General features: G+C 34.3%; 50 protein-coding genes and 3 pseudogenes. 9 read left to right on the plus strand and 44 right to left on the minus strand.

Annotation, left to right across the window (positions count from 1 at the left end; all coding sequences use genetic code 11):
• The first annotated feature begins 1,294 nt into the window (after nucleotides 1–1,294).
• A complete protein-coding gene (locus L950_RS07335; protein WP_021188149.1) occupies nucleotides 1,295–2,134 on the plus strand; it encodes a hypothetical protein in 840 nt (279 codons plus the stop codon).
• 435 nt (nucleotides 2,135–2,569) lie between these two features.
• On the opposite strand, the gene L950_RS07340 is transcribed toward L950_RS07335, so the two are convergent.
• The 5 genes from L950_RS07340 to L950_RS07360 form a co-directional block, all read right to left on the minus strand.
• Nucleotides 2,570–3,586, minus strand: a complete 1,017-nt coding sequence (locus L950_RS07340) for a hypothetical protein (protein ID WP_021188150.1) — start codon at nucleotides 3,584–3,586, stop codon at nucleotides 2,570–2,572.
• Nucleotides 3,544–4,398, minus strand: coding sequence for a hypothetical protein (locus L950_RS07345; protein WP_021188151.1), 855 nt, complete (start codon nucleotides 4,396–4,398; stop codon nucleotides 3,544–3,546). The genes L950_RS07340 and L950_RS07345 overlap by 43 nt, the downstream gene beginning before the upstream one ends.
• A 106-nt stretch (nucleotides 4,399–4,504) precedes the next feature.
• On the minus strand, nucleotides 4,505–5,875 hold the full coding sequence (locus L950_RS07350; protein ID WP_021188152.1) for a hypothetical protein: 1,371 nt from the start codon (nucleotides 5,873–5,875) through the stop codon (nucleotides 4,505–4,507).
• A gap of 67 nt (nucleotides 5,876–5,942) precedes the next feature.
• Complete coding sequence (locus tag L950_RS07355; RefSeq protein WP_021188153.1) at nucleotides 5,943–7,244, minus strand: TonB-dependent receptor domain-containing protein; 1,302 nt, start codon at nucleotides 7,242–7,244, stop codon at nucleotides 5,943–5,945.
• A gap of 89 nt (nucleotides 7,245–7,333) precedes the next feature.
• On the minus strand, nucleotides 7,334–8,812 hold the full coding sequence (locus tag L950_RS07360) for a TonB-dependent receptor (protein WP_021188154.1): 1,479 nt from the start codon (nucleotides 8,810–8,812) through the stop codon (nucleotides 7,334–7,336).
• A 276-nt stretch (nucleotides 8,813–9,088) separates the two neighbouring features.
• Between L950_RS07360 and L950_RS07365 the strand changes: the two genes are divergently transcribed.
• The 4 genes from L950_RS07365 (at nucleotide 9,089) to L950_RS32345 (ending at nucleotide 11,753) form a co-directional block, all read left to right on the plus strand.
• Complete coding sequence (locus L950_RS07365; RefSeq protein ID WP_021188155.1) at nucleotides 9,089–9,757, plus strand: ABC transporter ATP-binding protein; 669 nt, start codon at nucleotides 9,089–9,091, stop codon at nucleotides 9,755–9,757.
• 1 nt (nucleotide 9,758) lies between these two features.
• Nucleotides 9,759–11,102: an ABC transporter permease gene (locus L950_RS07370; protein WP_021188156.1), complete on the plus strand. Its 1,344-nt coding sequence runs from the start codon at nucleotides 9,759–9,761 to the stop codon at nucleotides 11,100–11,102.
• Nucleotides 11,103–11,277: 175 nt separating this feature from the next.
• A complete protein-coding gene (locus L950_RS32340; RefSeq protein WP_231576957.1) occupies nucleotides 11,278–11,556 on the plus strand; it encodes a hypothetical protein in 279 nt (92 codons plus the stop codon).
• Nucleotides 11,553–11,753 carry a hypothetical protein gene (locus L950_RS32345; RefSeq protein ID WP_231576958.1) on the plus strand — a complete coding sequence of 67 codons (201 nt, stop codon included), beginning with the start codon at nucleotides 11,553–11,555 and terminating at the stop codon, nucleotides 11,751–11,753. Before L950_RS32340 ends, L950_RS32345 begins: the two co-directional genes overlap by 4 nt.
• 21 nt (nucleotides 11,754–11,774) lie before the next feature.
• Here L950_RS32345 and L950_RS07380 read toward each other — a convergent pair whose 3' ends face one another.
• The 10 genes and pseudogenes from L950_RS07380 to L950_RS07420 all read right to left on the minus strand — a co-directional run bounded on the left by L950_RS07380 (nucleotide 11,775) and on the right by L950_RS07420 (nucleotide 20,359).
• Complete coding sequence (locus L950_RS07380) at nucleotides 11,775–12,494, minus strand: 16S rRNA (uracil(1498)-N(3))-methyltransferase (RefSeq protein ID WP_021188157.1); 720 nt, start codon at nucleotides 12,492–12,494, stop codon at nucleotides 11,775–11,777.
• Nucleotides 12,495–12,499: 5 nt separating this feature from the next.
• On the minus strand, nucleotides 12,500–13,813 hold the full coding sequence (locus L950_RS07385) for a hemolysin family protein (protein ID WP_021188158.1): 1,314 nt from the start codon (nucleotides 13,811–13,813) through the stop codon (nucleotides 12,500–12,502).
• Between the two features lie 8 nt (nucleotides 13,814–13,821).
• Nucleotides 13,822–14,364 (minus strand): inorganic diphosphatase, encoded by a 543-nt coding sequence (locus L950_RS07390; RefSeq protein ID WP_021188159.1) that lies wholly within the window; start codon nucleotides 14,362–14,364, stop codon nucleotides 13,822–13,824.
• A gap of 205 nt (nucleotides 14,365–14,569) precedes the next feature.
• A complete protein-coding gene (locus tag L950_RS07395; RefSeq protein ID WP_021188160.1) occupies nucleotides 14,570–15,040 on the minus strand; it encodes a DedA family protein in 471 nt (156 codons plus the stop codon).
• Nucleotides 15,041–15,346: 306 nt separating this feature from the next.
• Entirely contained in the window at nucleotides 15,347–15,607 is a 261-nt protein-coding gene (locus L950_RS36335; RefSeq protein ID WP_316930567.1) for an HIT family protein, read from the minus strand.
• A 117-nt stretch (nucleotides 15,608–15,724) separates the two neighbouring features.
• A complete protein-coding gene (greA, locus tag L950_RS07405; RefSeq protein WP_021188161.1) occupies nucleotides 15,725–16,198 on the minus strand; it encodes a transcription elongation factor GreA in 474 nt (157 codons plus the stop codon).
• Between the two features lie 142 nt (nucleotides 16,199–16,340).
• Nucleotides 16,341–17,038 (minus strand): annotated as a pseudogene (locus tag L950_RS07410) (response regulator transcription factor).
• 6 nt (nucleotides 17,039–17,044) lie between these two features.
• Nucleotides 17,045–18,709, minus strand: coding sequence for a sensor histidine kinase (locus tag L950_RS07415; protein WP_021188162.1), 1,665 nt, complete (start codon nucleotides 18,707–18,709; stop codon nucleotides 17,045–17,047).
• A 7-nt stretch (nucleotides 18,710–18,716) separates the two neighbouring features.
• Nucleotides 18,717–18,857 (minus strand): hypothetical protein, encoded by a 141-nt coding sequence (locus L950_RS32350; protein ID WP_021188163.1) that lies wholly within the window; start codon nucleotides 18,855–18,857, stop codon nucleotides 18,717–18,719.
• Between the two features lie 26 nt (nucleotides 18,858–18,883).
• Nucleotides 18,884–20,359, minus strand: a complete 1,476-nt coding sequence (locus tag L950_RS07420; RefSeq protein WP_231576959.1) for an alpha/beta hydrolase family protein — start codon at nucleotides 20,357–20,359, stop codon at nucleotides 18,884–18,886.
• Nucleotides 20,360–20,764: 405 nt separating this feature from the next.
• On the opposite strand from L950_RS07420, the gene L950_RS07425 reads away from it, so the two are divergent.
• On the plus strand, nucleotides 20,765–21,049 hold the full coding sequence (locus L950_RS07425; RefSeq protein WP_021188165.1) for a DUF4286 family protein: 285 nt from the start codon (nucleotides 20,765–20,767) through the stop codon (nucleotides 21,047–21,049).
• A 14-nt stretch (nucleotides 21,050–21,063) separates the two neighbouring features.
• Here the strand turns inward: L950_RS07425 and L950_RS07430 are convergent, their stop codons facing one another.
• The 7 genes and pseudogenes from L950_RS07430 to L950_RS07455 all read right to left on the minus strand — a co-directional run bounded on the left by L950_RS07430 (nucleotide 21,064) and on the right by L950_RS07455 (nucleotide 25,186).
• Nucleotides 21,064–21,474 carry a DUF983 domain-containing protein gene (locus L950_RS07430; protein ID WP_031287100.1) on the minus strand — a complete coding sequence of 137 codons (411 nt, stop codon included), beginning with the start codon at nucleotides 21,472–21,474 and terminating at the stop codon, nucleotides 21,064–21,066.
• A 12-nt stretch (nucleotides 21,475–21,486) separates the two neighbouring features.
• Nucleotides 21,487–21,738, minus strand: coding sequence for a hypothetical protein (locus L950_RS07435; protein ID WP_316930568.1), 252 nt, complete (start codon nucleotides 21,736–21,738; stop codon nucleotides 21,487–21,489).
• Between the two features lie 61 nt (nucleotides 21,739–21,799).
• Nucleotides 21,800–22,491, minus strand: a pseudogene (locus L950_RS07440) (RluA family pseudouridine synthase).
• Between the two features lie 153 nt (nucleotides 22,492–22,644).
• Nucleotides 22,645–23,058 (minus strand): hypothetical protein, encoded by a 414-nt coding sequence (locus tag L950_RS32355; RefSeq protein ID WP_021188168.1) that lies wholly within the window; start codon nucleotides 23,056–23,058, stop codon nucleotides 22,645–22,647.
• Nucleotides 23,042–23,647 (minus strand): MlaD family protein, encoded by a 606-nt coding sequence (locus L950_RS32360; RefSeq protein WP_021188169.1) that lies wholly within the window; start codon nucleotides 23,645–23,647, stop codon nucleotides 23,042–23,044. Before L950_RS32360 ends, L950_RS32355 begins: the two co-directional genes overlap by 17 nt.
• 4 nt (nucleotides 23,648–23,651) lie before the next feature.
• Nucleotides 23,652–24,425 (minus strand): ABC transporter ATP-binding protein, encoded by a 774-nt coding sequence (locus tag L950_RS07450; RefSeq protein WP_021188170.1) that lies wholly within the window; start codon nucleotides 24,423–24,425, stop codon nucleotides 23,652–23,654.
• 2 nt (nucleotides 24,426–24,427) lie between these two features.
• Nucleotides 24,428–25,186, minus strand: coding sequence for an MlaE family ABC transporter permease (locus tag L950_RS07455; protein WP_021188171.1), 759 nt, complete (start codon nucleotides 25,184–25,186; stop codon nucleotides 24,428–24,430).
• A gap of 258 nt (nucleotides 25,187–25,444) precedes the next feature.
• Between L950_RS07455 and L950_RS07460 the strand changes: the two genes are divergently transcribed.
• The 3 genes from L950_RS07460 to L950_RS07470 all read left to right on the plus strand — a co-directional run bounded on the left by L950_RS07460 (nucleotide 25,445) and on the right by L950_RS07470 (nucleotide 28,941).
• Nucleotides 25,445–26,926, plus strand: coding sequence for a DUF6600 domain-containing protein (locus L950_RS07460; RefSeq protein WP_021188172.1), 1,482 nt, complete (start codon nucleotides 25,445–25,447; stop codon nucleotides 26,924–26,926).
• A 148-nt stretch (nucleotides 26,927–27,074) separates the two neighbouring features.
• Nucleotides 27,075–28,247, plus strand: a complete 1,173-nt coding sequence (gene pncB / locus L950_RS07465; protein ID WP_031287103.1) for a nicotinate phosphoribosyltransferase — start codon at nucleotides 27,075–27,077, stop codon at nucleotides 28,245–28,247.
• The gene (locus tag L950_RS07470) at nucleotides 28,240–28,941 is read left to right on the plus strand and encodes a class I SAM-dependent methyltransferase (RefSeq protein ID WP_021188174.1); all 702 of its coding nucleotides are present in this window, start codon (nucleotides 28,240–28,242) and stop codon (nucleotides 28,939–28,941) included. The genes pncB and L950_RS07470 overlap by 8 nt, the downstream gene beginning before the upstream one ends.
• Before the next feature lie 152 nt (nucleotides 28,942–29,093).
• Here L950_RS07470 and L950_RS07475 read toward each other — a convergent pair whose 3' ends face one another.
• The 22 genes and pseudogenes from L950_RS07475 to L950_RS32395 all read right to left on the minus strand — a co-directional run bounded on the left by L950_RS07475 (nucleotide 29,094) and on the right by L950_RS32395 (nucleotide 51,288).
• Nucleotides 29,094–29,522, minus strand: coding sequence for a hypothetical protein (locus tag L950_RS07475; RefSeq protein WP_231576960.1), 429 nt, complete (start codon nucleotides 29,520–29,522; stop codon nucleotides 29,094–29,096).
• Nucleotides 29,523–29,589: 67 nt separating this feature from the next.
• The gene (locus L950_RS07480; protein WP_031287104.1) at nucleotides 29,590–31,188 is read right to left on the minus strand and encodes a SusD/RagB family nutrient-binding outer membrane lipoprotein; all 1,599 of its coding nucleotides are present in this window, start codon (nucleotides 31,186–31,188) and stop codon (nucleotides 29,590–29,592) included.
• Between the two features lie 11 nt (nucleotides 31,189–31,199).
• The gene (locus tag L950_RS07485) at nucleotides 31,200–34,532 is read right to left on the minus strand and encodes a SusC/RagA family TonB-linked outer membrane protein (RefSeq protein WP_206368716.1); all 3,333 of its coding nucleotides are present in this window, start codon (nucleotides 34,530–34,532) and stop codon (nucleotides 31,200–31,202) included.
• 135 nt (nucleotides 34,533–34,667) lie between these two features.
• Nucleotides 34,668–35,105, minus strand: a complete 438-nt coding sequence (locus L950_RS32365; RefSeq protein ID WP_021188177.1) for a FecR family protein — start codon at nucleotides 35,103–35,105, stop codon at nucleotides 34,668–34,670.
• Complete coding sequence (locus L950_RS32370) at nucleotides 35,105–35,755, minus strand: FecR family protein (protein WP_021188178.1); 651 nt, start codon at nucleotides 35,753–35,755, stop codon at nucleotides 35,105–35,107. The genes L950_RS32365 and L950_RS32370 overlap by 1 nt, the downstream gene beginning before the upstream one ends.
• A gap of 114 nt (nucleotides 35,756–35,869) precedes the next feature.
• Complete coding sequence (locus L950_RS07495) at nucleotides 35,870–36,427, minus strand: RNA polymerase sigma factor (RefSeq protein WP_021188179.1); 558 nt, start codon at nucleotides 36,425–36,427, stop codon at nucleotides 35,870–35,872.
• Between the two features lie 210 nt (nucleotides 36,428–36,637).
• Nucleotides 36,638–37,795 carry a TIGR03364 family FAD-dependent oxidoreductase gene (locus L950_RS07500; RefSeq protein WP_031287108.1) on the minus strand — a complete coding sequence of 386 codons (1,158 nt, stop codon included), beginning with the start codon at nucleotides 37,793–37,795 and terminating at the stop codon, nucleotides 36,638–36,640.
• 14 nt (nucleotides 37,796–37,809) lie between these two features.
• Nucleotides 37,810–39,146: pseudogene (locus L950_RS07505) on the minus strand (DUF5690 family protein).
• A gap of 181 nt (nucleotides 39,147–39,327) precedes the next feature.
• Nucleotides 39,328–39,909 (minus strand): helix-turn-helix domain-containing protein, encoded by a 582-nt coding sequence (locus L950_RS07510; protein WP_021188183.1) that lies wholly within the window; start codon nucleotides 39,907–39,909, stop codon nucleotides 39,328–39,330.
• Between the two features lie 379 nt (nucleotides 39,910–40,288).
• A complete protein-coding gene (locus L950_RS32375; RefSeq protein WP_231576962.1) occupies nucleotides 40,289–40,591 on the minus strand; it encodes a PQQ-binding-like beta-propeller repeat protein in 303 nt (100 codons plus the stop codon).
• Between the two features lie 50 nt (nucleotides 40,592–40,641).
• A complete protein-coding gene (locus L950_RS07515) occupies nucleotides 40,642–42,627 on the minus strand; it encodes a PQQ-binding-like beta-propeller repeat protein (protein ID WP_231576963.1) in 1,986 nt (661 codons plus the stop codon).
• Between the two features lie 145 nt (nucleotides 42,628–42,772).
• Nucleotides 42,773–43,600, minus strand: coding sequence for a glycoside hydrolase family 16 protein (locus tag L950_RS07520; protein WP_021188184.1), 828 nt, complete (start codon nucleotides 43,598–43,600; stop codon nucleotides 42,773–42,775).
• Nucleotides 43,601–43,682: 82 nt separating this feature from the next.
• Entirely contained in the window at nucleotides 43,683–44,570 is an 888-nt protein-coding gene (locus tag L950_RS07525; protein ID WP_021188185.1) for an alkaline phosphatase, read from the minus strand.
• Nucleotides 44,571–45,000: 430 nt separating this feature from the next.
• Entirely contained in the window at nucleotides 45,001–45,306 is a 306-nt protein-coding gene (locus L950_RS26125; RefSeq protein ID WP_197086302.1) for a PDZ domain-containing protein, read from the minus strand.
• Complete coding sequence (locus tag L950_RS26130; protein ID WP_052764351.1) at nucleotides 45,303–45,995, minus strand: hypothetical protein; 693 nt, start codon at nucleotides 45,993–45,995, stop codon at nucleotides 45,303–45,305. Before L950_RS26130 ends, L950_RS26125 begins: the two co-directional genes overlap by 4 nt.
• Nucleotides 45,962–46,162, minus strand: coding sequence for a hypothetical protein (locus tag L950_RS29685; protein ID WP_197086303.1), 201 nt, complete (start codon nucleotides 46,160–46,162; stop codon nucleotides 45,962–45,964). The genes L950_RS26130 and L950_RS29685 overlap by 34 nt, the downstream gene beginning before the upstream one ends.
• 340 nt (nucleotides 46,163–46,502) lie before the next feature.
• Nucleotides 46,503–46,856, minus strand: coding sequence for a RagB/SusD family nutrient uptake outer membrane protein (locus L950_RS32380; RefSeq protein WP_031287111.1), 354 nt, complete (start codon nucleotides 46,854–46,856; stop codon nucleotides 46,503–46,505).
• 29 nt (nucleotides 46,857–46,885) lie between these two features.
• Nucleotides 46,886–48,037, minus strand: coding sequence for a RagB/SusD family nutrient uptake outer membrane protein (locus L950_RS07540; RefSeq protein ID WP_231576964.1), 1,152 nt, complete (start codon nucleotides 48,035–48,037; stop codon nucleotides 46,886–46,888).
• Nucleotides 48,038–48,048: 11 nt separating this feature from the next.
• Complete coding sequence (locus L950_RS32385; protein WP_262507017.1) at nucleotides 48,049–49,197, minus strand: TonB-dependent receptor domain-containing protein; 1,149 nt, start codon at nucleotides 49,195–49,197, stop codon at nucleotides 48,049–48,051.
• The gene (locus tag L950_RS35145; RefSeq protein ID WP_262507018.1) at nucleotides 49,137–49,517 is read right to left on the minus strand and encodes a TonB-dependent receptor; all 381 of its coding nucleotides are present in this window, start codon (nucleotides 49,515–49,517) and stop codon (nucleotides 49,137–49,139) included. The genes L950_RS32385 and L950_RS35145 overlap by 61 nt, the downstream gene beginning before the upstream one ends.
• Nucleotides 49,514–50,275 (minus strand): hypothetical protein, encoded by a 762-nt coding sequence (locus L950_RS32390; protein WP_231576965.1) that lies wholly within the window; start codon nucleotides 50,273–50,275, stop codon nucleotides 49,514–49,516. Before L950_RS32390 ends, L950_RS35145 begins: the two co-directional genes overlap by 4 nt.
• Nucleotides 50,276–50,289: 14 nt before the next feature.
• Nucleotides 50,290–51,288, minus strand: coding sequence for a TonB-dependent receptor plug domain-containing protein (locus tag L950_RS32395; RefSeq protein ID WP_231576966.1), 999 nt, complete (start codon nucleotides 51,286–51,288; stop codon nucleotides 50,290–50,292).
• Nucleotides 51,289–51,994 lie beyond the last annotated feature (706 nt).

Genomic DNA, 51,994 nt, shown 5'->3' on the forward strand with positions numbered 1-51,994 from the left:
AACGTTTAGGACGCAAGTGTTGAAACAATAAAGAATTTATTTTTTATGATGACTTATTTTTTATAAAATTAATTTTTTAAAAACAAATAATTATTAAGTTAGTATTATTTAAATATTAAAACTTATATGACAGACTCAAACTTTGATCTATACCTCTTTTATAAGAATTGGATACAATATTCCCCCATGTTATCTACCTTTCTTTTTAAACGCAAATCTGGATTTGATAGATTATGAGCCTTCAAGCTGATACCAAATTTTTTCATGAATATTAGCCCTTGAAATAAAACCTAAAGTTGAGACAGTTTTTTATAATATCAGCAGAGGAAGTCACGTTCCAACCTTTCCTATTTAACAAGTAACTAAGATCAGTATTTAACAATAATTCGGAAGCCACCTCTAACTTGCTCGATCCTCTTGTTTTTGTAAAGAGTGTTTCTATGCTTCATAATCTTTACGAGGAATACAAGTAAGAAAAATTGGCACCAACCGACAATATTTTACTTCAATAATACGGTATAGTTTTTAAAAAAAATTCTTTATTTCAATCTCCGCCCAATCAACCCTTTCTTTTACCAATAAGAATCTCAATTTTGAACACGGCCTGTTGTTATTTCGAAAAGTTTTGAAGTTAAGTTAGAACTTTTGAATAATTGATCTCAATCATTTACCTAATCACTATTCAATGTACGATCAGTGATTGGACCATGGTTAAAAACTATTGCATTGAATTTTCTATCCACAAATTGTCCTTTACAACCAAACTCAATTTTACGATCCAATCCTTCTTCATACAAGAATTTATAGTTCGAAAACTGCATCACACTACCTTATTGTGGATCTCTCACGTCATTTAGCTGTAAGTAATGAATTTAGGTCTTTCTTTTGATGTTATTTTTATGTAACTTCATTATTAATAAATTGTTAAGGAATTGAAATTTCTATCTTCATATTTGGTCGCAAGCGTTCTTTCACTGCTATTTATCTTTATGCAGAAGCGAGAAAGCTATGCGCAAGAATACAAAGTTGATTTCTATAATACCCCATTTTTGTTTTCTGCAGATTCATCATTTATAATAGATTTTCCGACTGAGGTAAACGAAAATCATATTCTTGATTTTTATAAAAAGATAGAATCGTCGACCGACTCTATGGTCGTAATTCATTACTTGCTTACAAGCAGAAACACCATCTAAATGATTGGATCTACTATCAGCTCGTACGTCAGACAGCGCAAGCAATAAGCCCCAAACAGGAAAATTATAGTCGGTACACTTTATATAAATGGTACTTGATGTGTAAATCTGGTTATGATGCGCGTCTTGCCGTGGGAAATAATCAAATTATATTTTATATAAAGAATAACGAAGATATTGCTGATATTCCATTTTTTTCTGTTGATGGCAATCAATATACCTGTCTGAATTATCATGATTATGGAAAGTTATTTCAGCGTAATGGCATTTATAAACCAGTTTCATTGAAAATTACTGAAGCGGTGAACGACTTCAGTTATAAGGTAACTCAGATGCCTGATTTTAATCCCCAAAATTACGTGGATAAAAAAATCAATTTCAAATATAATGAGCGATTATACCATTTTAAGGTAAAAATCAATAATGATGTCAATAAAATTTTCGCGAATTATCCTGGGGTAAATTTTGAAACTTATTTTAATATTCCACTAAGTCATGAAACCTATCGAACGCTCATTCCGGTATTGAAAGAGAATATTAAAAAAATGGATACAACAAAAGGTGTTGATTATCTTATGCGCTTTACACGTTATGCATTCCTCTATGAAAATGATGATATTAATTTTGGTAAAGAGAAAAGGCTATCCCCAGAGGAAACATTAACCAGCTCTTATAGTGATTGCGATGATCGGGCAGCCCTATTTTTCTATCTGGTCAAGGAGATTTACAATCTACCAATGATTACATTGTTGTTCCCAACCCACATCACGATGGCGGTTCAATTTGAGAAACCAATCGGCGATGCTATTTTGTACAATGGTAAATATTATTCGCTGTGCGAACCGACTCCACAAGAACAAAATTTAGACATTGGACAAATGGCAGATAAATTAAAGAATGAATCTTATCAGATAGTTTACCACTACGAACCGAAGTAAAGTGCTCCTCTTAATATTTTTTCTCAATAACTCAATTTTATTATTTAACAGATTTTTCTTTTAAAGTTTACCAAATTTATCAATTAGAGCTATTGTTAATGAAATCTTATAAAGAAAATTCAATAAAAGTTCACTTATTTACCCTTCGAATAGTGAACTGAAATAATTATGTGATTTTTCTATATTATTTTTGTCAATGTTGATGTTTACAAAATCAACTCAGCTAGAAACTAATATTATTTCTAATGTGAGTTCTGATAGTTTCGATTGAACATAAATTTTTTGTTCCAAATAATACTTAATTTAAAAATAACACCCAATTTAAAATGAATGAGTCCGGCGGAATACCGAACTCATTATCTTCAAAACATTGAATATCTTCACACACTTTTTAGAACCAGTCTAGTAGGAAGGATTTCTATCATTAAATAATGACTAATTATACCCTATGACTGGACAACCTTTGATATTCGTTTTTTGTTTACTGCTTCTATTTAAATCTACTACTTTGAAGATCACTCGCTCTCTTGATTCGTTGTCAGGATAGTTCGGATCTGTAATCGTAAATTTTATATATATCCCCAATGCAGGTTTATTTCTTTGAGCAAAGACATCTCCAAATATATTCTCTGCATAAACAGAATTAGGATAATACCATTTTTTCACGTAAAAGAATTCTTGTCCTAATTGCGTGAATGGGTAATAATTTCGCCAACCAGAATTCCTACTATCTGGAAATGTAAATTCATTCATGATGTCATAATTTCTTGGCTCAATTGGAGTAGCTCCTTTTGGAAAATAAACAAATGAAGTTGGTAATCCATCACCGGAATACATACGATTTACTAAAGTTAAATTTATACTATCTAGTCTAACATATGGTTCGAGTCCTCGATACTCACTTGTAAAATCTCGATAGATATTCTGCAAAGCATTACGCTTAATTGCATATGATGCTTGTTTCAAAACATCCAACGGCATTGGCTTACCACAAAAGTATTCGTTCTCTTCAAAATAAATTCCTGTTCCATATGTATCTGAAATTGGAGGTAAAGCCCTTAAAATTCCAATTGGATATTCGTAAAGAGGAACATAATAACCAGAAGATGTCGGATCAGATTTTTCTAAACTAAATTGTAAATTATACAAATTGTTAGAAAGAATAGCTGATCCTGTTGTCTTCACAATACCATTATATTGCAATGAAGATTGTGTATTTGTACCAGATTTTGTTCCTCCAACAAAAGATTTTACAAAACCAAATAATCCTTTTACAACACTTACGGCCGTTGCAACAGTAGCCACAGGGATTACAGCTCGAAGCCTAGAAGTTTCTGAACTATTTCCTGCTTTTACTGATAAATCCGCTTTTGATTGGACTTTTGAGCTAGATGATTCCTGTAGCTTATTTATCGACTCCAATAAAGCCGACCCAGATGTAGTATATTCCACACCACCATTAACAAATTTAGAAAAATCAGAAGATTTACCAGCCCTCCAACTACAGATTTAGCAGTAATGTTCGAGAAGTCTGATCCTAAATTCATTTCCGTTTCATTAGCTCCAAATATGCTTAGATTTAATTTGACACTTTCGACTGGAGTTTGAGCTAATTCAGCAGGTTTCGCAAGTAAAAAGTCAAAATTCATCCAAATATCGCTCGAATTCTTTTTCGTAACACAAACAAGGGAATTATCCTTATCTTCTTTATCTAAAACAAATTGTTCCGGCGGAGCTAAAAATGATAGGGTACCATTGTGTTTATCAGGATTGGTATAACTTAACTTTCCTATATAATAAGTTTTAGATCCCTCACTGAGATCTTGTGTTCTATAATTATATACAAAAAATCTCAAAATACCAGAGTATCTATTATATAACGCAAAAAATGGTGTTTGCGCTGGTCGATCCGGCGTACCAAAATCTTTTAGATATAATACCCAACCCAACTCAGAACGATAATCCTTATCCGAATTATTTAATGGATTACCAAAAGTAAACCATGGTAAAGGTCGCTCAATAGACGGGCTGGGCACCCCATTCACCTTTGGTTTAAAATACAATTTTACATTTGTTAAAGTAGGATCATCCCATTTCCAATTTTTATTAGCATTTTGCTCGTTTACATCCGTAATTGCAGAGGCTTTTGTCTTTCTTACTTCAATTGGTTCTTTTGAGTTTTCAACTTTGTCATTCTTGCTGCACGACAAAAGCAAAAGCATTAAAGGAGTTAACCTAAAAAAATAACTGATTCTTCTTAACATTCTTCTAATAATCTATATTATTTATATATAAAACGAAATACTATCAAAATAAACAAGAAAAATCCTGAATTTTTCAGGATTTTTCTTGTTTCATATTATATTTATTTTAGTATTTATTATTTTTAGGATCCCAACTAGCCCAGCCTTTAGTCCAGTCTGTTGTGCCCATTGCACCAATAAAAGTTTCTTTTGTTAAACTTGCTAAATCACCTTCATATTTCGCTTTTCCTAGTGCAGGAGAATCAGATTTTAACAACAAGTTTGGAGCTGAAAGACTGGTACCTGTTAAACCTGCTGTTGCAACAGATGTAACTGCGAAGTCTCCAAATCCATTTAAATAACCTGTTAAATCAGCAACTGAAGCAAATGAAGTAACATCTTTTAATCCGTAGTTAGCAACATTACCAAACACCATATTATTTGATAAGATAGAACGACCTGCTTTCAATTCAGCAGCAGGAAAATCTGAATTAAATTCAACTGCACTTGTTTTAGCTCCTACAATAATTGAATTTGCTAATACCATACGGCTATTTAATCCGAAGTGAATACCTGCACCATGAGTAGCTGAAGACTCAGTCCCAGGACCAACAAAAGTAAAGTTTGACAATATCGGTCTCGTATATTGATTATTTGATACTGTACCCTTATTCTCTAATTCAATTCCTCTTGAAGTACCGGCGGCATCTGCAATAATAGGATCTTTTATAGAAATACCATATTGGATCTTACCATTGTAACCTTGGTCAAAATCGAAATCATCATCTACGCCACGGTAAGCAATTAAATGAGTAGCATTGACCGTACCCCCGAAAAACTCAAATGAATCATCACCTCCATATGAAACCTGAATGTGATTGATTTTGGTTCCAGAACCAACGGCACAAAGAGTTAAACCATTGATTTCCTTATCTTTTTCAATAGCAATACCTGCAAATTCAATACGAGCATATGTCAATTCACCTGAATTGTCATCTAACACAGGAGTTGCACCGCCACCGTAGTTTGCAATAGTAGCACCTAGAGTCCCACCTTCATATTGAGCTGTTCCGGTAGAAGTATTCACAAGAGATTTCCCACAAATAATAATACCTGACCAATCTCCTTTATCTCTGTTACCATCTGTTTGATCTGATGTGAAAACAATTGGTTTTTCAGCTGTACCATTTGCTTGGATTTTACCGCCTCTTTCTATGATCAAAGCTCCTTTAGTTGCTTTTTCACCTTTAATGACCGTGCCAGCTGGAATTTCTAATGTACCACCATCTACTACTTGTACATATGCTCTTAATAAGTATGTCGTATCGGCACTTAACACTCTACGTTTTGAAATCTTTCCTTCAATAACCGCTTCTTTCTTTGTTCCTGGAGTTGGAGGAGTTACTGGATTATTATCAGATTTACTACAACTTGCAAAAGTTACTGAAGTTGCTACTGCTGCTAATGCAAACCACTTTGTTGATCGATTCAATTTCATAATCTAATTTTTTTGTAAAACTATTCGTTTGTTGTAACCTTAATGTTAAGAAATAATGATTTAATCTTTAAAATTTATAACTAAATGATAGTGAGAAATTTCTACCGTATTTCACTGAGTTAATTAGTTGATCACTATCAATATTATATTTACCACTCTTATCAATATCTTGATAAAAAACTACTTTGCTATTTAATATATTACCTGCATTAAATTTTAGTTCGGCTTTATTTGCAATGATTTTCTTTGCTAATTGAAAATCCAGCATACTTCTAGGCGCTTCATAAATTGTAGCATATTCGTCTTTAAACTCGCCATTCACGTAGTTACCAAATCCAACGATATCAATTCTACGTCCAATTCTATTAAAAAAGATACTTGATTCCCATCCACCTTTACTCGAGTACTGAAGACCAGTATTTAATAAATAAGGGGACTGACCATATAACGATCGTTTATTTTCTAACAGCGATTCTGTGCCTTCAAAATTGACTTCAGATTTAATTAAAGAAGCATTTGCACTGAATGTCAAACTCTTTAAGATTTCCGAATCTTGGTTGAAAATTCCTAAATCATGTCTAATCTCAACTTCTCCCCCCATAATATATGCTTTAGGCGCATTAGTAAAAGACATCGATTTACTTGCGGATGTAGATCCTGCTATAATGTTAGATTCGATGGGATCGGTTAAATTTTTGTAAAATGCCGAAACCGAAAACAATTTCCCTAGACTTGGATAAAATTCATAGCGAAGATCTAAATTAGATATTCTGGTTCTTTTCAAATTAGGATTACCAATTTTCACATTACCTGTTACGAAATCATAAAAGCTGAATGCTGCCAGTTCACGAAATTGCGCTCTTGCTACTGTATTTGAAAAACTGAATCTTAAATTAGTTTTGGGATTCAATTCATAAGTCAAATTTAATGATGGTAAGAGATCAGTATACGAATTGTTTACATTATTATCTACACCAGAAATGGATCCAGTCTTGAGTTTTTCAATATAATTTTCGACTCTTAACCCAACAGTTGCTTTTAACTTTTCAGAAACATTCCCTGATAGCATACCATATCCACCATTGAGATCCCCAATACCTTCGAAGCTATTCGTTGGATTGGTGATATCATCTATAAAAAACTTATCCTTAGCGATATTTTCTTCTGCAAACAACTGATCTTGAGGTAACTGCAACAACCTATTAAATTCTGTATAATCTTCGCTTTTATTAACAAAACCTAAAACACGTGCATTCATCTCTCTATTTTTGTACTGCTTGAACACGCCAATTTTTACAGTTTTTGCCGAACCTAGTAAATTAACTCCTTGAGACCAATTAAGAGCTCCGCTGTAAATATTTTCATTCAAATTGCTGTAAAACTTTCCAGCTTGCTCGGAGGTAGCAGATCCACTTGGAATAGCTGCCTGAAAAGCAACAGAGGGATCATCCTTATATGCTATATTTTAGTATAAGCCAACTGTCTTAAATCAGGAGTATCATCATTCATATTACTATACGATAAATTCCACGACAATTTTGTTTGCTTATCAGCATTCATCAAGTACTCTCCGTCAAGGACAGAGTTTAACATACGTTTTTGGTGTACTTCCAATAAGGTACTTTTACGCAATGACTCATTGTCTAGAATACCCGTTCTATTGATAAAATTCTGTTCAAGACTTTGATTGTAGATATTTTTTAGCGAGATCTTAAAATTATCTTTTAGATACGATACATTAGCCAAGGCCCCTATTGAAGAGTTGAAGCGATAGTATGTATCTTCATACTTGAAGTAATAACTATTTAAACCTTGATCTGTACCATTAAAATCATTTCGGACTTCGTTAGATATACTCTCAGAATTGCGGTAAGTCACAGAAGCTATAACTCCCAATTTACCTTCATTATTTAATCGATAGGAGTTACCATATATAAACTGTAAATTTTGATAAGGAAGTGATTTTCCTAATTTTTCATAACCAAAAGTATTTTTAAATGCTTTGGTATGTTCAGCTTTCTGTTCAAAATTTAAATCGGTATAGCTTGCTCTATCTTTTGGAAAGGTCGATGGTAAATTATTATCTGGATTTTTGATTCCAAAATAATTACCTACTGTTCTTTTACTACCATAGAAATCCTTAAAAGTGGTTTGAGTATTACCACCTAGTCCAACACTAATCTCCATTGTCTTCCTATCTGGAAAATCTTTCGTTTTAACATTTACGGCCCCTCCTGTTAAATCACCTGGTAAATCTGCAGTAGCTGTTTTACTGATAACAATGTTGTCTATTAATGAGGAAGGAATAATATCGAATGAAAAGGCTTTTCGATCAGGTTCAGTGCTTGGTAATGGGCTATTATTAAGTAAAGCAGCATTATAGCGATCGCTTAAGCCTCTAATAACAATAAATTTATTATCTTGAACACTTGCACCACTTACGCGCTTTAAAACTTCACCGGTATTCTTATCTGGAGTTCTCTTAATTATTTCAGCAGAAATACCATCTGATATTGAAATACTATTCTTTTGCTGTGCATACAAAGCTCCGATAGATTCTTTTTTATAAGTACCTCTAATCACAACCTGTTCTAAAACATTACCTTCTGAGTTGTCCAAGATAATATCAAGACTTGTAATCTCGTTATTTTTTATTTCAACGTCTGAGATCTGCTTCGTTCCATACCCAACATAACTAAATTCCAATATATACTTTCCAACAGAAAGACCTGGAATATTATAATTACCAGTTACATCGGTACTCCCGGCTCTTGAAGTATTCAAAATTTTCACTGTAACTCCAGCAATAGTCTCACCGGTTTTGCTGTTACTCACTTTTCCAACTACTTTTCCACTACCTTGTGCAAAAACAGCTGTCGCTATTACCAATAAGATTAGAGTAGCAACAAATTTCTTAAGTGTTAATTGTGGTTTCAATTTATTTGTTTTTTTGTTTCTGCAAATCTATTACCGCGATATTACGTGCACATTACCTTAACATTACTATTACATTAGTGCTGTGTTAAAGAATTGTTAACGTCATCGTTTACACGTACTATACGCATTTTTACATGTTAACATTTGATTAACAGCTAAAATGTTAAGTGCAGTGCGCCTTAATAATTAATAAACATATGATGTAATAATGTCATAACAATTCGACATATATGCAGGAATTAGGTTAAATTTAGCATCTGAAAGAATGATCATACTATGCAGACAAATAATCCAATCATAGCAACACAGGAACTTTCCTTCCAATACAAAGGAGGTATACCAATCAAATTTCCTGCTATTCAAATTCAAAAAGGTCAACATACACTGCTTCTTGGAAATTCGGGAACTGGTAAAACAACATTGCTTCACCTTTTGGCGGGACTTTCAAAACCGACAGCAGGAAAAGTCTGGATTAATGAAAAAGATATCTATGTCATGAGCACATCTGAAATGGATAAATTTAGATCGCAACATATCGGCTTTATTTTTCAAGAAGCCCATTTATTGAAAAACTTAACTATTCTTGAAAACATTCAGCTTGCACAGTCTTTAGCAAAGAAAACAGTCAATAAAAATGAAGTTTTAAGTGTGCTAGACAAACTACAATTGTCTGATAAAGCCCATGCATATCCACAGGAATTAAGTCGAGGCCAATTACAACGTGCCGCTATTGCACGTGCTGTTATTAATAAGCCTTTACTTTTAATTGCTGACGAACCTACTGCATCATTGGATGATCAGAATACAACTAGGGTATTAACACTATTAATGGAAATTGCCGATCAACAGGGCGCTACCCTCCTGATCGCTACGCATGATAAAAGAATTAAAAATAACTTTTCGAATACTTACGATTTAAATACACTCAATCCTAATAGCAAATAGCATGAATACTATTCAATTAGTTTGGAAAAATATTAGTAAACAAATAGGCTCAACAGCACTCAGCATATTACTGACTGCTTTTGGTGTTGCCATATTATGTGTACTTTCTATAACCAGCGATAGCTTTGAAAAGCAACTTGAAAATAATAGTAAGAATATTGATTTAGTAATCGGAGCTAAAGGAAGTCCCTTACAATTGATTCTATCCAGTGTTTATCATATCGACAATCCTACTGGTAATATCCCTTTAGCTGAAGCTGAAAAATTGCAGCATAACCCATTAATAAAATTGGCTGTTCCTGTCTCATTGGGGGATAACTATAGGGGGCGTCGCATAGTAGGCACGGATTCTAGCTTTCTCACTTTGTATGAAACCAAAGTACAACAAGGAAAGCTATTTGATAAAGACTATGAAGTTGTTGTCGGAACTGATGTTGCCCGTAAGCAGCATCTTAAAATTGGAGATCAGATTCACAGCTCGCATGGACTAAGTAAAGGTGGTCACAGCCATGATGATCAACCATTCACAGTTGTGGGCATATTAGCATACAACAACAATATTACGGACAATCTGATTCTGACTAGTCTTAGTAGTGTTTGGGATGTACACGGAATTGCTCATGACGATCACGACCATGAGTTAACTCCTGCTGAAGCACAGGCTAAAGAGGATCTTGAAGAGACGAAAAACGCACATCTCCACCATCATGGTGAAGCAGAAGAGGATGAACAACGTGATGAGGATCAACATGAACCCAATATGATTGTCAAATCAATTGGTGCGGATATGATTCATTCTTCTGGTCTTGAAATTACAGCATTGTTAGTACAGTACCGGTCACCAGCTGCGATTGCGGTATTACCTAAGTATATAGCACAAAATACGCAAATGCAGGCTGCCTCACCAGCTATAGAGAGCACACGTTTATTTTCTCTTTTAGGGGTGGGAATTGACTCATTAAAGATATTAGCTTATATCATCATGGCAATTGCTGGATTAAGTGTCTTTATCAGCTTATACAATGCCTTAAAACAACGGAAATATGATTTAGCGATCATGCGTACCTTGGGTGCTTCCAAACTCAAACTTTTCTCTCTGGTAATCTGTGAGGGAATGGTCATTACTGTAATTGGGGGTTTCTTAGGATTGATTTTCGCCCATATAGCGCTTTATTATATCAATACACAAACAAGCCAAAGTGCTGACTTTATAGATGCATTTAAGCTTGATCCCATAGAACTGATTTTTGTTTTATTAGCCTGTGTAATTGGTATTATTTCAGCACTAATTCCTGCGATCAAGGCATATAAAACAACGATTTCGCATATTTTATCAAACAATTAATGTAAAATGATATTATCATAAGCTTTTGTATTTTTACAAACTGATCTAAGAATTGCTCGGATTATTTCGAAATACTTCAGCGCATAAAAATGGAATTATAAAACGGGAATTTTCAAGGTGACAAATTGTAAAGCCCGTCAAAAGCAAATTTTAAATGTACAAAAAAACAATTATAATGAAAAAAATACTCGCTTTCTTTAGCTTACTGATTACCTTTTGTATTACGGCAAATGCGCAGATAGGTCGTGATCCCAATACACCTGATCATACACCAATGATGAATAAAACCTGGGAAGCTGTTGATAAAATGGCTTATAAAGTTTCCTATAGCGGCAGTAAAAAGATATATACTCCTTTCTATCCTGCAGAGTTAAAAGCTTTAGAAAATAAGATTGTTGAAATGCCCGGTTATATGGTGCCTTTGACCAGTGCAGAACACATAAAAACTTTATGATATCGGTACTTCCTGTAGCGCAATGTATGTTTTGCGGTTCTAATGGAATCCCGCCGATGGTGGAGGTATTTCTAAAAGGTGACGCCATAAAATTTACAGAAGAGCCTATCAAATTAAAAGGCAAAATGGTCTTTAACAAGGATCCTTTAAAAGGTAATTCGGAAATTACGATAGTTGATGCAGTAATTATAAAATAAAAGAAGCCGCTATTGCGGCTTTTATTTTGATCTGTTTACGAGAGAAACCTCAACACAAGATGTTATTCCTGCTGTTTCGGTTCGTAAACGTGCTTCTCCTAACGAAATCGGTTGATAGCCCAGGTTTAATGCTTGTTCTATCTCCTGTATCGAAAAATCTCCTTCAGGACCGATCAATAAGATATAATGCTGTTCTGATTGTAAAACTTCGTTTAGATACTGTTTCTCACTATCTATACAATGTGCAATAACTTTGGTAGCTGTATTCGATTCCTGTTGCTTACAGAATTGAGAAAAAGTAATCGCAGGATTCAATTTTGGAATATAGGCCTTCAACGATTGCTTCATTGCTGCTACAATCACTTTATTAAGACGATCTAATTTCACCTCTTTTCTCTCAGAATGCTCACAGATTAAGGGGGTAATTTCATGAATACCAATCTCTGTCGCTTTTTCTAAAAACCATTCGAAACGGTCGATATTTTTAGTTGGAGCAATTGCAATATGTAAGTAATAGGAGGATTGCTGATAGTTTTCTTTAACATTTAAAATGGTCAAAACTGTTCTTTTCGGATGTGGATCTAAAATTTCAGCCTCATACAATCCGCCTCTTCCATCAATCAAGTGAACTTTATCACTTACTTGAAGTCGAAGCACACGAATTGCATGCTTACTCTCTTCTTCACTTAGAATAAAGTTTTTAAAATCAGGTTTAATCTCTTCTGTAAAAAATAGTTGCATAATCGCTAATTATCTTGATCATCATGCATAGACTCAACAAGTTCCAATTTTACAAATTCTATATTCTGTTGCGTTTTACGAATAATCGTAAAGGTATAACCAAATACTTCTTTATACTCTCCTACTTCAGGGATTTTATCAAACAAATCGCTTACTAGACCTGAAACAGTATCATAATCTTGACTTGCTGGTAATTCTAATGGTAAAAATTCATTCACATCATGAATGCTCGCACCAGCGTCCACCATATATTCTGTTTCAGAAATACGTTCAACAACTGGAGTTTCTTCATCATATTCATCTTGAATTTCACCAACAAGTTCTTCGACAATATCTTCTAAAGTAACCATACCGGCCGTACCTCCAAATTCATCCAATACAATCGCCAACTGAATTCTTTTTAATTGAAATTCGGCCATTAAATCATTGATTTTTTTGGTTTCCGGAATAAAGTAGGGCTTACGCATGATATCCTTTAATACCACCTCTTTACCTTTCATAACGATCGGTAAGATATCTTTTGTGTGTACGATACCGACAATCTGATCGATACTGTCGGCATAAATAGGAATACGTGAATAGCCCTCTTCTGTTACCGTATTGATAAAATCAATGGCTGCACAATCCTCTTCAACCGCTACGATTTTTGTTCTCGGAACCATGATGTTTTTCACGATCCGTTCATTAAAGTCGAAAACGTTTTTAATCAATTCATGTTCAGATGATTCTAATGCTCCGCTTTCTTTACCTTTATCCAATAAATATTGAAGTTCCTCTGAAGAGTGTGAAGATTCACTAGGATGTGGTTGAATACCTATTAATCTCAATAAAAAATTAGCAAAACCATTGAATACATATATTAAGGGCATCAATAACCAATAAAATATACGCAATGGTACGGCTACTTTCATTGTTGTCGCTACAGGTTTTTGAATAGCAATAGATTTAGGAGCAAGCTCACCTAGTACAACATGCAAGAACGTAATGGTTCCGAATGCAAGTGCAAAACCGGTCCATTTAGCCCAGCTTTGTGAAGTATCTACCTGAAAAAAAGAAAACAGATTAGATACGATTTCGGTCATGACTGCTTCACCTTTCCAGCCTAAGCCTAGTGATGCTAAAGTAATACCTAGCTGTGTTGCAGCTAGGTATTTATCCAAATGCTCCGTAATATTTTTTGCGATTTTAGCAACATTGCTACCTGATTTTGCTTGGAGCTCAATTTGTGAAGCTCTTACTTTGACTATAGCAAATTCTGCCGCAACAAAAAAACCATTTGCAACTACTAAAAATATTGTCCAAAAAATATCGAGGGCCATTATGGGGTTTATTTATTACCAAATTCTTTATTGTACAATTCTATACTATCCAATAGAATTTGTTGTGCAACTTCACGGCCTTGAACGCCTTCAACTACAACATTTTTCTTTTCTAATGCTTTGTAACTTTCAAAAAACTGAACAATTTCTTTCATACTGTGTGGAGATAGTTGTTCAATATCTGTAATGTAATTGTACACAGGATCATTCTTAGCAACAGCAATGATTTTATCATCTTGCTCACCACCATCAACCATGTTCATCACACCAATGATTTGTGCTTCAACCAATGTCAAAGGAAGAATATCAACAGAACAGATTACCAAAATATCCAATGGATCTTTATCATCACAATATGTTTGTGGAATAAAACCATAGTTAGCAGGATACACTACAGAAGAACTCAAAACGCGATCTAATAATAAAAGACCAGTCTCTTTGTCTAATTCGTATTTTCCTTTTGAACCATTTGAAATTTCAATAATAGCATTTACTGAATTTGGCACATTTGTACCAGGAGATACTTTATGCCAAGGATTTTGTGTACTCATTTGATTTACTGTATATTTTGTTTGTTTTTATTTTCATTCATTTTACGTTTGATCAAAGCAATGACGATCGGTAAGAAGGCAATCGCAATCAATCCAACAATAATATATTCGACATAATTAATAATCCAAGGAAATTCAATACCTAAGAAATACCCTGATAAAGTTAATAATAGTACCCAAAGCAGTGCTCCTGATATATTAAAGATTACAAACTTTTAAAATCGAGTTTAACAACGCCTGCAAAAATTGGTGCAAATGTACGCACTATAGGTACAAAGCGACCGATGATCAAAGCTGTACCACCATATTTATGGTAGAATTCTTCAGCCATAATAACGTATTTACGCTTAAAGATAAGGCTATCCTTACGTTTGAAAAGCATAGGACCGGCTCGATAACCAAACCAATATCCTGCAAAGTTTCCGAGTACGCCAGCTGCAATTAAACCAGCACAAAGCGTCACGATATCCACTTCAATTTTATTTAATGCACAAAATAGTCCAGCTAAAAATAACAAATAATCTCCCGGTAAAAAGAAACCAAAAAACAAACCCGTTTCAGCAAATACAATGAGTAAAACTAAATAAAAACCGCCAGAGCTTAATAATTCCTCTGGGTTCAGTAATTGTTGAAAAGACAACAAAAGATCTTGCATAATTTCTTTTTTACGTTTCACTTATTTTGTGAAAAATGTCATTATAATATAATCCCTATCTATGACATTTCATATAGACATATAATTTCTATATAAGACTGCAAAGATATGATATATTATAGTCTTTTTTTATATTTATATTTAAAATACTACTTTTAGATGAGGTTGTTTTCGATTAATTATCAGATGTAACATTAATAATTGACTCTTTAATTGTTTCCGCAATTTGGGTAAATTCTTCATGAGTAAGCGACAATCTAGGTCGAGAAAAATTTAAATCTGAAACATTATTTAACGGGACTAAATGGATATGAGCATGGGCTACTTCTAATCCGATAACAGCAACACCGACTTCTTACAAGGGAAAACGCGTTTGATACCTTGAGCTACAATTTTTGAAAAAACCCAAAGAGCCATATATTCATCATCATTGATATCAAAGATATAGTCAGTCTCGCGTTTCGGAATGACCAAAACATGCCCCTCGGCTAATGGACTAACATCTAAAAATGCTAAAAAATCATTACTCTCAGCTACTTTATAAGCAGCAATTTCTCCTGACACTATTTTTGAAAAAATCGTAGACATATTTCAATTGTTTATAACCCAAATATAAAAAAAGGCTGCATGTAATGCAACCTTAAATAATGATATAACGTTTTATTAATATGCGGTTATGGCAAAACCGCACATAACCGATATAATTTATCTTGTAATTTCTATGATTTCGAATTCAATCTGACCTGCAGGAACGTCTATTACAGCTACATCACCTTTAGATTTACCTAGTAAACCCTTGGCAATAGGAGACTTAACAGAAATCTTTCCTAATTTCATATCAGCTTCAGTTTCGGACACCAATTGATACGTCATTTCAGCGCCATTTTTCTTATTCTTGATCTTTACGATAGATAAAGCCAATACTTTTGATGAATCTAGTTTGGATTCGTCAATTAAACGAGCTCCAGCTAGCGTGTTTTCCAAGTTTGCAATCTTTGCTTCATGCATACCCTGTGCCTCTTTTGCAGCATCATATTCTGCATTCTCAGACAAATCACCTTTATCTCTTGCTTCAGCTATTGCATTCGAGATATTAGTTCTTCCTTCAGTTTTAAGATAGTGCAACTCTTCCTTGAGCTTTTGTAATCCCTCTGCGGTGTAATAAGTTACTTCTGCCATAATTATTGTTATTTGTTTTATCTTAATTATTCAAAAATGAAACAAGACCATGTTATCCTTGTCGGATAACATGGTCTCGCTGTCTATAATACGAAGGTAAGAATTGTTTTTAACAAAACAAATTCAAACCCATTAATTCATTTTAATTCTCTTCTTCATCAACAAATCTATACCCTAAACCCCTAACAGTCTGTAAGTAGTGGGGTTTATCAGGGTTCTTTTCGATCTTCTTCCTTAATCTAACCACATGCATGTCTAAAGTTCGTGTATTGACATTTGAACTGTATCCCCAAACGACTTCCATCAGCTCTTCGCGTGTTATTTCTTTGCCGACATTTTGTAAAAAATGCAATAAAATACGATTCTCTAAATGGTAAGTTCTATTTTCTTACCGTCTCTTACAAGTGAGTGAATATTTGGCTGATGTTCAGTTTTACCAAAATGATAAATCTCAGGCGTATTTTTAGGTAAAAAGAAACGAACCTTATTCTCAATCATGGCGATTAATACGTCCATATTGAATGGCTTGCTAATGTAATCCGTTACACCAAAGCTATAAGCTTCGATCTTATCAATATCTTGTGATTTAGCAGTCATCATGATAACAATATTTTCAAATCCTGCTTTACGTATATTTTCACAAATCTCGTTACCTTCCTTACCTGGCAACATCCAATCTAGCAATACAACATCTGGTTTTTTCTCTAAAATCAACTTTTCAGCCTCATTTCCATCCCCCGTTTGAACAACATTGTATCCTTCCGTTTCTAATCTGTGACGAACTAAAAAGCGTAGATTTTCATCATCTTCAATAACAGCTACAGTTATTTCTTTGCTCATAATTAATTATATTTTAAACTGAAAAATGATAGTAAAGGTAGTTCCTTTACCGATTTCACTTTTAACAGAAATTTCTCCCCCCATAAATTCTGTTATCTCTTTACAAAAGGCTAAACCCAAACCAATACTTCCTTGTTGATTGTATTGACTTTTGATCCGATAGAACTTCTTAAATATATTTGAAAACTCATTTTTATTTATACCTATTCCTTCGTCTCTAAAGATAATAACAAAATTCTTTTTATTTTGTTGTATTTTAATATCTAATACTTTCCTCTTTTGATCCGAATATTTATAGGCATTATCAATTAAATTTTGAAACACACTTGTTAATAATACAGGATCTGCAAGTAGACTGGATTTGACGTTAATTTCTTTTGTTATTTTAAAATCTGCATGTTTTAATTGTGTGGATGTCACAATATTATCAACAAATGTATTTAAATCAATTTCTTCTCTTTTGAGCTTGATTGTTTTATTTTCAATCTGACTAAATGACAATAATTTGTTCATCAAATTGTTCAGTCGATCTGATTCTTGATCCAATATGTTTCCATACATTATACGCTCTTCATCAGATAAATATTGTGCACTTTTAATATTGTTGCCAGCTATTTTTATTACACTAACAGGTGTTTTAAACTCATGTGTCAAATTATTAATAAAATCGTACTGCAATTTAAACAGTCTACCATTAATTTCTAAATTACGGTAAATCAAATATAAAATGACCAATAAAATCAAATAAACTAATGAGATACCCAGCACAACAGGTAGAAAACTACGATTCACTTCTTTTGAGATAAATGATTCGCTGGAATGGAATAACAATTTATAATCTGCCAAAGCTCCGGGTAAAAGCATTTCGGTCACATATTCTTTAACATCCGAGGTGACGGGAGCACGTACTATAGGTACTACCTCAATTCTTTCGTAAAGATTGGGATATATGTTCTTGACATCCAATAAGGTCGGGTCAACGCTAAAAACAAACATATCCTGTTCATAGTTCACAATATGATCTAATTTTGTATCCATGATATCTTTATATACCAATAGATCATTAATGCGCGGAATATTGAGATAAGTAATACGTCCCGGTTGCGTGGAGTAGAAAACACGAAGAATATCGCGATCTGTTAGTTTTGAGCTGGACTGCAACTTATCAATATAACTTGCCACCTTAATCCCCATACTATTCAATTCCTCGTTAAAAGGACCCATTTCTTCACGTTTGGTGATGTACCTTTTATCTAAACCGCGATTATTAATTGTAAATATGGATAATGTTTTAGGTCTTATATTTAATCCGTTGATAGAAAATCCCGCAAGCATTCTATTATCATTACTAAAAAGCATATCGTAAAATGCGATCTCTTTAACGAATGGATAAGAGCTTAAGACACTGTAAGCATATTTCCCAGCTTCCAAAGAATCCAAATATCCCTGATAAAAAGAAACTTCGGGAACACGATTTTGAAAAAAATCATTGAAGGGTACCAATGTCAAATCAAAGACCTCCGATTTGCGATTCGTAAATTCGTTATTAACGAGATTTACAGTATAGTTTCTAGCTGCAAATATGACAACAAAATACAATAACGTAACGAAAGCAAAGAAGACAAAAAGCAAACCAAAATTCTTACGATAATTATAACCTGTTCCTCTCATCGCCCCACTATTTACCGATATATTTATCTAAAAATTTCTCCAGTTCCTGATAATATTGAATGACATTTTCATCCTTTTTAAAAGTTCTACCCTCTTCTTCTTTCAATATATATTGTACAGGAATATTATTATTTTTAAGTTTCTGCACAAATTGATTGGCATCTGTTACCGAACTTAATCGATCCTTCCCCCTTGTGCTATTAAAACTGGAATTTTGACACGATTAGAATGAAATACGGGAGAAATCTGCTTAAACATGCTCGATTCGCGAATTGGATTTCCAATAATCTGATAGTATTTTTGCAAATAGGGTTTTACATACGGTGGTATGTCTCTAAAATATGTGAACAAGTTTGTGTACCCCGAATATGATACTGCACAGGCATACATATCAGAATTAAAACAAGCCGCATGCAAAGCTGAATATCCGCCAAAGCCTTTTCCAACAATAGCTATTCTATCTTTATCCGCGATACCTTCTCTGATTAACCATTTTACGCCGTCAGTAATATCATCTTGAATCTTACCTCCCCACTCTTTAAAACCTGCCGACCAAAATTCTTTACCAAAGCCTACTGAACCACGATAGTTCATCTGAAATACAACATACCCTCGATTGGCTAAGAACTGTGCTTCGTGATCAAAACCCCAAACCTCTCGCTGATTAGGTCCATCATGTGGCATTACAACAACAGGAAGGTTCTTCCTATCTTCATGCAAAGGGTAGGTAATAAAACCTGTAATGATCTTGCCATCGCGGGCTTGATATTTCACAGATTCTGTTTGCGATAACTCACGATCTTTTAAATTAGGATTGTTATCGGTCAGTTTATGTAATTCGTTATCCTGGCAATCAAAATAATAAATTGCACCAGGATTGGTATCTGTATATGTTCTTATGATGATTTTATTGAAGGAAGAGTCTGAGTCAATGATATCAAATTCAGATCCCTTTGCTTTTTCAGATATTTTTTTAAATATTCCTGCAATCTTATCGTTGAAAAAAAATCTTTTCTTTTTTGAAAGAGTATAAGAGGCATAGAGCATTTCATTGGTATAAGAAGAATATCCACCCCAATCGAGATCTACTTCCTTATTATTAAAAACTTCATACACTTCCTTCTTCTGCTCTAAATCATACTCAACTAACGACAGCTTATCTCTGCCGATATTTGAAAGTGCGTAAATATTTGTTGTCGAGTTTTTAACGAAACCCATCGGTATAATGGTAGAACTGAAATCATTTTTTAAAACCTGATGAAAAGGTTGTTCGTTATCTGCCCTATACATCATTGATTCTTCCACACTATCATTAGCCATGACAAGTCTTACTTGACCATCCTGAGAAAGATACCAAGAATTGATGTTTCCTGAGTTTTGAAGAATCATCTCGGATCTGCGTCCATCAATAAATAATTTATGAAGATCGAACGTTGAAGAATCTCGATCATTGATAGCTACTATAATTCCATTATCATATAATCTTGCCGGCTGTACCCAACGAAATTTTGCTTTCATGGGTTTAATCAATGGTTGAAGGGCGTCCGTAAAAATATTAACAGCATATAATCTTAGGCTGTCATTAGAGGTTTGTTCTATTGAAAATATAATCTCTTCATTATCTCCCCAAACAAAACTATTAACGTTCATATCATTTTGATACGTCAATTGCTTGGAACTGTCCTGATTATTTAAGTTTAATAAAAAAATATTCTTGCAATGATTATCTAACCCGATATAAGCGATATAATTACCATCAGGGGAAATTTTAAATGATGTCTTTTCAGGAGTTGAAAAAAACTTTCAATAGGTATACGCTCCGTTTTATTATTCGAACAGCTAATGCCTAGAAACAGCAAGGTAATTAATATAGAAAATGTAATATATGCGCGCATAAACAAACTCATTCGTCAACCTACTCAAAGATTAAAATTAATTAGCAATAACAAATCATGTGCAACTTTATTTTTACAAGAACAGCTAACATTTATTGTACCACGATAATATACAGATATATATTTCAATAAGGCAATTAAAGTTCATATTTTTGCACTTATGTATTTATATAACATATCCATCATATCAGAAGAATCTGTACATCAGGAAATAGTTTCCTGGATAAAAGAAAATCTTCTAAACAGCACTAATTTCAATCCTCGTTTTTTGGAAATGCTTAATTCTCCTCATGAAGGAGTAACATACTGCATTCAGATACAGGTTTCCAGCGAAGAGGACATTGCACAATTTCAACAAGATCATCTTAGCCATTTACAGCATGAAATTTCATCCAATTATAAGGATAAAGCTTTCATCTTTGACAGTACAATGAAATACTTGTAAAAATAAGAGCGATACTAAATATCGCTCTTATTTTTATTTTCTTCTAAAAGTTCCCACTTGGGATCATAAACAATTTTTGGAGTCATGTAATGCAATAAGACCAATCTTGAATAACGAAAGTTAAATGGAGAAAAGATAATAATTGTTGCAAAAAGGACTACCATATACGTCCACGGGGACTCACTTCCTGTTAATACTGCTGTTGCCAAAGCAAATGTTACCACTTCAGCCACCGACATCGCGTAACTGACATACATGGCCGCATAAAAATAACCTGGCTCGATTTCGAAAGTCAAATTACAAACGGGACATACATCATTTGTTTTTTGTTTACGTAAACCATAGGCAGGTCCGACAAACATATTTCCGACATGACATCTTGGACATTTTGAATGCACAAGCGCATGAATTTTAGATGTTGGCATATCTTATTAATTTTAAAGAATTTTTTCCTGAGATTTATTCGACTTTACAGTACGATATTTTTTATACCATAGAAAGCCCAAACCTGCGGCTGCCAAATAAGGAATGACAAGCAAAAATAAGATTCCATCATTTAAGCCTTTACCTTGTGTATTGCCGTTCTGAGTAGAATTTTCAGCATTTAAGGAACACATAGCACACTGGGCATATACTGAACTGATTGGTGTTACCGTAATCGTGCAAAACAGAACAATTGTAACTAGCAAATACTTAAGCGTTTTCATAATACAAAGATACTTAAAAAATTAAGATTATTTTACAGCTACTCTAGTCATTAAACTTAGAAAACTTCTCCCAGAAACCGTCATGCTGTAATGGAGCCTTTAATGTAATCGCCTCTTTTTTGATTGGGTGAACAAAAGTAAGTGATCTGGAATGGAGACAGATACTACCCTTTGAGCTGCCCCGAGGTACCCGTATTTATTGTCCCCCACTATAGGGGACCCCATCGTGGATAATTGCACCCGAATCTGATGAGTACGTCCTGTTAATGGCTCAACTTTTAATAAATGAAAACCATTCAGTTCACCGATCAAAGTATAATCCAATTCGGCATAGCTGCTTTCTTTCACTTCCTTATTAAAAGCTTTTGTTACCATTTTTTCACGATTTCGCACAAGCCAATTGATCAATTTACCGGCAGGTTCTTGTGGACGTTGTCTCACAACAGCAAGGTAAGTCTTTTTTACCTGTCTATCTTTAAACAGTTTATTCATACGCTCTAATGCTTTGCTTGTTTTGCAAACAATTAAACCGCTAACAGGCCTGTCCAGACGATGGATAACTCCTAAAAAGGCTTCATTAGGTTTATTGTATTTATATTTTAAATACTCTTTAACCATATCTTCTAAAGACTTATCACCGGTATCGTCTACCTGAACAATATCTCCTGCCCTTTTATTGATTGCGATGAGGTGGTTATCTTCATAGATAACATCTCTATCTGTAATATTATGCATTTAGTTAAAATAAAATCTTACAATAATTATACATATGCAAGAGATCTTGCCTATGTATAAATGCAAAGATACACCTAATCAGAATAGCTTAAAAAAGTAAAGGGCGATTTTCGAAGAAAATTGCCCTTTACTTTTTTAAATATATTAAAATTTCTATTTCACTGAATCTTTCAATTCTAATTCAGCTGCCTTTTTTGCTTCCTTGTCTTTCTTCTTAAAGAAACCTCTCAATAAGAAATTACTTTGCAAAGCTTCCATATTTTGATCCAATTTAGCGGTACTGTTATTTAAGTTACGAACAGCCTCTCTAAGCTCATTGCCAACAGCTGGATCATTGATCAATGTACCAATCGCATTATCTTTGCTACTTAATTTACCTGAAGCAGTATTTAAATTTGTCATCAGTGCATTAGCTGTCTGTGAAACACCCTGCAATTGTGCTGCAGAAGCTCTTAAACTAGCAAAAACTGCTGTATCTGTAGTCAGATCGTGAACTAAGCCTTTATTCGAATTTAATTTTTCTGTCAATAGAACAAGGTTAGATGTTGCTTTATTTGTACTGGCCATAACCTGACTGATCGACTGCAAAGACATATGAAGAAGATAACATGGCTGTATCTGTCAATAAAGACCCAACTACACCACGCCCTTCAACCAAACCACGTGAAATTTCAACAAAATCTGTTGTAATTTTTGCCAAGTTCTGGTTATTAAGCTGTAGCGTTTCCATCATTGCTTCCATATCTGCGGCTTTCGCAGAACGAAGAAAATCATTAGCTTCAATTGATGGCGCATTTTGAGAACCACCTGAAATCACAATGATTTTATTACCAATAAGACCATCTGATCCTAATTTGGTAATGGCATCTTTACGGATATATTCAGCTGATTTTTCTTCAATGGTCATAACAACCTCAACATCCTGTAAATTTTTAAAATGAATATTCTTTATAATCCCCACTTTAACACCTGAAAACCAAACATTACTACCTACTTTTAAGCCTGCAACATCAGGGAAAGACGTAGCAATTTCGAAAGTTTTAGTAAATTTTTTCTGTTGACTCCCCAGTATAAATATACCTGCAATCAGAATAGCTAATCCTATAAATACGAATAATCCAACTATTACTGCTCTCTTATTTTCTACTTTGCTCATTTATTTAAACAATAAAATTATAATCATAAAACGCTTTAACTCGCGCATCATCTGTTTCAAATATTTCCTTAAAAGATCCCTGTCTTTCAAATTTACCATCTAGTAACATCACAATACGATCTCCTACCGATCGAGCACAAGCTAAATCATGTGTGATGATAATGGATGATGTTTTATACCTTTCTTGGACTTCGTTAATAAGACTATTAATATCTAAACAAGTTATTGGATCCAATCCTGCTGTTGGCTCATCGTACATCATGATATCTGGTCGTAAGATTAACGTACGGGCGATACCGATTCTTTTACGCTGTCCACCAGATAATTCAGATGGCATTTGATTGATTGCCTGTGATAGTCCCACACCTTCTAGCACATCTTCCACCTCTTTATTGATTTCAGCACGAGTCAGATTTCTTTTATTACGAATCAATGGAAATTCAAGATTTTCACGTACCGTCATACTATCGTACAAAGCGCTATTTTGAAATGAAAATCCTATACGCAACCGCAGCTTCATCAACTCATGGTTATCCAAATCATTAACAGAATTTCCAAGAACTTCAATACTCCCCACATCAGGCTGTAAAAGTCCTGCAATAAGTTTTATTAATACGGATTTACCAGTACCAGAACGTCCCAAAACCACTAAGTTTTCCCCCCGGTATAAGTCTAAATCAACATTTCTTAATACATGGTTCTCTCCGAATGATTTACTAACACCGCGTATTGTAATGACAGAATCTTGATAATCGATATGTGTTTTTACTTTTTCCATCACTAATTTATTATTGATAAAATTTGTACAATGATAATTTCTTCAATAAAAACTAAAAACATGGAAGCTACAACTGCGGCATTAGCCGCTTTACCAACCCCTTCAGTTCCTTTTGAAGAATAATATCCACAATAACAACTCACTGCACCGATAGTAAAACCAAAAACAATAGCTCTAAAGACCATTGCCCATAAATCCTGATAACCAATTGTTTCGAAGACTTGCGTAAAAAAACTTAAAAAGCTTAGATCATCTTTGGATGCCATGCTTAGGTATCCACCAAGAAGCCCGATTCCTGCAACATAAAAACATAAAATAGGAATACTTATTGTTGTCGCTATAATACGACTTACAATTAAAAATTTAAATGGGTTTGTTCCTGAAACTTCCATCGCATCGATTTGTTCGGTAACATTCATAGAACTCAATTCAGCCCCAACCTGCGAACCAATTTTTCCAGATGCAATCAATGCCGTTACCAATGGGGCTAACGCCCGAACAATAGCAATGGAAATCAATGAAGGTAACATAGAGGTTGCTCCAAACTCTTCCAATGAAGGTCGTGATTGTTTAGAAAAAACAAATCCCACAATAAAACCCGTTAAACTGATTAAGGGTAATGATTTCCATCCAATTTCAAAACATTGACGTATTATTTCCTTAAATTCATAAGGAGGTGTGACAAGTTCTTTCCAGAATCGAATTAAGAATCGATGGATATTTGCGAATTCAGTAAAAAATGATCGAAGTTTATTTAACATTCAAATAAATATTTCCTGTGTACAATATTTTATGACACGATTGAAGGGATAAAGGTACAAAAAATAGGTAATTATTATCAAACCATAAACACTTAGTTTCCGCTTAAGTTTTCTTACAGCCCTAGAAAACAACAAAATAATCTGGAATAAGTTTTGCCTACATAAAAAACAAATCACAGATTAAACCATATGTATATTATAGGTGTCATACCTACAAAATAAAGAACTATTTTTCACGATCGATAAAAAAGAAATATCATGAAAAAAATTAAATATATAAAATTAATCGCATTAGCAGTTTTTAGTATCCTGTTTTTTGCGACGCCTAAATCTTCGTTAGCACAACGTGGATATTCTAATTATAACAGTGGTGTTTCTTTTCAAACATTTTATGATGAACTAGCGCCTTATGGTGACTGGGTAAATGACCGCAATTATGGTTATATGTGGATACCAGATGTAGGTCCCAACTTCCAGCCTTATTCAACCAATGGATACTGGACCATGACCGAATATGGAAATACATGGGTATCAAATTATTCTTGGGGATGGGCACCATTCCATTATGGTAGATGGGAATACAACAACAATTATGGTTGGGCGTGGATCCCAGATTATGAATGGGGACCAGCCTGGGTCAATTGGAGAGAAGGTTCTGGTTATTATGGATGGGCACCTTTAGGAATTAATATTTCGATCAATCTTCCTATGAATTTATGGGTATTTGTTGGGTCGTCTAACATCTATAGCAATAGATTAGATCGTTACTATGTTCACCCTCGTAATTATAATAATTTTTATAATAGAACTACAATTATCAATAATACTGTTATCATCAATAATAAAAACTATTATGGTGGTCCAAGAAGATCAGATATTGAAAGAAGTACAGGAAGACGTGTAAGCGTAAGAAGTATTAATAATTCTGATAGACCTGGTGCATCACGTGTAACGCGTAGCAGTGTTGATATCTATCGTCCAAATGTGGATCGTAATTCAAGAACTGATGCAAGACCAAGCCGCGTTGCTGAAGCTTCATCCCGTACACGCAGCAACAATACTTCTTTACAAAATAGAAATGATCGGGTGATATCTACAAGAGATAATATGACCAGTACGAGAGGTAGTCGCGAATTATATATTGACAATAGTGGAAATGCTACTGTTAGATCGAGAGAAAATGGATCAACGGATAGATCAAGAAGTAATAATAGTACAACTGATAGAACAGACGGACGTATAAACAATAATGGTGGTAGCACAAGAAGTAATTCATCTAATACAGATAATGGCTCTTCGAATACCAGAAACACCCGGGAGAGAGTACAATCTATCGATAATAATAATACTTCAGTTCGTACAGAAAGACCTGCAAGAAATACAAATACAGTGGAACAATCTAGAACTGAGCGTCCAGCTAGGGTTCAAACGAGTACAAACAATGAAACTAGAAGTAGCAGAACTGCACCAACTAACACGGAGCGACCAGCTAGAGTACAGGAAACTTCAAACAACGAAACTAGAAGTAGCAGAACTGCGCCTACGAACACAGAAAGACCTGCAAGAGTTCAGTCATCTTCAAACAACGAAAGTAGAAGTAGTAGAACTGCCCCTTCATCCAATACGGAACGACCTGCGAGAGCACAGTCAAATAGTGTGGAAAGAAGTAATAAAAGTACCAATGAAAGAAGCTCAACACAGTCGGGAGCTACCAGAAGCGGCAGTACACGTACAAGATAAGAATTGAAATAATTTTATGAAGAGGTTTAGTAATGATACTAAGCCTCTTTTTTATGAATAAGACACAAATTGGATTTTCCGAACAATTACTTTAAATTGATGTTAATTATTAAATTTACATCCTTATTCACTTTATATTAAGAGGCCAATGGCTCAACTAACATCCATACTAGACAACGACTTTTATAAGTTCACGATGCAATATGCTGTTGTCAAGTTATTTCCAAAAGCAAAGGCTCGATACCAATTCATTAATCGCGGTCAACATAAATTTCCACTAGGATTTGATAAAAAACTAAGAGAGGCAATCGATGCGATGGCAAATCTAAAATTGAGCAAAGCTGAAAAAACATTTTTTGCTCAAAATTGCCCATATATTGACCCTACTTACTTTGACTTCTTACAGGGCTATCGCTATGATCCTGATGAGATCAGTATTATTCAAAATGGCGAAGATTTAGAAGTTAAAATTGAAGGATATTGGTACCGTACCATTCTATGGGAAGTTCCGATCATGGCTTTAATATGTGAACTTTATTACGAAATAACTGAACAGAAGCGCTTAACGAATGAACAGGTTATTGATGATGCTAAAACTAAAATTGAAAAATATAAGAAATTAAATATTACAATCGCAGATTTTGGTACAAGGAGAAGACATTCTTTTCAGGTTCACAAACTTGTCGTAGAAACATTAAAAGAATATGGGGCTGGTACTTTTATTGGAACGAGTAATGTTCTTCTTGCTATGCAATATCAAATTAAACCTATTGGCACACATGCTCATGAATGGTTTATGTTTCATGCAGCCAAGTATGGTTATAAAATGGCAAATTTGCTAGGTCTTGAACATTGGGCCGATGTATACAGAGGTGACTTGGGTATCGCGCTATCTGACACGTACACAACAGAAGTATTCTTTAGGCAATTTGACAAAAAACTCACCAAATTATTTGATGGTGTACGACATGACAGCGGAGATCCTATAGAGTTCGCTGAAAAAATCATTTCACATTATGTCAATAAGGGAATCGATCCTTTATCGAAAACCATCATATTTTCGGACGGTTTAGATTATGATAAAGTGGCTCATATAACGCAGTATTGTAAAGGCAAAATTGGACATTCATTTGGAGTAGGTACGAACTTCACTAATGATGTTGGCCTGACACAAATGAATATAGTGATTAAAATGACTGAAACACAACCAGAAGATGATGAATGGACGCAGGTAATTAAATTATCGGATGAACCCAAAAAGAACACTGGAGATCCAGCGACTATCAAATTAGCAAAACAAATATTAATGATACATGACTAGAGATATTTACGGCGAAGCCTTAAACGATTATTACATTCATCAAAAAGAGGTAGCGCCTCTACTGTTACACAGTAGTTATGGTGATATTGAAGAAATGCCCGTTGATATATTTTTTCGCGACGAAGACGAGATTCCTGAACTGGAATTTATTGCGCTTTCCCTATGTGATGGACGTGTTTTAGATGTGGGCGCTGGCGTAGGTTGTCACACGTTGTATTTGCAAAACAAAAACTTTGACGTTGAAGCACTTGAAGTATCAAACATAGCCTGTCAGATCATGCAACAGAGAGGAGTTCAAAAAATACATCATAACGATTTTTATCAATTCAAAGATCATAAATATGATACGCTCTTGTTCTTGATGAATGGAATTGGATTAGCAGGCGATATAGAAGGCTTTAAAAACCTTTTGATTCATGCTGAATCCATATTGACAGATCGTGGACAGCTTATCTTTGATACGTCAAACATCGAGTATCTTTATGAGGAATATAAAATAAAACGACCTGATCACTATTTTGGAGAGATAAATTATCAATATCAATATCAGGGAAATTTTGGGGACAAATTCAAGTGGTTATATCTGGATCAAAAGATGCTCATTAAAATTGCACATGAATTAAACTGGGTAGTACAAATTCTATTTGAAGATGAACACGACCAATATTTAGTTCGTATGGAAAAGAGAAAATAGTGCCCACTTAATGAGATACAACAAAGCTTTCGGAAATATTGCGAAAGGCTTTGTTTTTTAATAAGTAGCAATTTTAAATACGATTACCAACCTGATAATTAAAATGGGCTATTTAAGCTTGATATAGGTTTCAATTATTATTTGTTTAACACCTAATTCTGGAAGATTTTCTTCACCTTTTTGAATAAGTGTATCTCCTTTTGAGTTAGCTCAAAATCAAAAGTATTATTTTCCCAGTCGCGCATGCTGCAATACTGTAAATGTTCTTTATATTTATTACCAATTAGTGTATATGTACCTCCTCCCGAGACAAATAATGGTTCTTTTCCTTTCCCTTTCTCTTTATCGTGATTAAAAAAAGAAAAGTGATCTCCATTAAACATCTTAAACATCTCTGTTTTTGATGCATCTGTAAAAGCAAGAATCGTGTCTGTTCCTTTTATGGTTTTACTTTCAAGTAAACGATAGGTTCCTGCAATATTTTGTATATTTTCTGCAGGTTTATCAGACTTTGGCGCACATGATGAACATGCAGCAACAAATGACAAAATGATTAACTTTTGATTTATTAGGTTTTTCATAAAATGGTTTTTTATTTTAACAGAGATCAAAGTTGTCGCATCTGATCTCTGTTAAAGATGCAAGAAATTACTTATCCCACCAAACACGGCCTGTCAATTTATCTCCACCAGTTACTGCATTTGAAGCTGCTTTATAATTTTCCGGATTCTCCGCTGCCTCCATTACTGGGTAAGGAAATCTTCTCGGGATAGTTCCTCCTGTAGCATTTCCAGGATAATTACCTATAGAAATTAAAATAGGATATCCTGTTCTTCTCCAATTACTCCAAGTTTCATAAAAATCGAGCATTGTGATAGTATGTGCCCAATATTGGGAATTAATTTGGTTAAGTGCATCATTTGCATTGAAAGGATTTTTTACAATGTACTCTTCTGCCTCTGCTTCAGAAATGCCTAATGTTGAACTATACTGATTTAAATATGTAAGTCCCGCTTTAACTCCATTTTTATAATGCTGTGATGCACTACCGCCTATACTCCATCTCTGAGCTGCCTCGGCCCATAGAAGTTCTGTTTCAGCATATGTTAGAATAAATGTAGGTGCCTCTCTTTTGATCATTTCAGGGTGAGCCGAAGAGTATTCATCCATTTTTGTAAAATTCGGGTCACTTGCAATATTGTATTCTGGTTTAGCACCTAAATCTTTACCATTAGGCATTCCTTTCTGTTTTGCTGGATCAGTAATAAAACTTGCATTTTGATCTTTATTCCCGTCAGATAAATATAATTTAGTAACAGCTATTTTAGCCAGTCTTGGATCATTTGATTTTTTCAAGAAATTGATAAAGGTCTTGGACCATTTAGTATAAAAATGCTCTTGCCCTCCATCACCTAATAACACTTGGCTATTTCTATTTTGAGTGACGCGTGCACCAGAAGTTTCATGTTTTAGATAAGCATTGTCATCATTAGACGTCATGGTCTTATTAATAACTTTATTCGCATATTCTTTTGCTTTGTTTTCATCGACCTTAATTAGACGCATTGCTAGACGTAATATAAATGAATTTCCAAACTTCTTCCATTTATTAATATCACCTCTATATATTACATCTCCGACTAAATTTTCACTAGAAGCTGTTAATGCATTGGTAGCTTCATCTACTTCCTTTAAAAGATCATTATAAATATCTTGTTGCTTATCATATTTTGGTGTATATATTTTATCATGATAACCCAGACCTGCTTCTGAATAAGGAATATCTCCATACAAATCTGTCAGTCTTGCAAAAATTAAAGCTTTCCAGATTCTTGCTATTTGATGCAAATTGTTATATTCCGGTTTTCCTTTTGTATTGTATACCAGATCAACAATATTACGAACTTGCTCAGAATAAGCGCCGACAGCAGATGTACCCCAATAAGCCGTTGTATATGCTTCATTCAAAATATATTTATCTCCAGCCCAATAACTCACCACTGTAGAAAAACCTTGCATCATTGTAGACGCATAAATTAAATTTGCTCTCCAAGTATCGTAAGCGAAATCGGTACTTCCTGTATAGGTCAACTGTGACGTTGATAGCAAATAATTAGGATTAAAATTCTCATTGGTATATGCATTGGGATCCGTGTTGATTTTTTCAAAATCTTTTGTACAACTTCCTGCACTTAGCAATAGTGTAACTGCTAAACCCGATATAATTGGTTTAAATATTTTTCTCATTGTAAACTTCATTAAAATTTAACACTTAAATTAGCACCAAACGTCCGTACTGCAGGTACTCCACCTAACTCCAAACCAGGAAATGTTGCATTGTAACTTGATTCAGGATCAATATTATCCGTTTTCTTCATCAGCACAAATAAGTTACGGCCTACAGCACTAACATTAAGGGATTTAATTCTATTATTGAACATTTTAACAGGGAAATTATAACCAATTACAACTTGTCTCAATTTTATAAAATCTGAACTTTGAACAAAGTTTTTTGAAACGTTATTTGCAACATTCGTATAATAGGCCGCTGCATTTGTCCCTAAAGATTCACGATTATCCAATGTTGCTTGATGTAATCCATTGATATATCCATAATAATTAGTTGCTGAAAACAATTTACCGCCCCATTTTCCATCAATCAAGAACGAAACATTTAAATTTTTATAACTGAATTCATTATTCCAGCCTGCAAACCATTTATTCATAGCAGACCCATAGGCTTCCAAATCACCTCGAGCAGGTGATTTGGCATCATCATCCAGTAAAACGATATTCCCATTTGCATCGTATTTATTATCAAAGGCCATTACCTGATGAATAGATTTACCGACAATGATTGAAGTAAAACCTACTCCTGAACGAGAAGTTGCAATCGTTAATGGATTACTCTCATCAATACCATCCGCTAAAGAAAGTACTTTATTATCATTAAAAGATCCATTTAAAGTTGACACCCATTTAAAGTGATCATTCTTAATAATTGTCGCAGAAAGTAAAGCTTCAAATCCCTGATTTTGCATTTCACCAGCATTTAAAACTGCTGCAGAATATCCTGAAGTAGTTGCAACCTTTACATAAGTAATCTCATTTTTCGATTTTTTATTATACCATGTCAAATCCAAATTTACACGATCATTAAAAAGACGTAATTCTGTACCAATTTCAAGTTCTTTTGCTGTAGATGGTAATAGCGAAGAATTTGGAATGTTAACATTTGAAATAATTCCAAGAGGTTTACCCTGTAAAGACTCGCTCCTTAATCCGTAAGTCAACATGGTTTGAAAAGGATCTGTAGCTTGTCCTACTTGTGCAAAACCTGCTCTTAACTTACCGAAACTTAACCATGATGGTTTTAAATATTCAGAAAAAATAAATGATGTAGAGATCGACGGATATACAGAATTTAATTTATTATCCTTGCCAGGGGAAGCCAAAGTTGAGAACCAATCTGACCGCAAACTTCCATTTAAGTAAAGAACATCTTTGTAAGCAAACTCCATTGTACCATAAACCGACTGCATCTCATTTTGATAATAACCCAAAGCGATCGATTTATTTAATGCATTACTTATTGTATAAACAAATGGAACGGCAAAATCTACTCCGTTATTGGTTGTCTGTTGAGATTCAGTATTACGGTATGCAGCTCCAACATTGGGAGTTATCGAATAATCTCCAAATTGAAATGATTTACCAAGTAATATGTCTGTATTAATGTCAACAAATTTTGTATTCTGTTCACTAATCTTACCAGTAGCGTAATAAGCTGTACCTGTAGGCAATACATTTGTATATTGATCGTTATAGCCATCCCTACCTGCGCGTCCTTGGATAAATAAGCCATTAATAAACGTATATTTTGCGGCTATTGAACTTATTGAGCGATCACGCTTTGTATTATTTTGAAATTCATAAGCGGCAAACCATGGATTAGTAGCATATACATTTCCTGTATTGAACGCAACCTCATTACCATGCTCATCTTTCCACGGTTTTAAGTCATCTACATTGACACTTGTTGGAATAAACATTGCATTAAAATTAGCATTCCCTGCACCGTCCGAAAGCATGGGTCTATTTTTCACCTGCTCATAGATCAAATTAACACGAGCGTCAATCGTCAACCTTTTGATCGGCTCAAACATACCTGCCAGATTAAATGACTGCCTATCTAAACCAGAATTAGGAACTACCGATTTATTTTTAACATCAGATGCTGATAAACGGATCGAGCCACCATCGAAGCTCTTGTTTAGAGCAAGCGTATTGGTCCAAGTACTACCTGATCTATAAAAACGATCTAAATTCCCCTTTTGTAAAGAATATGGTCTTTCTTTACCATCAAATTGAACAACAGGTGTACCATCTAATTTTGCTCCCCAACTGGAACTACCGACTTGAGCTGCTGCTTTTTGACTATTTGGTTTTACACCACTAGCCCCTTGCCCATAGATTGTTTGCCAATCAGTTTGGTCAATTATTTGTTCTCCAACAAAGTTACTATTGAAATCAATTGAATTACCTTTTCCAGATTTAGTTGTGATCAAAATTACACCTGCTTTAGCACGTGCACCATACAATGCTGAAGCCGCAGCTCCTTTTAATACGGAAATACTTTCAATATCATCTGGGTTAATATTACTGATCGCGTCCCCTAAATCGGGTGCATTGTCCCACTGGCTTCCAGAATTACCTTTTGAATTGGCATTTCCAACACCTACAGGTTTATTTTCCATGGGAATACCATTAATAACATATAACGGTTGATTCGTCTGACTTATACTGGAAATACCACGAATCGTTACATTCGTCGCAGCTCCCGCTCCCCCAGAAGTACTACCGATATCCAAACCAGCAACCTTCCCAACTAAGGCATTTACAACATTATTTTCACGCGCTTGCGTCAACGATTCACCTTGAACCTGAGTAACCGAATAACCTAAAGAGCGTTTCTCTTTTTTCATACCCAACGCAGTCACAACAACTTCATTCAGCATACGATTATCTTCCGTCAAAACGATTTTAATAGAAGTATCATTACCCAGAACCGGCTCCTCTGAATTATAACCAGCAAATGAAATGACAAGTGTATTTCCCGTCAGTGCGTTAATGGAGAACTTACCGTTTAAGTCAGTAGCTCTTGCGACTGCAGAACCTTTAACACGAACTGTAGCTCCCACGAGTGGGTTGCCTTTTTCATCTGTTACAATACCTTCATAAACTTTATTCTGTTGCTGGCTGACAACCACCAAACCCTCGTTTGAGATACTATATGTAAGGCCAGTCTTATTAAATAATTTGGCTAAAATATCCGTAACTCGTCCATTCTCAATCTGCATGGAAACCTCCTTATTCAGATTGTCGTTACTTGAGCCATAGACGAAGTAATAGTCACTTTTTTCTTCAATCATTTTAAGTACTCTGCTCAATTTTGTTTTTTGGACATCAAGCGATACTTTTTGTTGGGAATAAACATTAGCCGAAACATTCATTACGACAAATGCACTCATAATCAAGGTTAGTTTCATCCGTATAATGAATCTAAAATGCACAATGTAGCCATTACGCATTTGCAATAAGCAATTTTTTATCATACTTTAGTATTAGGTTTAAAATTCAATAAAGAGCAGCACGTTTTTCCAGAATTGCTGCTTAAGAATTAATCTTTTTTTCAAGGATGGCGTTGGTCCGCCATCCTATTTTTTTTAGTAAATGGTTATTTTTCTTCCATATATCTCATAATTAAAAGGTTCTACTTTTTGTAATGCATTTAATACTTGGTTTATATTTTCTTTTGAAAAAGTCGCTGTAAATCGATAATCTTCAAGATTTCTATTTTTAATCTCTATATCCACATCGTACCATCGTTCTAAGGTATGTCGCAATGATTCAAAATCTTGGTCCATGATTTCTAATCGATTATCTTTCCAGGCAATCTCCTTAGAACTGACGGCAGGTTCATCTACTGAAAAATCTTGAATTTTGATTTCCTTAACGTTGCTTTTTAACGCTTCCTTTTTAACGGCGGGGTCTTTTTTAGCCTCAATAAATTGATTTTTATATAAGATAATTTTCTGATTAGGCTTGATAATCATGGAGTTCTCATTAATTCCCTTACTCCGCATCTCAATTAATCCCTCCACTAAAAAGCTTCAGATGTTCCATCATTAGGATAGGATTTCACATTGAAAGTTGTTCCAAGGACAGAAATATCAAAATCATTCGCGTAAACGACAAAGGGCTTCTCTTTATCTTTTTTAACTTCAAAAAAGCCTTCTCCAGTTAGATAGACATGTCGTGCATGATCATTAAAATCCTTATCAAGTTCCAGTTTACTATCAGAATTTAATGTTATTGTGGTGCCATCTGGCAAATCAAATGTTTTCTTCTCTCCTTTTTTAGTTTCGAATATCTGGGCAGCTACAAATTGATCCAACGGCTCAATTCTTTTAGAATAAAATTGTGTATACCAAAAGTAAGCGAAACCGAAAAGGGCGAGAACTGCAGCAATACGAAATAAGTGAGAGAGATGCCAAGAAAAAATAGAAAGTTCATTTTTCTCCTCTTTAAGGCGCGCTTTCATATGCTCTAACCTTTCATTAACAGCAGGTTTGTTGCCTACAAGAACTTGATATAATCTTTTAGCATGTTGAATCGTTTCTAACTGCTCAGGATGATTGACAATATACTGCTCCCAATATTGTATGCAAGATTTATTTTCTCCAGAACAATACTTCTGGAAAGTATCATCTATTAAAAAGTCTTCAATATTGTTGTAATCTTTTTGGCTCATTCTTTAGGTCTTTATTATAGAGTGCAGAGGATTGTACTTTTTTCCTAAAGAAATTTTAAAATAAAACACAAATAACTGTAAATCAATTAAATAAAATACACGTATTATGCTAATTTACAAATCTTTTAATTCTTGACGTAGTACTTTTAAGGCATCGTACAACGTATTATAAGCAGTTTTCACCGTCATCTGAGTGGTTTCTGCTATTTTTTCATAGGAATATCCTTCAAAAAATTTAAGATGAATGAGTTGTTTTTGCCGAAAACTTAATTTTTCTAGTGCTTCTTTTAAGCGGATCTGGATCCATTCATTCGTTTGTACCTTAATAATAAATTCTTCATAAGGAATTTCTATCCAATCATCTTCTGCCTTAACATGTCTCAAAGCAGTTTGTATCTTATGTTGTTTTTCTAAGAGTCGAAGGATTTTTCTTTTTAAAAATGTAATGAGGTATGCCTGCACATTTTCTACGCGATCAAGGCGATCTCGTTTTTCCCAAATGGTAACGAAAATTTCATCTGTTGCTTCACTCGCCAGATCAGCATCTCCACATGTACGAATACCAAAATTCACCAATTCGTTAAATAATGCGGCATATAAATCAAAAAACGCTTGTTCATCACCATTCCGCACACGTTCCCAAAGCAATCTATAGCCTAACTTATTTTTCATTATAATTGGTTAACTTCTTTTTAATTCCCTAAATGTATCATTATAGCTATAAAAGAAAAAATTATCAACTATATCTTTAAAAAGAGTTAATATTATTATTTGTACCATAAAAATCCATATTTGATATCAAGCCAATATTCAATTTGATTTTATAAAAAAAGCCTAGCAACGAAATGCTAAGCCTCTAAAACTACCTTATATTTTTTGCTTTTATGCAAAGATCGCTGCAATGCTTTTCTCGGCATAACCAGCACTGGCTGTCATACCTTTTCCGCCGATTCCGGTACGTACATGAATACGCTCACTTATATCCACTTCTAAAATATCATTGTCATGCTGAGCATAAAATCCAGCCCATGAGCTTGCAATCATAGACTGATCCATAGTGATAATACGATTCGCTTCATTCAACATGAGATCATTAATCTTTGAATTAATAGCAAATCCTAATTCATCCAGTTGATTACCTTGTGCATATTCATGTGAATCTCCAACAATGATACTGCCATCTATGGCTTGCTTAAATAAGATATGTATTCCTTGTTCACGCAATTCTTTATAGTGTTCAGGCACTTTTATTTGATGGAAAGATGGACAATATTCTTCGAAACTTTCATAACGTCTTGTCGTAAGCCCTGTTAAAATATTTCCTGGTAAATGCAGATCTTTCATCGGCTTTGTACGCATCATCTGAAGTTTACTGATCTTCAAACCACTATCGTCAAATAATGATCTATAAAGAATCTTGAATTCATATCCATTGCATATGATAACCTTATCAGCATCGAATAGTTGTATATCACTCGTTGTCACTTTAACAAAGTCAGCATAATCCTCGCAAGCCATCACAGTTGTATCATATTTTAATGTATACTGCTCAAACTTAGTCTGCATATAAGCATGTAAGCGATGGATCATTAAATCTGGTTCAACGCTAACCTCTTGTTTAAAAACAATAGCCTCTTTTACATACGTGTCCTTCATCATAGGATAGGTCTGTAAGATCTGTTCTTTTGACCATAGCTCATGCGCATATCCAACCTGCATATAATGTGCACTTAATTCATGCAGCATCTGTACTTCATCTGCGTCGGATGCAATATAGATACTGCCATTATTGCGAACAGAAATATCCATTTCATTTTGAATGGACTTATAGATTTCTAAACCTCTAACACCATAATCAAACCATTTTCCAGACATCCCTGATGGCACAACCTGTCCAAAATTGCGTACCGTTGAGCTTACCGGATAATTATCTTTCTCCAATTGTAGAATGCGTAATCCTTTTACCAAAGCATGGTAGGCATGGAAAGTTCCTAAGATTCCTCCTCCCACTACGATTAGATCATATTTACTCAAATTCATTTTATGTATTTTTATTAACTTATTTGAACATCACTACTATTCACACACCAGGGTTTCTCTTCCTCCTGTTCCTGTTTATCCATCGCTTCTTTTTTACGCGCAAAATAATATAAAGATAGTAAGGATAATCCCCCACCGATGATAGATGCGAAAAAAACCAATTGTATGAAATAACTTCCCCACGTCACGGAATTAGGTAATAACTCCTTATTCAGTAAAACTATAAAGCTGCCTAAATATCCGATCGAATCTGCCAAGTACATGACAAAACCTATATTGCTTTTCATTTTGTATGTAGCAATCATCCTTTCAAAAAAGATGGCGTTGTACGGGATATATGCTAAATAAAGACCAAGCCCTACCAGCAACATCCAACTTAATCCATCGATAAGTTGATGGCTAAAAAGATAAGTAGAACCACCTGCTATAAGAAAACCTACTATAATCAACATGTGAATCAATTTAAATGCTTTTAAATTATCTTTCACCACAATCAACAATGCCACCAGTACCAATACAATCAAAGCAATTATACCGTCAACTTTTGCAAAAATGCCATTGCCTTTTACATGCAGCATTTCCCAGATTTCAATTTCAAAATTATCTCGAACATCCCTGATAATTGTCAACATGGTATAAATAACAACAGTGAGCAAAATTCCAGGTTTAAACATTTTAAAAAACGCTTTTCGACTAGTACTATCCATCGCTACTCGTTCTGTTCTCAAGGCTTTATCCTGTTCTGTTGGTCCCGGTGCGTGCTCTAACAACCAGACACAACCGATAAAAGGAAGTAAGAATAAAAAACCTGTACAAAAGGGCATCCAATACTCATCAATTGGAAAAGTAGCCATTAACCAACGTCCCACTGTTTTAATCAAACCTGAAGCAAAAATCAAACTGACAGCCATAACTGCTCCCATTATTTCTGTATAACGTCTACCTTCCAGATAACTAAAAACCAAACCCCACACCATACCTAAAGGAAATCCATTCAATAAAAGAAAAATAATATTCCAAGGACGTGGACACCAAGCAAATGCTAACAAACTTAACCAGGAAATACAAATCAATATAATCAGATAGCGTCCACGATTCTTTTGCTTACTTTCTGCAATAAATTTTATACCATAAATTTAGAGAACATGTACCCGACCATCTGAGTAATAACTAAACAGACTTTATAATTGATTCCCCATACTGAAGCATCATCATAAGATGCGGCAGTAAAAGATTTTCTAAATGAATACATACAGGTATAGCAAAGAAATGCTGTAAGTGCCAATATCATGGCAACAGAGCGTTCATCCAGTTGACTAATACGTTGTTTAAATCTTTGCGTTAATTCCATTATTTAGACATTTGGTAAATGTGATTTTTTTCCACAACCAAAAGTAAACTTCAAAGATTAACACATTACTAAACTTCTGTTAAGTATTTGTAAACAAATATAGAAATAAATTGAATTAAGCCTAAAACAAAAAAAGACTTTCTATGGGAGAAAGTCTATAATATGATCTTAAATGAGTTCGCTATTTTTTGTTCTGCTCAAAAAAGTAAACAATTAACATGATTGCTTTATCTTTTCCGATGTTTCGCGGTGTATGCGATAGACGTCCATTAAAGAAAATAGAATCACCTTCATTAAGGACAATAACCTGATCCCTAAATACATATTCAACCTGACCACTCAAAATATACTTATATTCAAAGGCTTCAGTCTCCACCATAGGCCGTTTAGCATCTGGAAGAAGTTCCAATAAGACTATGTCTAAAGTAGAGCTATCAATAGAAGAGGTTAATATTCGCTTATAATGAAATCCAATTGCTTGTTCCTTTTCAAACTCTTCGTAATTTTCTTTCCTTTTGACGATAATGGGTCCCAATGTACTATCGGAATTAAAGTCTTTAAAAAATTCATTTAAATCCACATCAAGTGCATTGATGATATTGATCAAAACAAATAAAGAAGGAACTGTTCGGTTATTTTCAATCTGAGAAATCAACCCTTTACTGACACCAGCTTTATGGGCTATTTCTTGAATGGTAACCCCGTTAATCTTGCGGATTTCCTTAATTTTATTACTGATCTTAAATATTGTATTATCTTCCATAATTAACCTCAAAAGTACACAAATAATTACCCTGATGCATATTAAGTTTTTATTATCACAAAAACAATTAATATTATAGCACAACCATAAATTAGTAAAAAGTATAATCATTTCCAAGTTTTATCAGCTTTCAAACTTGAATGAAAATTTTGCACAAGAAGTTTCATAGCATATGTTAACAATTTCTTATGTTGCAAAAAAGTCGTAAAGCATAAATAGTGTTTGTTTCGTATTTACAAATACCTATGATGTGCTATTTTATTATTTGCTAAACTCTAAATGTTGTATGAGAGTTTTTATTTGGCAAATTTTAATAAAGATTTAAAACAAGAAAAGACGAACTGATGGTTCGCCTTTTCAAAAATCAAAAATGTGTTAGTTAATGTTGAAAACTATATACGTTTCCAGCAAAATCTGTCACATAAAGTAAATCATCTTTTACAAGCACCTCTGCTAAAATTGGAGCACCTAAATTAATTTTATATTTTAATTTGCCCTGTGGATCTAGACGGTAAAGAAATCCATCCGACGCACCAAATACAAAGTCAGTTCCAACTTGCTGCGGAGCTGCCTCTACAGTTGCAACTAACTTATTTTGATCGGGTGAACTATACGATGAGGTATAGATTAAAGCCTCTCCAGTTGTGAAATTCCATTTTTCATTCAGCGTATTCTTATCCAAAGCAACAATTCCTTTATCCGAAGTCGATAGTAATAATTGTTCGCCACTTATTACAGCGTTGCCATTACTTTGAAATCATAATCAAGTGTCTTTTTTCGTAAAACGTTTCCTGATAATCTATCTAGCACAAATACCGTATTTAATCCAGTTGCATATACTTCATTACCTACTACCGCAACTCCACCACTTCTAAAACGTAGACCATCCTCATTTTTCTTCCACATCAATTTACCTGTCTTGCGGTCATGAGCAAATAAACTGTTCCAATTAGCTCCTGTAAACAACTGATCTTTGGTTACTATGATCTCTCCTGGCATTGCCTCTCCCCCATTCCAATCCTGATTTCTCCATAGCTCTTTACCAGTCTTTAAATCTAAAGCGGTCAGATAAGAACCGTAACCAGTATAGTATACTCCTTCATAAATTGCTCCGGCTGTAACATAACTTGGTAATCGTCCCTGGCTTAATTCTTTCTTCCAAATCAGCTTCCCAGTTTTAGCATCCGCAGCGTAGGCATTTCCTGCCACATCAGTTGCCGCAACAATGCCATTTTCATAACGGAGTTTCTGTTTGATGGAATTAGCTGTTGAAAAAGTCCATTTAGTCTTTCCTGACTTTTCGTCTAAAGCTACAATTTGGGACTTACCATTTCCACCATCATCAAAAGTTGCTCCCAAAACGAGACCTTCTACAAGTAATGGACTCACTTTCCAAGTGTTTCCACCTAAGTTTCCAGTCCATTTAAGTTGAAGCTGATTTGCTTTATCATTCACTCCAAAAGTTTCTTTTTTGGTTGCCTGGGTACCATCATTGTAATTGACTTCAATAAAAGCAGTACATGTTTTATTACTTACATTCATAAGAGGTTCTGTCTCCCATGACCAATCTGATAATGGTTTAAACGGTGCATAGGCTACTTGATTGCCTTTACTATCAAGTACTCTCACGTGGACAGATGCTACATCTCGATTACTATCGTATACTTGCGCACGGAAAGGAATTTTCCCTTTTTCAGTGCTTTGTAATGCCGGATCTATCAATTGAATATGATCAAACAAATTACTGTATTTTGGAGCAACATCTTCAACACCATCTTTAGTAACTTTAATATGCAGAAACTGGCCAACAGCATGATCGATACCACCCTTATTAGGTGCATTTGTACTAATAACACGAACACCGCTGCTTGCATTAACAAAAGAATAGTTATTATGCCAGTGACCGAATAACCACGCTTTTAATTTATATTTCTTTAAATCGATTTCCTCAGTCTTTCCCTTTAGAATAAAGTCAGGTCCGATATCAAAATCGTGATTAATAAAAATAACCGGTTTATTCTTACCCTTCAATTCTAGATCCTTCTTCAACCATGCGATAACTTGATCTCTTGTATAACTTGGTTTATAATCGCCTCCCCACATCGGCGTAACAACAAAGTGTGCAGGACCGGCATCAAAAGAATAATAGGTCGGACCAAACAATTTTTCACCATATTCTCCTTTTACGAGATCATGATTGCCAACAGCATAATAAACAGGTAAGCCCATCAGTTGGCTATTTACTTGCTGCGCATGAAAACGCATGCCTGGTTCATAACAGATATCACCGGTATGCATAATCAAAGAACTTTTTTGATTTGCAGCATATTTACGGACATTCTCAATCCATGGACCATACAAATATGTTTCGGTATCTGTTATTTGAATAAAATTTAAAACATCCGGATCTTGAGAAGTATCCTCAATAAGTCCCATTGAATACTCTTTACGGTCAGGACTTATTTTTAAAAAATGACTTTTTGCAGGCTTGAAACCAGCCGGAGCAGTTACAAATACAAATCGTGCTGCAGGATTTGCTGGTATTTCGAACTGTCCATTTGCATCTGTTTTCAAAACCTGATAACCATCGGAAACAACAGCATGCTCAACAGTACGTTCGCCACTGTCGAACTGACCATTTCCATTCGAATCGATAAAGATATGACCTTTATACTGTGCATTTGCAACACCCATCCCTAGTGCCAATAAGGATGTCAATAGATAATACTTTTTTTCATTTTACAGTTTATCGTATATTAACTTTTAAGTTGTTTTGTTTGTAATGAACCTAATTATTTTAACTTTTTGTCAGCTAAAAATAAAGCTACTCATTGGTACTATTAAATCTGATCTTTGAGATAGGTTATTGATAAACCTTAACCCAGTCAATGATCATTTCAACTGGCAGTTGTTTCTGATCGACTTTTCCAACCCAACTACCGCCTAATTGTTGATCAATTAATAGAAAGAAAGGCTGATCATATGGCCATTGTGATTTATCAACCCCTTCTATGCGAGGATATGTAAACGTATCTTTACCATTTAACTGGAATACAATTCGATCAGGATACCAGCTTATACCATATACATTATAATCACCTGCATTGATCTTAGCTGTTCCGCCGTGTTGAGGATTTGTTTTTTGTCCTAAATCTAAGGTATAATAGGAGTGTGTTGTTTGGTAGATGATGGAATCAGAATTTAAATGTTCCATAATATCGATTTCTCCATTTTTTGGATATTTTCCATATTTATCTAATTCCGCTAACATCCACATAGCTGGCCATGCACCTTGAGCACTCCCAAGTTTCGCACGGATCTCCACTCGCCCATATTGAAAAGCGAATTTTCCTTTACTCCAAATTCCTCCTGTCAGAAATGGACGGGGATCTTTTGTCAGATCAGTATTATTAATTCCCTTCAAAATCAGTTTACCATCTTCCATTGCAAAACAGGCATCGTCTGTACTCATATGGCGATTCCAATCGGCGCTACCTGCAGAAATTCTTGTCCATTTTGTCGTATCAATGGAGGTTTCATTAAATTGATCTTCCCAAACCAATTTCCATTTTTTAGCTTCACGAGCGTCGCTTTGAATGTACACATAGGGATGTGACTTTGGATGATTGCTTACCCTACAGGAAGTGATAAGTACTAGAAAAGAAATAGCTGTTAGAAAATATTTAAACATGGCAATAAATGGTTTTTTTACTATTGTAATTAAACTTAAAAGAGTTCAAATTTGTACTCAAATCTGAACGTGATCTTAATCCTTATTTTTGAAAAACTTTAATGGGCTTACCTCTCCAAGCCTCATCTTGCTCTGCTCCCAATAACCAGGTCAATGTAGGTGCAATATCATAAATTAACATTGGTTGATTTACCTGCTGTCCTTTTGGTACACCTGGACCAGTCATGATAAAAGGTATTTCAACTTCAGCTAACGATTTACCTCCATGTCCTTTGTCAATACCGCCGTGATCAGCTGAGATGACAAAAATAGTTTCTTTCTCTATTCCTGCTTCTTTAACAGCTTGTTGCAATTGCGCAATTCTACGGTCTACATTTTTCAGTTCTGCATAATATTCCGGAGTATTATGTCCAATGTTATGTCCTACACCATCAGGTTGATCAAAATGCACAAAAGTAAGCGTTGGTTTATCTCTTTTTATAACTTCAATTGCCTTTTCTAATGTCTTATCCTCGTTGTCTTCCATATTATACACTTGTTGGACAATATTTTTATCAATGAGGTAACCGATACCTGGCCAACTGTGTATCACTGCAAAAGTAGCCTTAGGGTTTTTAGATGCTACTGCATTAAAAATTGAAGGAAATAGACCAGTCTTCGTTGTTTTTATCGCTGGGATTTCGGGCGTCTTACTTCCCCACTCTGTAAAACCATGCATAGTTGGACCAGCTCCCATCAACATAGATGCCCAATTCACCGCACTTGATGAAGGCAATACTGTTCTGACGTGAAGGCTATAGCTTCCATCTTTCATCATTTGTTCCAAAGTGGGCATTTCAGCTTTTGGGATTGCATAAGCACCTAATCCATCAAAACCAACCAGCACAACGTGTTTGATTTTTCCAGTCTGCGCTTGACTAATGGTTTGTGCAAAAAATAGGGCAATTAAAAAAATAAGGTTCTTTTTCATTATAATACAATTGTTTTAGTAATCATTACTAGTTGCTATCTGTATCATTTAGCTCCTACTTTAGGTTTTAAAAGTAGTAAAGCTTTTAGAAATACAGTATTCATTTTTGATTGCTGTCATTCTTAAATCATACAAATTTCACTTATAAATGAATCAAAAAAGGTAAAAGGCTTGATTTTGGTTTATTAATATTAAAAATTACTCGATAAAGTTAATCAATATTAAACAATACCAATTCATAACGAATGTCTGTATAACAAGATATTTACACAGAGATCCAAGTATTAGGCTGATTTAAAGTAGCGCTTACAATTACCTAACAAGATGTTTACATAGCAAAAAATAGCGAGTCGTTAATTTTGGTTAATTACGAGATGAGCATAATTAGAGTAAGAAATGGGAATTTCTTTATGAACTTGCTAAAAGTAAACTAATCATGATCAAAAGGAAGAGGATCTTTCAAAATAAATCGAAAATCCTTTTTTTCACCATTTCTTTCTATTTTCATTACGATCTCTTTTCCATCTTCCGATTTCATTAAGTTTGTTAAATCCTCCAGTGAGTACGAAGTTGCCTTTTTACCATTTATAACGAGAATTTTATCATCTTTCATAATCCCAACCAATTGAGCAGGTGAATTTGGTCTGACCATATCAATTTTAAAAAGTGTTTTCAAAACAAACTTAAATTGGACCTTATTATCGAAATTAACTTCCTTACTACCATCCTTCTTCAAGCAACCGGAACTTCTTCCTTTTCCCATTTGACACCATCATGGATAATCTCTAGACCACTCATATTGAGATAATAGAATTTATCAAAATTTTTATTTTTACTTAGATAAAGTTGATTATTGGGGTAATCAAAAATAATTTTAAAACGTCTCAACAGTTCATTACCAACTGAACCTATCCTATCATTGATCATCTTTGCATTTTGTATAGATTCCAATTCCGGATAAGCGACTAAAGGATATGACATAGTAAACGGACCTAAAGACAATTTTTTGATTCGATTGCGGAGTCCATAAATTTCTCCGTTGAAACCCTGACCGATATAGTCTTCTATAAAAGGTGCGCGAACTTGATAATTTTGTATTTTATCTTTTAATAATAAAACAGCATCACTATTTCCCATATCAATAAGTGCTTTACCGTCGATCTCGCCTTCATTCTGCTGTATTTTGATCGCAACATAGGGGCGACTTGAAATTATCTCCAATGGTAAGGATGTCATTTTGGACCATGATTTTGGATTGCTATCGGTGGGATACACCGTTATTCGCTTTTTTATGAAATCAAATGCAATCTTATGATCAGTAAAAAAACGACTTCCCAATATACCGTTTACCTCTACGCCTATACGTGATGAAATATCAATATGTTCATTATCTAATATAAAAATAGGATGATCGATATCTTCCATTTTTTACCAACCACCACATGATTATTGATCGCTAAAATACCGTCAACACCGGTATTCCGCCCCAGACCCTGAAACTTATTTTTAAAGATTGTACTATCGACTTCACCTAGAGATTTTCCAAAGACCATTGTTTCTTTTACTCCAGTGTCGAGCAGAAAATTCATCATAAAACCATTTACCTCTACAGGTATTATAACGAGATTATGTACAAATATAAATGGGAAACTTAGCTTCTTGTTTTTATGCAAAACGAATCCTGATTGCCCAAAAGCAACTTGGAAAAGCAAACATGTCAACAATAGGAGGCCTATTTTCATGAAAGTCTATATTGGTATAGACAATATACGAAAAAAGGAATAAGCTACTCGATTTTGAATTAAATAATTCTCAATGACGACTTGATAAACAGTTATATTATAATATTAAATTATATTCATAAAAAAAGCCTCCAAAAAGCTTAAATCTTCTTGGAGGCTTTGAATTGAATCAAGGCTTTAATAGTAATATTTATTCTAAGCCTTTATTATAGTCTGACTCTCTTAATGGAATAGACCATGTCCATTTATTTTTATCTTGAGGATTGATGGTAACGGCTAATGACGTCAAGAAATTTCCTCCATTTGCATGCGCGTTTCGAATGATCGGATCACCCCATCTTTTCATATCAAACCAGTCAAATCCTTCACCCCAAAGCTCAATTGCGCGATATAATTTGATTTCCTTTAATAATTCTGCACCTGTTTTTGTACAATTATACTTTGCATCTCTACCAGAAGAAGAATTTAATTCATTCAAAGTAGCTTGAACCGCAGTTGCCGGCTTATTTTGGAAATATTTAGCTTCAGCTTCAATCAAGTACATCTCAGCAGCTCTAAAGTGATTCAGATTACCTACACCAGGAAGATCTTTTGCTTTAAATTTAAATTCATATAAGCATAAGGAACCGCTGTCGATTGTAAATCTGGAAATGTACGAAACGCTCTAGCTTTCATTTCAGGACCTGCAATACCAGTCGCTGTTGTATATGCCTCACCTTTAGGATCCAAAAATAGATCTCTTCTGATATCAGAAACAGGGATTTTATCAAAAAGCTCTCTACTGATAATTTTTGGTGTTGTTCTAGCAGCACTAGCAGTTGAATTATAAGCTATATAGGATTGGAATGAGTAAAAGAATAATGTTTCATCTGCCGCACCATAACTACTCCAAATCCATTCTCCATTTGGATCATAAAATCCGCTCTTATATTCATCATTATTCATCAATTTATAATTTTCGCGAGCGAGAATAGCAAATTTTTCAGCATTTACATAATCTTGTTTATTCAAAGCTGCTCTTGCATAAATAGCATAAGCGACATCTTTATTAACCTGAAAGTTCTTCCCTGATTCGCGGTTTAATTTTGACTCATCGTACATGGATATCGCATCGCTTAAATCCTTATAAATTAAATCATAAGTCTGTCCAAGAGTGGACAATGGCATATCACCCGTAGACACATCTGTTCTTAAAACTAAGCCGCCAGTTTGTCCATTGTTTGAATCACTCCATCTATTACCATAAATTTGAGCTAACATCATGAAGCTGTATGCTCTAAAGGTTAAAGCTTGAGCTTTTATAAATTGTTTTTCTGCAACTGGCCCCTCTGCACCATCAATATTTAATACAATTTCATTTGCGTTCGAAATTAATTTATAGTAATAATACCAAGGATAATATAAATAGATACTCGTTAAGTTCTGATTATAATTGGAGTTAATGATATCAGCCCAACCACTTAGATTGACAAAAAAATTGTTACCTGGGTAGTTACCGTAGTACATCTTTATTGTGCCCTCACCATTGAAACCTTGACTACTTAAATATTGTTGTGTCATCATCTTGGCAAGACCATTTACAGCAACTTTAGCGCTTTTTGTGGTTGCAAAAACTTCAGATTTCTCTACAGAGTCTGTAGGACGTGTATCTAAATAATCTTTACTACAAGACGAAAGAGAGACAACTCCTAATAATAATAACTTTATATAATTAATTTTTTTCATTGTTTAAATTCTTATAGTCCAACTTTTACACCAAAAGATACAGTACGAGGAGTAACCCAAGCATTTGTACTTATACCGTTCCATTGTTGTTGTGGGTTCATACCTTTACGCTTTGTCATTGTAGCCAAATTTTCTATTCCTGCTACTATTGTTACTGAAGATAAATCAATTCTGTTGATCAACTGCTTTGGCAAACGGTATCCAAATGCAATATTTTTCACAACAAGATATGATCCGTCTATAAGAAAGCGGTCACTCGTAAAATTATTCATATTACTTTGTGAAAAGTTGATAGCTGGAATTCCATTAGGATCTAATCTATTTTCAGATGTCGTAGTCATTCCTTCTGGCATACCTGACCATGAGTTCATAATATCTGTGTGCAAAGCTCCAGGAGTTCCTGACATACTCATTAAATCTCTGTAGGATGAGTCAAAAACTTTACCTCCAATTGCGTAGGTAAATAAAGCTGATAAACTGAAATTTTTATATTCAAAGTTTGTATTGAAACTACCGCTCATTTTTGGGATAACCGAACCGGACCAGTCTCTTACACCATAAGTTGAAGCATTGGTAACATAATATTTGCCATTGATTTCAACAAGTTCGGCTGCAGGTATTGCCGCCTTATCAGGCGCAGAACCATTCACATTAAATCTTTCTGTATCTGCTAAATAGAGTGATTTACCTGTCATCTGGTCTACCCCAGCATATTTAAACATCCAAAAATCATAACGTCCGCCACCTTCAACCCATTTAAAGTTTCCAGTTATAACGCCATTTTCTCTGTTTTCCTCTGGCAAACTTAAAATTTTGTTGGTCAACCACGTCGCGTTAGCACCAACGTTCCATCTCCAACCTTCACCTCTTAATACATCTACGTCGAAAGTTAATTCAATACCTCTATTAGACATTGATCCAATGTTTTTAGTTACAGTTGAAACAGCAGTACTTGTTGAGTTAGGCCCCGCTGATAACGGTAAATTAAGATCAAAAATCAAATTTTTTGATTGTTTATTGAAATACTCGATACTTAAGTTGGCACGTTTGAACAATTTCGCTTCGATTGCTGCAGAAAATGAGCTAGAAGTTTCCCAGATTAAGTCTGGTGAAGGAATCTGACTTTTATAAACTGCTCCTGCATTTGCATTTTGATCCATTGCATATAATGATAAATGCGCATATTTTTTGCACTTTCATCATTTCCTACTTCTCCATAAGACGCTCTTACCTTAAGGTCATTTACTGTATTTAAAGCATTCTTGAAGAAATCTTCTTTCGATACGATCCAACTACCGCCTAATGACCAAAAGTTACCCCAGCGATTATCTGCACTAAAGCGAGAAGATCCATCTCTTCTAATAGATGCTTCCGCAAAATATTTCCCTTCATAATTGTATCGAGCACGAGACAAGTAACTTTCTACACGATAATCTTCTTGATAATCATACAAAGAAGTAATCTTTGTAAAGTTGATCATATCAGTTTACCAGCGAAGATTTCATCTGTCTTATACCCATAAAGGTAACTCATGTTATCATAATAATTTTCATGACCCGCCAATACATCAATGTGATGCGCGCCAAAATCTTTATTCCAAGTTAACAATTGTTGGGTTGTATAATTCTTGTATCTATAGGTACGTCTTGCAGCACGGCCCTGCCCTACTCCATCACCGATAATCGCGTTATTATAGGTACGACGCTCAGAGTTACGTACATTTAAATCACCATTAACCGTAAAAGTAAAATCCTTTAAAAACTTAAATTCTAGAAAAGCTCTACCGTTCATTGTATTTTTAATGGTTTGATCGCTATTCAATTCATTTTCCCAAATTGTGTGGCGTCCCACATATTGCAATCGTGTAGATTCTCCATTATCGTACTGTTTTTCTCCCAAAAGACCTGGTGCATAACCTCCATCTGCATTATGTAGATGAATTGGATAAATAGGTGCAATTGAACGTGCATAGTTAAAAGGATTTGTAAATGAACCAGCATCATCTGTGGAACCGCTAATTCTATCCGAAATCTGGTGAGAACCAGCTAAATTGAAACCATATTTAAACCAATCTTTAGCTTGGAGTTCAGCATTCAATCTTCCCGTAAACCTTTTTAATCCAGAATTTTTAATATATCCCTTTTCATTTAAATATCCAGTAGAATAGAATACTTTAGCTTTATCAGTTGCAGTAGTTCCATCAATATTATAATTTTGGCGATGCCCAACACGATCCACCTCACTAAACCAATCTAAATCGTCACGATATCCATTTTTATTTGTGCATCTGAAACCAATTTTCCATTTTCATCAAATAATTTATTATCCTCTTTATCGTAAATATTTAATTTCAGGTAGTTACTAATTAAAGACTTGGAAGCCTCAGCGTTAGCTAGCTCTGTTGTTGGATAAGCTTTGGAGTTCGTGCTCAACAGGTTATTTCGGTATCCTGTCCACATAGCTTCCATAAATTGTCTATCATTTACACGGCTATATTCAGCAATTCCTCTTGAGTAAAATCCTTGATCTGTCGATACATTAACCTGAGAACGACCAATCTTTCCTTTTTTTGTTGTAATAATGATTACACCGTTACTTGCTCTACTACCGTATAGAGCAGATGAAGATGCATCTTTCAATACAGAAATACTTTCAACATCATTGGGATTGATATCAGAAATATCACCACCAAAAGGCACACCATCAACTACATATAAAGGGTCATTAGAGCCATTTAAGGATGAAAAACCGCGGATTCTAATACTTGGCTCATCACCAGGCATGCCCGAAGTATTATTTATTTGAATACCTGCTGCTGATCCTTCCAAAGCTGCAAAAGCATTTGTTACTGGTCTTTTTTCTAAATCTTTTGCTCCTATTGATGATACAGAACCCGTTAGTGATTCTTTTTTAGCAGTACCGTAAGCGACAACAACAACTTCACTAAGTTCTTCTCGTGAATCTTCCAAAGTAACATTAAATGTTGAAGCACCTTCTTTAACGATTAATGTCTTTTCGCCATATCCTAAGGATTTAAAAACGATTATCTTTCCCGTAGGTACAGAAAAAGAATAGTTTCCATTTGAATCGGTTTGAGTAGCTTGATTTGACCCCTTTACAACTATTGTCACTCCAACTAATGGCTTGCCATCAGCGCCTACAACGCGACCAGCAACCTTTTTCTCTTGAGCAAAAGCGACCGATGTCAGAATCATACTACCCACAAAAAAACTGAGTAATGTTTGTTTCATATATTTATATTTATTTAAATGTGTAAAGTCATAAAAAAAGACTTTGGCTAAGTAATTTCGTTTACTAAACAACTATAAATCAATATTTTAATCTTTTTTAAACATTTCATCACTAATCGCTTTTACGCAATCGATTGCATTTTTTCTCATGCATGTGACTATTTGTCAAGTTTAATATTTAAAATGAAATACGATTGTATAGTGCTTGGGTGCTTTTCAATGTGGCAGATTGCAAATATTTTAAAAATATCTGTCTAACATCATGTGTTAAATAATGTTAAAACCAAAGTTATAACATTATTTTTATTTGGCAAACTTTTGCAACTATTTTTTTTATATTGGTAATAAAACGCAAGATAAATAAGTTTAAACACATGAATTTGTGATTATAATTTTTAAATCATTAGCGAATCTGCTATTACGGTGATTCAAATATAATATCGGAAATCCAAAAAGTTGGTTATTGGGAATCATAAAGTAATATTTCATAATAAAAAAATGAAGATTATCTAGAGCAATTTGAGACGTATTCATCTTTTATAATTACGATGAGAGAAATGTTTATAAATAATAGAGTTCGCAACTAACCGCAATAAACTGCAACATCCGCAAAATCAAGAAAGGGATTATTCAACATATATCTATCACTTTATCAACTTATTAAAAGAAAATAATAGGTCGATATAAACTCAGTATATGTATTTTT

It is taken from the genome of Sphingobacterium sp. IITKGP-BTPF85 (genome assembly GCF_001006065.1).
GTDB classification, from domain to species: domain Bacteria; phylum Bacteroidota; class Bacteroidia; order Sphingobacteriales; family Sphingobacteriaceae; genus Sphingobacterium; species Sphingobacterium anhuiense.

Bases quoted from the DNA above. Each gene is read 5' to 3' on its own strand.
- L950_RS07510 (WP_021188183.1), bottom strand. From the start codon at position 39,909: ATGGAAGATAATACAATATTTAAGATCAGTAATAAAATTAAGGAAATC.
- greA (WP_021188161.1), bottom strand. From the start codon at position 16,198: ATGGCAGAAGTAACTTATTACACCGCAGAGGGATTACAAAAGCTCAAG.
- L950_RS07335 (WP_021188149.1), top strand. From the start codon at position 1,295: ATGTGTAAATCTGGTTATGATGCGCGTCTTGCCGTGGGAAATAATCAA.
- L950_RS07420 (WP_231576959.1), bottom strand. From the start codon at position 20,359: ATGAACGTTAATAGTTTTGTTTGGGGAGATAATGAAGAGATTATATTT.
- L950_RS32360 (WP_021188169.1), bottom strand. From the start codon at position 23,647: ATGAGCAAAGTAGAAAATAAGAGAGCAGTAATAGTTGGATTATTCGTA.
- L950_RS35145 (WP_262507018.1), bottom strand. From the start codon at position 49,517: ATGATCAACTTTACAAAGATTACTTCTTTGTATGATTATCAAGAAGAT.
- L950_RS07365 (WP_021188155.1), top strand. From the start codon at position 9,089: ATGCAGACAAATAATCCAATCATAGCAACACAGGAACTTTCCTTCCAA.
- L950_RS07480 (WP_031287104.1), bottom strand. From the start codon at position 31,188: ATGAGAAAAATATTTAAACCAATTATATCGGGTTTAGCAGTTACACTA.
- L950_RS32395 (WP_231576966.1), bottom strand. From the start codon at position 51,288: ATGAAACAAACATTACTCAGTTTTTTTGTGGGTAGTATGATTCTGACA.
- L950_RS07460 (WP_021188172.1), top strand. From the start codon at position 25,445: ATGAAAAAAATTAAATATATAAAATTAATCGCATTAGCAGTTTTTAGT.
- L950_RS07425 (WP_021188165.1), top strand. From the start codon at position 20,765: ATGTATTTATATAACATATCCATCATATCAGAAGAATCTGTACATCAG.
- L950_RS07450 (WP_021188170.1), bottom strand. From the start codon at position 24,425: ATGGAAAAAGTAAAAACACATATCGATTATCAAGATTCTGTCATTACA.
- L950_RS32380 (WP_031287111.1), bottom strand. From the start codon at position 46,856: ATGTACTTGATTGAAGCTGAAGCTAAATATTTCCAAAATAAGCCGGCA.
- L950_RS32385 (WP_262507017.1), bottom strand. From the start codon at position 49,197: ATGGATCAAAATGCAAATGCAGGAGCAGTTTATAAAAGTCAGATTCCT.
- L950_RS07380 (WP_021188157.1), bottom strand. From the start codon at position 12,494: ATGCAACTATTTTTTACAGAAGAGATTAAACCTGATTTTAAAAACTTT.
- L950_RS07470 (WP_021188174.1), top strand. From the start codon at position 28,240: ATGACTAGAGATATTTACGGCGAAGCCTTAAACGATTATTACATTCAT.
- L950_RS07455 (WP_021188171.1), bottom strand. From the start codon at position 25,186: ATGTTAAATAAACTTCGATCATTTTTTACTGAATTCGCAAATATCCAT.
- L950_RS07495 (WP_021188179.1), bottom strand. From the start codon at position 36,427: ATGAAAAATAAGTTAGGCTATAGATTGCTTTGGGAACGTGTGCGGAAT.
- L950_RS07525 (WP_021188185.1), bottom strand. From the start codon at position 44,570: ATGAAAAAGAACCTTATTTTTTTAATTGCCCTATTTTTTGCACAAACC.
- L950_RS07500 (WP_031287108.1), bottom strand. From the start codon at position 37,795: ATGAATTTGAGTAAATATGATCTAATCGTAGTGGGAGGAGGAATCTTA.
- L950_RS07540 (WP_231576964.1), bottom strand. From the start codon at position 48,037: ATGAAAAAAATTAATTATATAAAGTTATTATTATTAGGAGTTGTCTCT.
- L950_RS07485 (WP_206368716.1), bottom strand. From the start codon at position 34,532: ATGCGTAATGGCTACATTGTGCATTTTAGATTCATTATACGGATGAAA.
- L950_RS07475 (WP_231576960.1), bottom strand. From the start codon at position 29,522: ATGAAAAACCTAATAAATCAAAAGTTAATCATTTTGTCATTTGTTGCT.
- L950_RS07370 (WP_021188156.1), top strand. From the start codon at position 9,759: ATGAATACTATTCAATTAGTTTGGAAAAATATTAGTAAACAAATAGGC.
- L950_RS07390 (WP_021188159.1), bottom strand. From the start codon at position 14,364: ATGAGTACACAAAATCCTTGGCATAAAGTATCTCCTGGTACAAATGTG.
- L950_RS07415 (WP_021188162.1), bottom strand. From the start codon at position 18,709: ATGAGAGGAACAGGTTATAATTATCGTAAGAATTTTGGTTTGCTTTTT.
- L950_RS32355 (WP_021188168.1), bottom strand. From the start codon at position 23,058: ATGGCCAGTACAAATAAAGCAACATCTAACCTTGTTCTATTGACAGAA.
- L950_RS26130 (WP_052764351.1), bottom strand. From the start codon at position 45,995: ATGGAAGATATCGATCATCCTATTTTTATATTAGATAATGAACATATT.
- L950_RS32340 (WP_231576957.1), top strand. From the start codon at position 11,278: ATGAAAAAAATACTCGCTTTCTTTAGCTTACTGATTACCTTTTGTATT.
- L950_RS07430 (WP_031287100.1), bottom strand. From the start codon at position 21,474: ATGCCAACATCTAAAATTCATGCGCTTGTGCATTCAAAATGTCCAAGA.
- L950_RS29685 (WP_197086303.1), bottom strand. From the start codon at position 46,162: ATGATGAATTTTCTGCTCGACACTGGAGTAAAAGAAACAATGGTCTTT.
- L950_RS07385 (WP_021188158.1), bottom strand. From the start codon at position 13,813: ATGGCCCTCGATATTTTTTGGACAATATTTTTAGTAGTTGCAAATGGT.
- L950_RS07345 (WP_021188151.1), bottom strand. From the start codon at position 4,398: ATGTTAAGAAGAATCAGTTATTTTTTTAGGTTAACTCCTTTAATGCTT.
- L950_RS07350 (WP_021188152.1), bottom strand. From the start codon at position 5,875: ATGAAATTGAATCGATCAACAAAGTGGTTTGCATTAGCAGCAGTAGCA.
- L950_RS07520 (WP_021188184.1), bottom strand. From the start codon at position 43,600: ATGTTTAAATATTTTCTAACAGCTATTTCTTTTCTAGTACTTATCACT.
- L950_RS36335 (WP_316930567.1), bottom strand. From the start codon at position 15,607: ATGTCTACGATTTTTTCAAAAATAGTGTCAGGAGAAATTGCTGCTTAT.
- pncB (WP_031287103.1), top strand. From the start codon at position 27,075: ATGGCTCAACTAACATCCATACTAGACAACGACTTTTATAAGTTCACG.
- L950_RS32370 (WP_021188178.1), bottom strand. From the start codon at position 35,755: ATGAGCCAAAAAGATTACAACAATATTGAAGACTTTTTAATAGATGAT.
- L950_RS32345 (WP_231576958.1), top strand. From the start codon at position 11,553: ATGATATCGGTACTTCCTGTAGCGCAATGTATGTTTTGCGGTTCTAAT.